The following is a 55,221-nucleotide window of genomic DNA, read 5'->3' as shown; positions in this document are numbered from 1 at the left end:
GGATGGCCCGCCCCGATACCCAATGAGGACCCCACTATGAAACTCACCGCCCAGGCCGCCGGAACCTTTGCGATAGCGCCGACCCCGTTCCACGATGACGGCCGCATCGACGAGGCATCGATCGACCGGCTGACCGATTTCTACACCGAGGTCGGCTGCGACGGCGTCACGGTGCTCGGCATCCTGGGCGAGGCGCCGAAGCTCGATGCCGCCGAGGCGGAGCAGGTCGCGCTGCGGTTCGTCAAGCGCGCCAAGAAGCTGCAGGTGATCGTCGGCGTCTCGGCGCCGGGCTTTGCCACGATGCGCTCGCTGGCGAAGAAGTCGATGGATGCGGGCGCCGCCGGCGTCATGATCGCGCCGCCGCCGCATCTGCGCACCGACGACCAGATAACAGGCTATTTCAAGCAGGCTCAGGAAGCGATCGGCGATGATATTCCCTGGGTGCTGCAGGACTATCCGCTGACGCTCACCGTCGTGTTCACGCCCGCCGTAATCCGTAAGATCGTGATGGATTCGCCATCCTGCGTGATGCTCAAGCATGAGGACTGGCCGGGCTTGGAGAAGATTTCGACCTTGCGCAACTTCCAGAAGGACGGTTCGCTGCGGCCGCTGTCGATCCTGGTCGGCAATGGCGGCCTGTTCCTCGATTTCGAGATGGAGCGCGGCGCCGACGGCGCGATGACGGGTTATGCATTCCCTGAACTGCTGATCGACGTCGTCAACCTGTCGAAGGCCGGCAAGCGCGATGCCGCGCACGATCTGTTCGACGCGCATCTGCCGCTGATCCGCTACGAGCAGCAGCCCGGCGTCGGCCTCACCGTGCGCAAATATGTGCTGCAGAAGCGCGGCATCATCTCCTCCAGCGCCCAGCGCAAGCCCGGCGCCGTCATCACGTCGCAGGCGCGGGCGGAAGTCGACTATCTGCTCTCCCGCGTGGCGCGCGTTGACCGTCGCGCCAATCTGCAACCGCAATCCAGTGCAGCAGGCTAATAATGACCGAGATCGTTGCCCCGCGCCTTGCCTCGACAGTGCTGCTGCTCCGTGACGGCGGCAGCAGCGAAATCGAGGTCTTCATGATGGTCCGCCATCACCAGATCGAGTTCAACTCGGGCGCGCTGGTGTTTCCGGGCGGCAGCGTCGACAAGAACGACAAGGAGATCGCCGCCGATCCCGCGCTCTATTCGGGCAGGGAGGGGCTCGACGGCGACGCGCTGGGTTTCCGCATCGCGGCGATCCGCGAGACGTTCGAAGAGAGTGGCATCCTGCTGGCGCGGCCGCAGGGCTCGAAGGATCTGGTCGACGCCAAGCGCGCGAACGAGATCGCGGACGCGCATCGCGCGGCGCTGAACGAAGGCAAGATCAGCTTCCTCCAGGTGCTGTCAGACAACGGCATGGTGCTCGCACTCGACGAGCTCGTGCCCTACGCGCACTGGATCACGCCGGAGGGCATGCCGAAGCGCTTCGACACCTGGTTCTTCCTGGCCGCGGCGCCGCCCGAGCAGCTCGGCGCGCATGACGGCAAGGAATCGACCGACTCGATCTGGGTATCGACGCGCGAGGCACTCGAGGGCGGCGAGACCGGCCGCTTCAAGCTGCCGTTCCCGACCACCCGCAATTTGATCCGGCTCGGCAAGCAGCCGAATGTCGGCGACGCGCTTAGCGACGCCAGAAAAATGTCGATCGTGACCGTGACCCCCGTCATGACCAAGACCGCCACCGGCCGCCAGCTCCGTATCCCCAAGGAAGCGGGCTACGACGGCGAGGTATTCGACGTCGGCGCGATGGGCTGATGCCGCTCGCGTCAGCGCCGCAAAACTTCGGCGAGTATCGAAGTATCACCACCGGAAGCTCGCTATAACCACGTCGGTCACCGCGCCGGGCCAATTGCCCGGCGCAAAAGGAGCCGACGTGCAAGCAACTTTCGAAGCGTCAATATCCTACGAAATCCATCTGACGTTGTCCGGCAGTGACGACAGCTTGCTGCTGCGGCACTGGCCGGGCGAGGGCGATCCCGTGCTCTACGTTCACGGCGCGACGTTTCCCTCGTCGCTGTCGGTCGGCTATCGCTTCGGCGGGCGGTCCTGGGCGGACGATCTCAGGGCCGCTGGTCTCGACGTCTGGGCGTTCGATTTCATCGGCTTCGGCGGCTCGAGCAGGCCGCGGCAGATGTCCTTGTCCGCAAGCGGGATCGCGCCGCTCGGCCGTGCGCCGGAAGCCGCCGCTCAGGTCGGTGCGGTCGTCGATCACATCCGCCGCGCACGCGCCGGCGCGCCGGTCCACATCGTCGCGCATTCATGGGGCACGATCGCTACCGGCCTGTTTGCCGGCCATCGTCCGGACGCGGTCGGCCGCCTCGTGCTGTTCGGGCCGATCGTGCAGCGGGAGCTGCAAGGGCTGCCGCCGCCTGACAGCATCGGCGCATGGCGCGAGGTCACGATCGCGGATCAACTGATGCGATTTGTCGAGGATGTCCCGCCGTCGCATCCGCCGGTTCTGATCGAGCCAGACCTCGCCGCGTGGGGGCCGGCCTATCTCGCCACCGACGCCGGCGCGGCCGGACGCAACCCGCCGGCGGTCCGGATTCCAAACGGACCGCAGGCCGACATCATCGCCGCGCTGTCGGGCAAGCTCCCCTACGACCCGCGCCGCGTCCTCGCCCCGACGCTGATCGTGCGGGGCGAATGGGACAATCTCTGTCAGGATGCCGACGCCGCCTGGCTGACACATGCGTTGGGTGCCACGGAGAAGGCCGACGTGGTCGTGCCGAGGGCAACGCATCTGATGCACCTTGAGCACGGGCGGGAAGGCCTGTTTGCTGCGACCGCCGGTTGGCTTGCAAGGAGCGCGTCGTGAGCGGCCCCGCGACCGGCGATGCGCGCCAGCCCAATATGAGCATCGAGCTGGCTCTGCTGCTGGCGCTCGCCACCCTCTGGGGCGGCTCCTACACATTCATCAAGCTCGGCGTCGCAACCATCCCGCCGATCACGCTGATCGCGGCGCGCACCGCGATCGCGGGCCTGCTGCTCGTCGTCATCATGCGGATGCGCGGGGTGACGATGCCGACCGACGGGGCGACCTGGCGGCGCTTCGTCTTCCAGGCCTGCCTCAACAGCGTGATCCCGTGGACACTGATCGCCTGGGGCGAGCGCTTCGTCGATGCCGGGCTCGCCACCATCCTCAATTCGGCTTCGCCGATCTTCACCTTCCTGTTCACCGCCGCGATTACCCGCCACGAGGCGGCGAGCCCGCGCAAGCTGGTCGGGGTGATATCAGGGATGGCCGGCATCTGCCTGATCGTCGGCGTCGATGCCTTCCGCGATCTCGGGCAGGGCATCGTGTCCGAGGTCGCGATCGTCGCTGCCACCATCTGCTACGCCTGTGCCGCGATCTTCAGCCGCGGCTTCAAGGGGCTCGATCCGATGGCGCCGGCGGCGGGCTCGCTGCTCGCGGGCGCCGCGATCCTGATCCCGCTCAGCCTCGCCGTCGAACGGCCCTGGACGCTGACGCCGTCGACCAGCTCGCTCGCCGCCTTGCTGGCGCTTGCAGTGTTCTCGACCGCGATCGCCTTCGTGATCTACTTCCGCCTGATCCAGACCCTCGGTTCGGTCGGCACCACCGCGCAGGCCTATCTGCGGGTGCCGATCGGGGTTGCGCTCAGCGTCGCATTCCTTGGCGAGCGGTTGAGCCCGACGGCGTGGCTCGGGCTCGCCTGCGTGGTGATCGGCGTTGCCGCGATGACGATCCCGGCACGAAAGACCGCGACGGCGTGAGGTCATCGCCGCGATGACGGCTCCGGATCGCCACGGGTCGGGCGATCTGGCCAGGGTCAGGGTGATGGAGGAGGCCGGTGTCCCGGCGGACCGGGCGCCGGGCTACCTGTATGGGCTGCCTGTGCCGGAATCGGTCAGGGGCGCGGCTGCCGGGGTGATGCCGGTCACACCGGCCGGACCCTTCAGCATGTTTCCCCAAGGCCCGTAATTTCCCGTATATTGGGGTGCATTGGACCCCGGCCTTGATGACATGACCGCTGAATTGCCGCCGAATTCGCAAGCGCCGCGTGCGTTCTCCCTCTCGATTGGCCAACTCACGTTCGGCAGCTTCCTGCTGGTTCTGGCTGTGATCATCATCACGTCGACGGCCAGCGTGATCGCGATTCGGCACATCGACGCGACCTTTGCCGAGCTGCAGCGGCTGCAAAGCGTCGGCGATATCGCCGAGGATATCGACCGTCGCACCAATGAACTGCGGCTGGCGGCGAGGGACTTCGTCACCGAGCCCGGCAACCAGTCGGCCCAGGTGGCGCAGGCTGCCCAGTCACTGAGCGAGATCCTGAAAAAGACCCGGATCGAGCTGGCGCCCGAGCAGCAGGACATGATCGACGGCGTCACCCAGCGGCTGGCGACCTATCGCAGCGGGATCGAGCGCATCTCGGCGCTGCTCAGCCGGCGCGCCGAGATCGTCGCCGGACTGCCGCCGCTGCGCGACGCGTTCGACAAAGCGGTCGCCGAGAGCAACGACGCCACGCTTGCGAACACGCTGTCACAGATCCAGAGCCGAATCGCCACCGCGCTCTTGGCGCACAACACGTCGGCCGCCGAGCAGGCCGCGCAAAGCATGCAGGCGATGACGATCGCCGATCCGAGCCTGCGCAGCGCGGTCGACAATTATGCCGAGGCGATCAGCGCGATCTCGGTGCGCGAGGGCCAGATCGCCGACATCGACCGGGAGGTGCTCGGCGCCGAGGGCCGCCTGATTCAGAAGGTCACCGAACTGTTGCGCGAGCTCAGCTCCCGCCGCGGCCACGTGCTGTCGCGCGATTTTGCGCGGACGTTGGCTGAGGCGAAATGGCAGAGCATCGTGCTCGGCACCGCGGGCGTGCTGATCGGCCTGTTCGCGTCGGTGCTGGTGGTGCGCCGCACCGTCCGTCCGCTGGCCAGGATCGCGGGATCGATCCGCAAGGTCGCGGGCGGCGAGAAGAGCGCGTTCATCCCCGGCGCCGACCTCGACAACGAGATCGGCGACATCGCGCGCGCCGCCGAGGTGTTCCGCCAGACCCTGGTCGACGCGGACAGCGCGCGCGAGGCCGCGCTGCGCGCGCTCGCCGAGCAGCGGCTGGCCGAGGAGAGCTACCACAAGCTGTTCGAGGCATCCGTCGACGGCATCTACGTCACGACGCCGGGCGGCACGCTGCTCAACGCCAATCCGGCGCTGGCGCGCATGATGGGCTATGCCACGCCGCAGGATCTGATCAATGGCATCGGCGACATCGCCTCCACCGTCTATGTCGATCCGGCGGCGCGGGAGCAGTACCAGCAGTTGATGCTGCGCGACGGCACAGTGCGTGACTACGAGTACCAGGTGCGCTCGCGGGACGGCACCGTACTGTGGCTGTCGGATTCCGCGACCGTTGTGCGCAACGACGAAGGTGAGGTGGTCCGCTACGAGGGCACGGTGCGCGATATCACCGACCAGAAGCGCGCCGAAGATGCCGTTGCCGAAGGCCGTCGCATGTTGCAGATGGTGATCGACACGGTGCCCGCCGTCATCAACGTCAAGGAGCGCAATCTGCGCTATGTGCTGATGAACCGCTACATGGCGGGCATCTTCGGCGTCGAGCCGCAGGACGCGATCGGCCGGACCACCGCCGAGCTGATGCAGCGCTATGGCGCCGCCAAGACCGACGAGAACGACAAGCGCGTGCTGTCGGTGCGGCGCGAGCTCGGCTTCTATGAGGAAGAGTACAAGGACGCAGCCGGCAACATGCGGCAATGGCTGGTCAACAAGCTGCCGATCCTCGATGCGCAGGGCGACATCGAGAACATCGTGACAGTGGCGCTCGACATCGGCGATCGCAAACGGTCGGAGCAGGAGATGCGCAAGGCGAGGGATTCCGCCGAGGCCGCGCTGCGCAATCTGCGGGAAACCCAGAACTCGCTGATCGAGGCAGAGAAGCTCGCCGCACTCGGCCGCCTGGTGGCCGGCGTCGCCCACGAGGTCAACAATCCCGTCGGCATCAGCCTCACCGTCGCTTCCGCGCTGGAGCGCAAGACCGCGAATTTCGGCGCCCAGGTCGAGCGCGGCGATCTGCGCCGCTCCAGCCTGAACGATTTCCTGAACACGGCGCGGGACGCCTCCTCGCAGCTCGTCGCCAATCTGAACCGCGCCGCGGAGCTGATCCAGTCGTTCAAGCAGGTCGCCGCCGACCGCAACTATTCCGACCAGCGCACCTTCGATCTCGGCGATCTCACCGAGCAGGTGGTGATGAGCCTGCGGCCCGGCCTGCGCAAGCACAATCTGATGCTCAACGTCGATTGCGAGCCGAACCTCATCATGAATTCCTATCCGGGACCGTACGGCCAGGTGCTGACCAATTTGTTCCTCAATGCGGTCGCGCATGCGTTCCCGGACGGCAAGGCCGGCGAGGTCGAGATCCAGGTCCACGCCTCCGGCAACGACTATGTCGAGGTGATCTTCGCCGACAATGGCTGCGGCATGAGCCTCGACGTTCGCCGCCGCGCCTTCGATCCGTTCTTCACGACGCGGCGCGACCAGGGCGGCACCGGGCTCGGGCTGCACATCGTCTACAGCATCGTCACCACGCGCCTCGGCGGCCGGCTCTCGCTGGATTCCGCACCGGGCAACGGCACGCGCATCCAGATGATCCTGCCGCGCGTCGCGCCGCTGGAGCAGGCCGCGGAGTAGTGAAGTCACGCTGCCCAACCCGTCATCCTTCGAGGCTCGCCGGAGAGGCTCGCGCCTCAGGATGACGGGTTGGGCAGTGGATGCGGGACCGTGGAGGCGCGCGCGACAATCCATATTCGATTGGCATCGATCAATGCCCGAACGGCATTGGACCGTGTGCGACAACGCACCTACGGCTCGCTCAGCCGACCCTGGGATCAACGGGCGGTCTGAGCAGGGGAGGAAGACATGATTTCACGGCGCAATCTGGTAGCCGGCATTGGCGCAGGCGTGGCGAGTGCTGCGGCCGGCCGTGCCATGGCGCAGTCGTTCCCGTTCAAGCCCAATCAGCGCTATCCGGATCCGGCCGTTGAAATCCTCGACCCGAGCTTTGCCAAGTATCGGCTCTACAGCTCTACGCTGGAGCAGGTCGCGACCGGCCTGCGCTGGGCGGAAGGGCCCGCCTATTTCCCCGATGGCGGCTATCTCCTGTTCAGCGACATCCCCAACAACCGCATCATGAAGTACAGCGAGAAGGACGGCAGTCTCACCGTCTTCCGCAGCCCCGCCAATTTCGCCAACGGCAACACCCGCGACCGCCAGGGCCGGCTCGTGACCTGCGAGCACTCGGTGACGCGGCGGATCACGCGGACCGAGGAGAACGGCAAGATCACAGTGCTGGCCGACAGTTTCGAGGGCAAGCGCCTCAATGCGCCGAACGACATCGTGGTGAAGTCCGACGACACGATCTGGTTCACCGATCCGGTGTTCGGCATCGCCGGCGAGTGGGAGGGCTTCAAGGCCAAGCGCGAGCAGGACAACACCAACGTGTTCCGGATCGGCACCAACGGCAAGCTGACGGCCGTCATCACCGATCTGGTCAATCCGAACGGGCTCGCGTTCTCGCCGGACGAGAAGAAGCTCTACGTGGTCGAGTGGAAGGGCACGCCGAACCGCAGCATCTGGAGTTACGACGTCAACGCCGACGGCACTGTCGGCAACAAGAGCAAGCTGATCGACGCCGCCGACCAGGGATCGCTCGACGGCTTCCGCGTCGATCGCGACGGCAATCTGTGGTGCGGCTGGGGCAGCAACGGCGCCCTGCAGTCGGAGCCGACGGATGTCAACGGCCGCAAGGTCTATCAGCTCAAGGGCAGGCCCGAGGATCTCGACGGCGTGATGGTGTTCAGCCCGCAGGGCAAGCCGCTCGGCTTCATCCGCCTGCCGGAGCGCTGCGAGAACCTGACTTTCGGCGGGCCGAAGAACAACCGCCTGTACATGGCGTCATGCCATTCGATCTACGCGCTCTACGTCGACGCGCACGGCGCGACGTGAGGGATAGGGAAAGCAGCTACAGTCGCGCACGATCCCCGTCATCCCCGCGCAAAGGCTTTGCCTTTGTCGCTGGGATGACAGGTCAGAAAACTCCCAAACCGCTAATTGATATCCGCGAGCTTGTGCAGGGTGGCGCTGAAGATCAGGCTCGCCTTGCCGACCAGCGCGGTTCCGCTCATGGTGCCGCGGGTGTCGGTGAAGGTGCCGGAGACGCCGATACCGACCGGCGCGGGCCCGCCGAACAGCGGGTTGTCGGTGTCGCGTGGCGTGGTGTGGCGTTGCACCAGGACCTCGCCCTTGAACGCGTCACCCTTCACCGTGTAGCTGCCGGTGTAATAGAGATAGGCATCGCCGCCGAGAATTTGCCCGTCGCGGAAGAGAATCACTCCGCTGCCCTTGCCGACGCGTCCGTCAAGCAGGGTGACGTGGATTGAATACAGCCCGTTCTTCATAACGTCCCATGGTCCGGCTGCCGCGCCCGCAGCAATCCGGATTGGTTTTTTATGCCAAAGCGAGCAACCTCGTGCAATGCGGCAGGTTGATTCCGGGGGGTGTCCGGAGTGACCGTGAACCCTCGGTTCCTGCCAGTCGGTGTGACGGCGCGATGACAGCGGACCGTGCGCGCGAATCGAACTGGCCCGCGAAATGCATAGCTCTGGTTGCACTGGCCGGTGAGTGCTGGAGCAACATACATGACAGACAGGTTGGAAGCTGGCGGCCGCTTGGCAGGCCGGAATGACGATCCCGGAACCTTGGTTGGCCGTCGCCGCGGCCGGATGAAAGTGTTTCTGCCGCTTGGTCTGGTCGCGCTTGTATCGGTCACCGCTGCGCAGCTTGCGCTGGCGCGCGATCCAGACGGCCGCTACGCCAATTCGCCGCTGAAGGAATGGTTCGACGGTCTGCGCAGCGGCAAGGGGCCGTGCTGCTCGGATGCCGACGGCAGTGCGGTCAGCGATGTCGATTGGGAATCGAAAGACGGGCACTATCGCGTGCGCCTCGACGGGACGTGGATCGACGTGCCCGACGAGGCGGTGGTCACCGAACCCAACCGGGCCGGCCGCGCGATGGTCTGGCCGATCAAGAGCTACATGGGCGTGACGATCCGCTGCTTCATGCCTGGCAGCATGACGTAGCGCGGCAGTCGTCGCTCACGCGTACTTCTTGTCGCGCTCGAGCAGCTCGATCGAGATGCCCTGCGGGCCGCGGATGAAGCAGATCCGCACGCCCGGGCGGATCGTGGTCGGCTCCTTGGTGAACTCGACCCCCTTGGCTCTGATCTCGGCTGCTGCCGCGTCGATGTCCTTCACGGTCAGCCCGAAATGATCGAGCCCCTGATAGGGCGTCACCGGCGGAGCGTGGACGCCGTCGCCTTGTGTCACTTCCGCGATGAAGACCTTGGCGCCGCCGAGCTGGACGTCGATGCGGCCGGGACCGCGGATGATCTCGCCGCCGAGAATGTCGCGCAGCCAGGTCGCGGTGGCCTCGGGATCGGGACTGCGCAGATGGACGTGGTCCCAGGTGACGACGACGGGCATTGCGATCTCCTTGTTGTTCTCGCGCGCCGCGGTGCGCGGCACCCGCGTTCGGGCGGCGCAATCTAGCGATCGGCCGGCTTCGATGCCATCCCGTGCTGCGCGTCGCAAGATTGTCGTCCCGGAATGAAACCATTTCGGCCGACTGCGATTGTTCTTGCGTGGCCGCTCGACCTGCGGCCGTCCTGCATGCCGTATGCGGCGATGGGGCGGCACGGTCGGGCGTCGAGGGTGAGGGCACGACGATGCGGATCGGCTTGGCGTCGTTTCGAAAGGTTGCCGCCGGACGTCTCGGAGACGGCGGCTTCTACGCCAGCCTGCTGCTGTCGTTGATCGCAATCGCCGGGATCGCCGCCTGGTTCATGCTCCCCGAGCCGAGCGACGCCGGAGATCAGGATACCTGGCCGGTCCCATCGGCCGCCATCCGCACCGCGCAGGATGTGCCGACCGGGGCGCAGCCCGCCCAGGCCGCAAGGGAAGCGCTTGCCGCACCGGCCGATGAGCCGGCCACGGTCGGCGTCGCCACCGCCCAGCAGCCGGCCGAGGAGGCCAGACAGGCCGGCTCGGGCGCCGAACGATCGCCGCTGGACCGGGTGCGGATCGCCTCGCAATCGTGGCGCCGCGGCGGGCTGGGATCCAAGGTGCTGGTCACCCTGACGCTGCGCAACGCCAATGATTTTGCGGTCAAGGACATCGAGATCGCCTGCGCCTTCATCCGCCGCGACGGCAGCCCGATGACCGAGCGCAAGCGCCTGATTCCGGACACCATCGCCATGAAGAGCCGCAAGACCTATTCGCAGATGCTCATCGGCTTCGTAAACGTTAACGCAAACAAGGCGAAATGCTCTGTCGTGACCGCCAGCCGCGCCTGAAACCTGCATCTCGAAAAAGTGAGCGGGAATTGACTTGCCGGGTGAACCGTAACGGCCAGGCAGGAACTAACTAATAAGCCGACCGTTAGAGAACGACCCGGAAGCGCGGGATGGCGTCTGTCCGGGTGATCGTGCGCAGACGATGAATTCGCCCGCGCGATGACTGTTGTCGTCGCGCAGAGATGAACCGCGCCGGTGGCGCGGGGGGAGCTACCAAGATGCCTGTGGCGCGTTATTTCCTGTTCGTTGGTGGCGTGCTGCTCGCGCTGCTCTTCGTCGTCAACGCTATCGTGCCGCAGGAGGCGGTGGTTCCTGGCCAAAGCCAGACCATCTCATCGCCGGGCGTCGACAAGACCATGGTCCGGATCAGGTCGACCCAGAAACTGCCGGAGCGGGTGGTCTATGATACCAACCTGCCGACCATCGTTCCGGCGCAGGTCAACGCGGTTGCCGCGGCGACCCCGGCGGCCGCCAGCGATGCCTCGGCGCAGGCCCGCGTTCGTGACACCTTCGCCCAGTTCATTCCGCCGGAGAAGGCTGACGCGCGCAAGGGCGCGATCGTGGCCGACGCCAAGCCGGCCGACCAGCCGCTGCAGGCCCAGCCGCAGGCACCGAAAAAGCACAAGGTTGCGCGTTACCATGCGCATCCCCAGCAGCCGATGCGGCTGGCCCAGCCCGGCATGTATCAGCCCTACCGGGTCGCACAGCAGCAGCCGCGCATGGGCTTCTTCGGCGGTTTCGGCACCTGGTAGGCAGGGTCGCGCCGTAGCCGGCAACCGATACGCCGCCGCAGATGCTTGCGGCGGCATTTTCATGTCCGCGAGATCGGGCGGCAACCGGACGCAGACGGCCGTCCGGGCCGTTCACGCCGGTTAGCGCGGCAGGCGCGGAATCTTGTCGGCGAAGCCGTTGTAGCAGGTCAGCCGTTCGTCCTCTTCCTTCACGAACCGGCATTCGTTGACGCCCTTGGCGGGGGCGGCCTTCGGCTTGGGCTGCGGCTTGAAGATCTCGTCGTAGCACATCAGCCGCTCCTTGGTGGCGTCGTCGATGTCCTGACAGGCCTGGAGCTTCTGCGCGACCGATTGCGGCTTGCCGGGCGCTGCGGCCTTTTCGCCCTTCTTGGCCGCCGACTTCTTGCCGACCTGGACCAGCGGCTTGTCGCCGACCATCGGCTGCGAGGTCGCCGCCGGCTTGTCGGCGGGGGCCGGGGCCGGAGTGGTGCCTTGGGCAAGCGCGGCAGCCGGGCAGAGGAGCGCCAGCGCGAGGATGATATGTCTCATGTTGAAAATGTCCGAAATGGCGTGATGACCGGAAGGATGGCGCCGGGGATCGGAAAAGCCCGGCAAGTGCCGAGGCTTATCGCAAGTTCTGCCCGAATCCTACCCCCAGAGATGACCCGCCCGGCACCGATCCACCGGCAAAAGAAGGTCAGTTCGTCGCCGGTCCGACTGCAAACGAAGCGTGATTTGCCTTTGCCAGGCCGGGCGGCTATCACGGCGCCATCTGCGCGACTGGCGCTTGGATGGACCACCATCGGGGAGCGCAGAGACTGAACGCCGCGCGCCTGGGCACCGCTTCGAACGGAGGTGCCATGACGGCGAACATTCTTGATGGGCATGCACATGCCCAAATTGTCATCGACAAGGTTGCGAGTGAACTCCACCGGCTGCCTCGCGCGCCGGGACTTGCGGTCGTGCTGGTTGGCTGTGACCCGGCGAGCCAGATCTATGTGCAGAGCAAGGTCAGGATGGCCGAGCGGCTCGGCCTGCGCGGCGAGGTCGAACGCCTGCCGGACGATGCCGGTGAGGCCGACCTGCTTGCCAGGATCGCGGCGCTCAATGCCCGCAACGATGTCGACGGCATCCTGATCCAGTTGCCGTTGCCGGCGCATATCGACGCCCTGCGGGTGATGGCCGCGGTCGATCCAGCCAAGGATGTCGACGGCCTGCATGCCCTCAACGCCGGCCGGCTGTTTCACGGCGACGATGCGCTGGTGCCGTGCACGCCGCTCGGTTGTCTCAGGCTGATCAAGTCGATCCGGCCGGATCTCACCGGTGCGCATGCCGTGGTGATCGGCAGCTCCAACATCGTCGGCAAGCCGATGGCCGCGCTGCTGCTGCAGGAGCACGCGACGGTGACGCAGACCCACATCCACACCCGCGGCATCAGCAGCATCTGCCGGCAGGCCGACATCCTGGTCAGCGCGGTGGGCAAGGCTGGCCTCGTGCGCGGCGACTGGATCAAGCCGCAGGCGATCGTGATCGACGTCGGCACCACGCGCGTCGCGAAGCCGGACGGCGGCTACGCGGTATGCGGCGACGTCTCGTTCGACGAGGCGGTGCAGGTCGCGGGCGCGATCACGCCGGTGCCGCGCGGCGTCGGGCCGATGACGATCGCCTGCCTGATGGAGAACACCGTGAAAGCCGCCAAGGCGAGGACGGCCCGGCTGCAATAGCGCAGAACGCTGAGGGCTAGGCGCGAGCGGCGGAGGTCGCTCGCGCCCGTGCGCGAAGATCATGACCTCGGAGGTAATGGAAAGCCCGCAGCGTTCGGCTATCGTCATGCGACAGACGGAGGCGCGCGATGCTCTATGCAGAAGATCTCACCGAGGGCCAGACATTCAAGCTCGGGACCTACACAATCGGCGAGGCGGAGATTCTGGAGTTCGCCGGGAAGTATGATCCGGTGCCGATCCATACCGATCCCGTGGCCGCTGCGGTGGGCCCGTTCGGCGGCCTGATCGCAAGCGGTTTCAACACCATCGCGATCTATCAGCGGCTCGTCGTGGAGGCGATCTGGAGCAAGGTAGCGGGCATCGTGGGGCGGAGCTTCGAGATCCGCCTGCCGGCTCCGGTCCGCCCGGGCGCCACGCTGACGGGCCAATCCCAGATCCAGAGGATCACGATCAGGCCGGAGCGGCGCGACGCGGTCGTGATCTTCAAGACCGAGCTCGTCAATGACGAGCAGCGTCCCGTGCTCGTCCTCGTGCTCGATGCGCTGATCCACATGCGCCCCGTGGAGCAGGCGCGGACATAGGCTCAGCGCGGACCGTTGGTCGTCGATCTGGTCCTAGCGCAATGCCGCGGCTAGTATGGCGGGCCTGCGGCGGAACTGCAGCGCATCAATGACGTCGTCCTTGATAAGGCCGCGCAGCAAGTTCGCCGATGTGGTGCAGGGCGGATGGTGCCGACGTGAAACGCAGCAAGCAGACGCGTGGCGGGATCGAGGCCAAGCAGCGCAAGGCCGATGAGTGGCGTCACACGCTGGCGCAACGCGCGGCCGAGCGCCAGCGCCTGCGTGACTACAAGATTGCGCTGGCGCGAGACGAGGTTCCGGTGGTGACCAGCCAGCTCGCGCCCTCGAACAGCTATTCGATTCCGGATTTCGTCGAACGCGGAACCTATCGGCCGGAGCCTTTCGTCTGCAAGGATTGCGGCGTTGCCGAGGTCTGGACGCCGCTACAGCAGAAATGGTGGTACGAGACCGCGAAGGGCGACGTGTTCACCAAGGCCGTGCGCTGTCGCGCCTGTCGCACCAGGCAGCGCGTGCGCAAGTCCGCTGCGCGCCGCGTGCATCTGGAAGGGCTCGCCAGGAAGAAGCCTTCCGCCTCATCATGAGCGGGCGCGCGTGGCGTCACGCCGCTACTTCACACAGCGATGGATGTGGAACCCCGCGCGCGGGCGGTCAATGCGTCGCGCGTGCGGAACGTTTCGTTGCCTGATCGGTTCGAGACCTTGAAGCCCCCGGCGAGGGGTGCGGGCGGGGAGGAACCAGCCAAGGAAAACCTGTCAAGGACGACGGCCGGAACCAACGACAAGGAGCAGCGGATGAAGCTTAATTCCACGCAAGTCAAACAGACCATGACGCAACTGAACGCCCAGGTGCTTCCGGACGATCATCCGGCGGTGGCGCAACTGAACAGCGTGTTTGGCGAGCACACATTCTTCGTCGACACCAGCGGACTGAAGGTCCTCGAACCCGCGCAGAGCTCCGACATGCCGGGACAGACCGGCGAGGTGGTGAGCCTTGCCGAATGGAGCGATCCGGAGCTGACCTCGCTGCGGCCGCACGAGCCCGAGCCGACCGGCGTGCTCATCACACTTGAACCCAGCAAACACTAAGTGAGACAACGATCGACGATCGGCCCTCTTGATGGCGACAGTCTCCAACGTCACCTCAAGAGGTGCCGAAAGTCACATGGCAAATCAGCTCCGCCTGCGTATGCATCGTTCGAGATGGGTATCCAGGCGGTGAGGGGCAGATGGGAATCGTGCGGCGCTGGAGCTCTGACGAGGACGAGAAGCTCAGAGAACTCGCCAGGGCCGGCAAGAACGCTCTCGAGATCAGCAACGAACTGACCCGCAGCGCTTCGGCGGTGCGGCGGCGCGCCGAGGTCCTGTCGGTCCTCATCATGGCCAAGGCATTTCGCGCGCGCCCGTCGCATGTCGCCACCCATCTCGAAAGAGTAGCGATCGACGCGATTCGAAACCGCCGCTCGTTTCCTGCGGGCGTCGGCCCGAGCACCATTGCCGGAATGATCGACAAGGGCTGGATCGTCCCGGAGCTGGGGCGGCGCTATCGCGTCACCGATGCCGGCGTGGAGGCGGTGCGGGCCAAGATCCCGAGTGGGTGAAGGCAGCGCGGCAACGGTTCGTGACAGCGGAACTATTTGAGGCCAATTGCAAGATTTTGCGCCCGAGACGGATGTCCTATCCGTTCAATCATCGGAGGCGCGACGACCTGGGTCTCCGCGTCTCACTCCAGCCGTACGTGTGATTGCGCCGATGCTCACCGCCCAGTTTGCTCCAGCCGACCGGTACCAGCGTTTCGCCGATCTTGCGCCGTTTGTCCGCGAGGCGATCGGCATCATCGCAGCACTGACCCCGGCTCAACGTCTGGACGTGGAATTCCTCGAACGGGAGTTCATCCCTACGCTGGGCCTTAACGACGAGCTGTTGCGTGAGCAGCCGCCGGAGCTTGCGCCGTATTTCGGCAGAGGTCTTCACCTCTGGCAGTATCCGAACCAGCTCGCGCCGTATCTGGCCTGGCTTGCGCGCAACGCGTCCGGCATTGCCTCCTACATGGAAATCGGCTGCCGTTGGGGCGGCATGTTCATTCTGGTGACGGAGTGGCTCAGGACCAGCGGTGCCGACCTCAAGACCGTGATCGCGCTCGATCCGATCGCGCCAACGCCGTTCATCTCGACCTATTTCGATCTGCTGCAGCAGCAGGGTGGCATCGAGCCGATCTACGTGCAGGACTTTTCAACCTCACCGCTGGTCGCGGCGCATGTCGAGCAGCTGAAGCCCGATTTCGTCTTCATCGACGGGGATCACAGCCTGCGCGGCGCGATGCTGGATCATTTGCTGGTGCGCTCGCACGCCAGGATCATCGTGCATCATGACATCCATTCCCAGGCTTGCCCGGATACGACGCTGCTCTGGACGGCGCTGAAGCAATTCGAAGCGCCAGGCTTCGACACGTTCGAGTTCACCAGCCAGTATCCGTCCGTCAACGGAGCATTCCTCGGCATCGGCGCGATGAAGCGGCGGTCCGCGTAAGGACCGCCGCCGCCTGCCCGGAAGCCGGGCGATGCCAGCTACGACGTTGCAATGCCGGGCTCGGTGTGCGGCCGCTCGCCCAGGTTCAGCCTGCTCTTGTCGCCGCCAGCCCAGGCCAGTGTCTTCGGGTCCATCACGCGGAACCAGAGTGGCGGGATCGCGGCAAGGCCGAACATGCCGGTGTAGCCGTTCGGCAGCCGCGGGATGTCGTCGAAATCACGTAGCGACTGGTAGGGGCGCATCGGGTTGGCGTGGTGATCCGAGTGACGCTGCAGATGGAACGTCATCAGGTTCGAGACGATGTGGTTGGTGTTCCAGGAGTGGCGCGGCTCGACCGCTTGGTAGCGGCCGTTCGGCAGCTTTTCGCGCAACAGGCCGTAGTGCTCGACATAGTTGGCCTGGGTCAGCGCGTACCAACCGAGGAAATGGTGCGCGACGATGAACGGCGCGACCTTCCAGCCGAACAGCGCAATCAGGATGGCGGCGACGACGAGCGTCAGCGCAAAGCCCTGCAGGATCTCGTTGTTGACCGACCAGACCGGCTCGCCGCGACGGGTCAGCCGCTCGGCCTCGTTGCGCCAGCCGCGCTTGAAGGCGCCCGGCAGTTCGCGCGTTGCGAACGCATAGATCGATTCACCGAAGCGGGCGGAGGCGGGATCCTCCGGCGTTGCGACCCAGGTGTGGTGGCCGCGATTGTGCTCGACACGGAAATGGGCGTAACCCACCGCGCAATTGGCGAGCATGCCGAAGAAGATGTTGAGCCGATCAGGCTTGTGGCCGAGCTCGTGCCCGATCAGCAGCGCGCCGCCATTGATGGTGCCGACGCCGAGCAGCAGGGCGAGGTAGGACCACCATGGCAGCTCTTGCGTGCCGAAGAAGGCGATCAGCGCGACGTAGTTGATCCAGGGAAACACCACGGTGATGCGCGCTAGTCGCAGGTAATACGGATCGGCCTCCATCGCCGCGACCACCTCCGCCGGCGGATTGTGGGTGTCTTCGCCGATCAGGACGTCGAGCAGCGGGATCAGGATGAAGATGAAGACGAAGGGGATCAGCGTCACCAGCGGATTATGCGTCCGCAGGAACAGCCAATAGGACAGCAGCGGGATCAGCGGCGGGATGAACGAGAGCATCCACAGATAGCGCTTGCCGTCCTTGTAGGTGACGGTTTCGCCAGCGGCATTGGTGCCCGTGAAGATCATCGCATTCCCTCCAGCTGCTCTTTCGAGGCGGCATTCGCCGTTGTTGTGCTGAGGATGCCGCGAGGCGGGCCTGCGCCGCCAGTTCCCAATAGGCCAATTTTGTGGCATTTTGCGCCAAACCATTCGGCTGGACGCACGCGCGGGAGGGCGCCAACGCCATGCAGGGATCGGAGGCGGACACGCTTCGTGTGCCGGTGTCCGCGAGCTATGCGCGGGCGCTGGTGCGGGCGTTCGGCAAGACGCGGGGCGAGCGCGACGAGCTGCTCGAGGGCACCGGCGTCGACCAGGACCTGCTCGAGCAACCGGGCGCCCAGATGCCGGTCTCTGCGCTGGTGATGTTGGCCGCCAACATCACCCGTGCCCATGGCGAGCTGTGGCCGTTGTCGGCCGCGGCGGTCTGGTCGACATCACTGCAAGGAGCGCTCGATGTCGCGACCAGGACGGCGCCGACCATCGCGGATGCGATGAATATCGGCGCGCGCTTCGGATCGACCCGCGCGCCCTTCATCCGCAACCGGTTGCGCAAGGTCGCGCGCTCGGCCCAGATTGAGATCGCACCCGCGGTGCCCATGGAAGGCGCGTTGTGGCGCGCTGTGGCGCTGGCCGTCAGTCTCAATATCCACGCAACCTATGTGCAGCTGCTCGAGGATGCGATCGGACAGGCGACGTTGCAATTTCCCTGGCCGCCGCCCGAAGGCGCAGAGCGGCTGGCACAGCACTATTCCTGCGCCGTGAAGTTCAACGCGGCCGCCTTCGTCTTCGATGTACCGAACGCTCTGTGCGCGCGGCCGTCGCCGTTTGCCGATCCGGAATTGCACGCCAAGGCGATCGAAGCCCTCGAGGCGGTCGAGAAGCCGCGTTCAGATACTGCGGCGCTGGCGCGGATGGTCGAAAGCCTGATCGCGGCACGGCTGCCGCATCGCCTCGGCGAAGAGGAAGCCGCGCGCCTGGTCGGCACCTCGCGGCGGACGCTGGTGCGGCGGCTGGCCGAGGCGGGCTGCGCATTCCGGCCGCTGCTCGACGGCGTGCTGCGCGAGCGCGCGCGGACCATGCTCGCGGATGGCACGCGCTCGCGCGACGAGATGGCGGCCGCGCTCGGCTATACCGATGCGACGAGCTTCAGCCGCGCCTGCCGGCGCTGGTTTGGCGAGAGGGGAATGCGGGGCTAGCTCAGCGGTGCGCTTTGGCGCGGCTGCGCGGGCGCGCCGTTATTTGACAGCTGATGTTGCACGGCCGAGGAATTGTTGCTCCGCCGCTTCGAGGCCCACGCAATGAACGGGTAGGCGAGCAGCGCCAGATATCTGGTGGGCATTGGATGATCGATGCCGAACGTCGTCGCCTTCTTCGCCTTCGGCAGGTAGACGCTCCCGAACAGCACATCATAGAACGAGATGAACCCGGCGAAGTTCTTGTCCCTGGCTTCGGCCTCGCTGCTGTGGTGCCAGTGGTGAAATTCCGGCGACACCAGGATGTAGCGCAGCGGTCCGTAGTTCAGGCGCACATTGGCATGAACCAGCCATGTCTGCCAGAAGTAGACGGCCAGGTAAGTCGCGATCGCTTCGGTGGAGAAGCCGAGCGCGTAAAGCGGAAACAGCGCGCCGACCTTCATGAAGAGCACGTCGAGCGGGTGCTGGTGAATCGCAGCGAGCCAGTCCAGGTCCTCGACCGCATGATGAACCGAATGGATCTGCCACATGGCGGGTACGATGTGCAGGATGCGGTGTGTCCAGTAGATGCCGAGGTCCGCGATCAGGATCACGATGGGCACCTGGACGAGGTAAGGAAGATCGCCGACCGCCTGCGTCAAAGCCGCAGGCAGCACCGACCGGTTGACCAGAATGGCCACCGTCACGATGGCGATCACGCCGGCCATCACCAGCCACGTGTTGATGAGCAGGAAGGCCATATCAGTCAGCAGGCCACGCCTGAAAATCTTCTGAGGCCTCGCAGCGAACAGTCGCTCGAAAGGCACGAAGATCAAAAACGCCAGCAAAAGCTGGTTCAATCCCAACAAATCGCGCATTCAAAATGGCCGCCTTGAAATGCCGGTAGCCTATCACCTTGGCTCCCGACTGCGTCAATAGGAAGGAAAGCCCAAACCGACGGATCGTTAAGAACGCACGTCGAGCGGGCGCACCAATTGGTCTGGTTCCAACTCGCCGGTCGAGGTCGGAAACCAGGCAACTCCAATCGGTCTGGCTGATGCGCGAAGATGCTGCGGACAAGTCGGTGGCTCGGCGCATCAGACGAGCTTGGCGACATCGATCGCGCCGCGGACGCTGGAGTGCCGCAACTGCGGAGAATTCGCGTCCGGCTCCCGCGGCCAACCTGGGTGGTCGTTCTTGAAGCGCTACGTCCCACGGTGCTTACCTCCCATGAAGGTCACACCTACCGTCCGAACCTTGAAGGTCCGGATAGCGTTATCGCCGCAACTCCAATTTCGGACGCGACGTGCGGCTCGCGTCGATCGGTCTTGCAGAATGATCGGCAACGCACGGCTATTGCGCCGGTGTTCTCAGGGAACTGGGCTTCAGGAGCGCGACATCATCATGAACGGGGATCTGAACGAGGCCTAGTCCTGGCACCGACGGTTCTTCTGTGACGTCCGTCTACCCCGGTTTACGGGCTTTCGAGAACCCACGCCTTTTTTGGAGACCTCAAGATTCCCTGACGGATGTGGAAGCATGTCTCTCCGCCTGCAATCCACAGCGTCGGGTTTCAAGCTAGAGCCCGATGTGTGCATGATCGTTGCGGTCACGGGGCGGACGGCCGCCGGTGTCTCTGCGCCCCGTCGCGGCGACGCGATCGAGTTGCGGCAGAACGAAGCCGAAATCGACGTCGACCTCGGGCGCTGTAACCGGTTCAACTGAACCGGTGCGATAGTCCTGGCACCTGCGGCACCCGTGCGGGGCAGGGATAGTGGCGCGCTCGGAGAGATTCGAACTCCCGACCCTCGGAATCGAAATCCGATGCTCTATCCAGCTGAGCTACGAGCGCCGCGGGGGTCGATTATCAGACTTGGGCGGACAGGGCCAGCAGCCTCGCGCGGCACCGGGCGGTGTCCGCGCCGAGCGCCGGCCATTGCCCGCAAGCCTTCAGAAGCAGGGATGCCGGCGGTGATCCTGGCCGATATAGGCCGCTGAGCTCTGGTAGCACTTGTTGGTCGACGGGCCGTCGTAATAGGCGAAGCTGCCGGCCGCCGGGCCCGGGCCGTAATTGTGCAGATAGCTGATATGGTAGGGCAGGCCCCAATAGGCGTGGCGGTGGTGATGCCGGTGGTGGCGCGGAGTAGCCGATAGGTCGGCCGCGGCAGCCGGGCTAAGGGCCGGGACGGCCAAGGCAACGGTCAGGGCGAGGGCGGCGAAAAGCTTGGTCTTGGTCATTGGCGGCCTCCGGGCATTCACGCTGGAATCGGCTTCCCCAGCCGGTCCAAGGTCCTCTAACGACTCATTTAACCCGGAATCCGGCCAAAGGCTGCGGGAAATCAGCCACAGCGCGCCAAATTTTGCCTTTTTGCGGATGCTTAACGGATTGCCAACACAGTCCGGCCAGAGTCTTGCGGTCAGGTCCGTCCGGGCCGCCTTTCCCTCGGTTTAGAACATTTCATGCGCATCACGCCCCTTGTCGCCCTGCTGCTCTCGGTCCTGGCGGTCACGCCGGCGCGGGCCGTGCTGCACATCACGCGCGACCATGGCGGCTATGTCGAGGAGTACAAGGCCAAGTACAAGCTGATCCGCGACCGCCGCGAGCGCGTCGTGATCGACGGCATCTGCAACTCGGCCTGCACGCTGGTATTCGGCATCGTGCCTTTGAACAAGATCTGCGTGACGCCGAAGGCCAGCATAGGCTTCCACCAGGCCTATTACGACAAGGCCTTCACCTTCGGCATCAAGGTCACCAGCCTCGAGGGCACCTCGGATCTGATGTCCTACTATCCTGATACGGTGAAGGACTGGATCCGCCGCAATGGCGGGCTCACCACCGAGATGAAGAAGATCAAGAACGGGGTCGATCTCTGGAAGATCGTCGATCCCTGCCCGGAAGAGTGGTAGGGCGCGCCGTCGCGGCGCCAGCGGCGCCGCAGGTCGGGTTTCCGGCCTGACGTTGGCGTCCGTTCCGTTCCGAGCGCGGTCCTTGCTGTCAGATTTTGGAACCGGATGCGCCGGCCGTTCGTTTCACTCATGATGCGTTCATCCGCATCATGCGATTGTCTCCATACGCGAGCCCGACCGCTCGAGCGGCTGGTGCGCATGGGAGGCTGTGATGGCAACCAGGTCAAATCTTTCGAAGGCTGAGCTCGCTCGCGGCGTCGCCGGCGCCGCATCCGCGCTGGTGCTGAGCGCGGTCGTGCTGTTCGTCGCTGCGCATCACCTGAGCGGCGGGTAGGGCAGGCGGCAGGTCCAACCGGATTTCAGCAAGCCGAAATTTCATCGAGCCAATTTTAGGCCACGGGGCCGATCATCAAAACAGGAAGGTCCCGATCAGGAGGCCGGCCGCGAATGCCCAAAGCCCGAGGGTGCAGGCCGAGATGACCCGGACGAGATTACGCAGATCCACGTCCTGCCAGCTGCTGTGGGTTCGATAGGTCAATTGCAGGCACCCCCTGCGGCGGCCGCCTTTGCTTCTCGCCCGGCGAGCCTGTTCCCGATCGGTGCCCAAATGAAGGCAACCGGGGCCGGCGCCCGATCACGCGTTCGCGAGGCGCCGCCTCAGACGCCCGGCAATGCCTTCCGGCTGGTGTGACGATGCTCGGCACAGACTTCCCAGGCTATCTCGATCCTGACTTCCTGCAGGTCTCGGCAGGGGTTGGCGGCTCCAGAACCTCGAATCTGGACCGGCTGAAGCGACCCAGTCCGCTGAGCTCGTAATAGCCGTCACGTTCGTTATCCTGCGTCACGTCATAGACTTGGCCGAACGAGAGCGTGTCCCGCTGCAAGGTGTTGTCGACGCAGCGAACACGAAAGATCTTGCCGGTTTCGACCATGCGCTCGTCCTGAATTGTTAATCTGGTTCAGTCACGTGCCGGCCCGCTGTGTGACGTCGCGATCGCTGACCCGCATTGGGTTCGCCTGCGGTGCGCCTCCGAGAGTTTGGAAACGCCTGCGTCGAACGGTTCCTGTCGTCGTGGCTGCGCCGGTGCGCATCACGCCGCGGCGCGGGGCCGCCACCCGAGTGGCGCGCCGCCCGTCGGTTGTATGCAATGAAGACGCGCGCTACACAGGCGCCGCGCAAGCAAGAGCCTGGGACAGACGTCGTTGGGGATATCAGCCTATAGCCGCATCGTGATCGGATCGACGCTTTTTGCCTTGGCGTCGAGTGCGTTCCTTTATCTGCTTCCGCCAAGTCCGATCGACAGGAACCTGCTCCGCGGCACCTTCTATTTCCTGAAGGGGCATGCGTACCAAATTCCTGTCAAATATCTGGACGGCGAGCTCGGTGCTGCCCGACTGTATGAAGATGACAAGCTGCTCGGCCCGGCAAACAGCGAGTTGGAGGAGATCGCCGCCAAGGGCGACGGTCGGTTCCAGCTGTTCCGGGACAATAAGAGCTTTTTCGGCCCCGTTCTGCTGCTCTCCACAAGCGACAATACTGACCCGAACACGAACGGCAGGAAGTATCACCTCAGGTGACGATCCAACCTGATCTCGTCGCGATTTAGACCCGCGCGGGTCACATGAAGCCCGGGTTGCGCGGCAGGTACTTGGCCCAATTGCCGAATTCTCGCGACGACATCAGCAGCATCGGACACTTGATCCGCATGCCCAGTGCCAGCGCAGTATCGAGCGCCGCCTTGCTCGCACCAGGCAGGAATGCCGATATCCGTGATGCGCCGCTCTCGGCCGCCAGGTGCAGCGCTGTATTCAAGGCGGGGGCCATCGCGTGCGGCTCCATCACTGCGAGCGGTCCGATATGACCACCGGCGTCGACATAGACGTAGCCGATCCAGTCTTTTCCATCGTGGAGACTGAACCCGGTCGCGGCGCCGCCACTGACGAGATAGCGATGATGCTTTTCGCGCGAGATGCCGAGGGTCCGCTCGTCCGCTTGTGCGAGGCGGCGCAAGGTGGCGGCCTCCAGCGTGAGCGGTGTGACATCATATCGCGGACCGCGCAGGTGAGAGATCAGCTGTTCGCGCGATGCGCTGACGCTGTAGATCGGAAATCGCGGAAGCAGTCCGTGACGGATGTAGAGCCCCTGTGATACCGTGTTGAAGCTGAAGGTGATCAGCGCCCGGTTGGACGCGCCCGATGTCTCGGCGTGCGCGATGGTGCGCTCGATTAGTTCGTTACCGATGTTTCGCCCCTGCTGGTCGGGCGACACGAACAGCTGCGCCAGAAACCACATGTCGCCGCACACCCAGCTCCACGCAAAGCCGAGGATCCGTTCGTTCTCCTCCGCGACCCAAAGGCCGTCGGGGTCGTCCCGCATCGAAAACAGCTGGAACTTGGGCGGAGACGAAGCGGCCATCGGGCCGAAGCCGTGCCGTTCGGTCAGATCGTTGATGCTGGAGACGACGAGGGCATCGGCGAATTCCAGATCCTCTGCGCGGGCGGGCCGGCAAACCACTGACATGGGCAACTCCGTTGCTGGCGGGGTCATTCTCAAAATCGCGCGGTGCCGGCATCGAGCCCGAGCGCCAGCCGGCCGGCGGTGATGTAATTGTTCGGACTCATTGCGATATGCTTCGCCGCGGCACGCACATCGCCGACCGCGCGCTCCAGGGCGCAGGTCTCGAAGATGGCGGCGGCGCCCGCGCTGACGGCCAGCATCTCGGTGATGGACGTCGCAGTTTCCGCCGCATGTGCATTGGCGAGTCGGACGTCCGCGCGTGCCTGCACCAGCCGTTGGCCGCCAGTGTCGGTGGCGGCCATCAGTTCGGTCATGGCATCGATCAGAAGGGCGCGGGCGGCGCGAAGCATTGCGCGCGTCCGCCCAACCGTCGCCTGAACGATCTCGCGCTCGCGGAGCGCGGTTCGGTCGCCGGGGGGGCCATTGGCGAGTTCTGTGAACGAGGTGATGGCGCCGGACGCGATGCCGAGCGGCGCCCCGCAAATGCTCCATGCGAACACCGATGATGGCGGCATGCGATAGAGCTGCCCGGGCTGGGTCGGTCGCAGCCCGAGAAAGGGATGGACGTGCGCGGCCGGCACGAAAACGTCCCGCACCTCGAAATCGCAACTGCCGGTGCCGCGCAGTCCGGACACGTGCCAATTGTCGAGGATGGTCACGTCCTGCCGCCCGGGATAGCAGCAGAGCAGCGGTGACGTCGGATCGCCGGGCCTGAGGCTGGCCAGCACCATGAAACGCGTCGCGTGATGCGCGCCGCTGCCGAATGGCCAGCGTCCGGACAGGCGATAGCCGCCTGCGACGGCGGTCGCCGTACCGACCGCTCCGGTCGCGCTTGCGACAAAGGCGCGCGGGTCGGCATACCACTCGCGTGCAATGGCCTCATCGAGGTAACCTCCGATGCGGCTCATGCCGGCGCCGTTGCCGACCAGCCAGCCGACCGAGCCATCGATCGCCGAGGCGGCTTCGACGACGCGCGCGAACGCGAAAGGAGATAGCTCGGGTCCGCCGAGCGCTTGCGGCAACCACAGGCGGAACAGGCCGGCATCGGCCAGCGCGGCGAAAACCGCGTCCGGCAACCGCCGTTCGCGGTCGAACGCGTTGCGTTGCGCGGCGATCAGCGGGGCCAGCGCCTCGACGGCTTCGAGCTCGCGGCAAGCTCGGTCCGAAGCACCGGCCATCGCGCTCGAACCGGGGCGAGCCGTCGTCTCGTCCGCCTCCACCGTACGGGATGAATCGCGCATCGCGCAGTCCTCGATATTGTTCGGACCGCAGCATGATCGTCCGTTTTCCAGCGGTCCTGAATCCATTCCGAAAAAGTTGCAAAAAATGTAGTGTCCGGAGCCATGGCGACGATCCACCAGTTCGGTCCCTTCCGCCTCGACGCTGGGGCCGAGACGCTGTTCCGGGAGGCCGAGCCGGTCGCGCTCGGACGGCGCGCCGTGGTGCTGCTTCGGCTGCTCGTCGAGCATGCCGGATCGCCGGTTACCAAGGATGCGCTGATGGAGGCGGCCTGGCCGGGGCTTGCGATCGAGGAGAGTAACCTGACGGTGCAGATCGCCGCCTTGCGGCGGGTATTCGCCGACCTCGACGGAGGCGCGGCCTGGATCGAGACGTTGCCACGCCGCGGCTATCGCTATGTCGGGCCCCCGGTTGTGAGTGCCTCCGAACCAAGCTCAACCGTATCGTCAGCGCCGGCATTGCCCGACAAGCCGTCGCTTGCGGTGCTGCCGTTGTCCAATCTCAGCGGCGATCCCGCGCAGGATTACTTTTCCGACGGGATCACGGGAGACATCATCGCCGAACTGTCGCGGTTCAGGTCGCTGTTCGTCGTCGCCCGTCACTCCAGCTTCGCCTACAAGGACAGGGCACCCGAGATCAAGCGGGTTGGCCGCGAGCTCGGCGTCCGCTACGTGGCGGAAGGCAGCGTGCGCACGATCGGCAGCCGGATGCGGGTGATCATCCAGCTGCTCGATGCCGCGAGCGGCTACAGTCTCTGGACCGAACGCTACGACCGCGAGCTCGAGGACATCTTCGCTTTGCAGGACGAGATTGTCCGGGCGATCGTCGCGGCCCTGCCGGGCCGGATGGAGGACGCCGGTCGCGAGATCGCAAGACGCAAGCCGACCTCCAGCATTACCGCCTACGATCTGGTCCTGCTCGGTAACGAGCGATGGCGTCAGTTGACCGTGACGGCGATGGCGCAGGCCAGGGACTATTTTCGACGCGCCGTCGCGCTCGATCCGCAATATGCGCGCGCCCACGTCAACATCGCCTGGACCATCATCTGTGACGTGTTTCTCGAATCGCCCGCCACCGCGACGATCGAGGAGGCGCGGAGCGAGATCGAGACCGCGCTCGATATCGAGGATGGCGATGCCTGGTCTCACGGCGTATTCGCGCAGCTGTTGTTCCTGCTGAAGGACGACGCCAAGGCCGAAATCCATTTCAGCCGCGCGCTTGCGCTCAATCCAAACGATGCCGACGTCGCTGCGGTCTTCGCCAACATCCTGGTCTACTGGGGACGCTGGCGCGAGGCGCTGACGTGGATCGGGACAGCCAAGCGGCTCAATCCCTTTCCGCCCAATTTGTATCATTGGTATCACGCGCTCGCCCTGTATTCGGGACGCGACTACGAGCAGGCGGTCAAGGCGGTGATGGAGGCACGGTCTTTCGACCGGTGGTCGCACGGGCTCCTTGCCGCCTGCTATGCGCAGATGGGACGGCTCGGCGAGGCGCAGGCCGAGGCTGAGACGTTCGTCAGCCAGCGATGCCGCGAACTGCATGCGAATGGCCACGCTGCACCTGCGAGAACTCTCGACCTCGCGCGGGCCAGGGCCGACAGATACCGCAATCCCTGCGACCGCGAACATTTCCTCGACGGATTGCGCAAAGCGGGTCTCACCGGTTGACGGCTTGCGGCCGCTCGCGTCTCGAATCCGCAACTCGACGTGCGCGTTTCTAGGCGCGCGGATGTCGCGCGTATCACACAGTTCCTTCGATTGTTGGAGAAGCATCGGCCGGTAGGGCGGAAGGGGCCGGCCACAGCGCTGGTTTGATCCGCATCAAGTTCTAGGCGGGCGGAACGGCCTAGGCTCACTTCTGAAGGGTGAGTCGTGATGCGAGCGCGTGACGAATACGGTCCGGTAGCCAAGACTCTGCACTGGGTAACCGTGCTCCTGGTCGTCATCACTTGGACCTTGGGCATTTTCAACGACGATGCAACCCGGCCACTGGGCCTGCTAACTCATATCTGCGTCGGACTGAGCATTCTGGTGCTGGCAGTGGTGCGAATTCCGTGGCGAATTGCCAATCCACCGCCCAAGATCGTTCCTACCGAGTTTGGCAGGTGGCTGATCGAGTGGACCGACCCGGTGTCCCGGGTGATGCACTACGCGCTCTACAGTTTACTGCTGGCCGTGCCGGCCTTCGGCATCGCGTTGCAGTTTGCAAAAGGCCACCCGCTGCCGCTGTTTGGTCTCGGAGAAATAGCTTCACCATGGCATGCCGACAAAGCACTCGCTCACAACATCAAGGAAATTCACGAAGTTCTGGCTAATCTCCTGGTGATCCTCGCAACGATCCACATGACTGCTGCGCTTTTGCATCACTTGGTGTTCGGCGACGACACCCTGAAGCGAATTCTGCCGGGCGCCGGCAAGCGGACGGAACGCGGGGCGCAATGAGTATCATCCTTCGCATCCTCTTCGTCATTGCGGGAGCGATCGTCGCCCTGTTCGTCGCGCGCGACAGCCTCCACTTCGACTTGATCCAGACGTGGGTGTCCATTGTGCTCGTCGTCGTGGTGGCAGGCATTGCAAGCTTCTGGGCACGACGGCGCAAGGCGTGAGCACACAGGCTTCGCGAACCGGGCTGAGCCAGGCCGAGGCCGAGGCCAGGTTGATCGGGGAAGGCTACAACGAGCTGCCCCGGGCCCAACGCCGCACGCCGCTTCGAATTCTGGTGGAAGTATTGCGCGAACCAATGCTCGCACTTCTGGCTTGCGGCGGGCTGATCTACCTCTTGCTTGGCGATCTCCAGGAAGCGGTCCTGCTCCTGGTATTCGGCGCCATGTCCATTCTCATCACGGTGGTGCAGGAAACGCGAACCGAGCGCGTGTTGGAGGCATTGCGTGACTTGACCAGTCCGCGCGCGCTCGTCATTCGCGACGGCGAACGTCGGCGTATCGCGGGCCGGGAGGTGACGCGGGGTGACCTCGTGGTGCTGGTCGAGGGGGATCGAGTCCCGGCCGACGCCATGCTCGCCGATTGCAGGGATCTGCAGGTGGATGAGTCGCTGCTCACTGGCGAGTCGGTGCCGGTACGCAAGCAGGTGGCTGGAGCACCGGCAGAGGATCGCCGGCCGGGTGGTGATGATCAGCCTTTCGTCTATTCGGGCTCGCTCGTGGTGCGAGGTGAAGGCATCGCGGTGGTTACTGCGACCGGACCTCGCAGCGAGATTGGCAAGATCGGACAAACGCTACAGGCCTTGCAGGCGGAGCAGCCGCGCCTGAAGCAGCAGATGGCACGCTTGGTGCGACTTTGCGCCATTGGCGGTGCGGCGGTCAGCCTGGCCGCGATCGTGCTTTACGGGACGTTGCGCGGCGAATGGTTGCAGGCCGTCCTGGCCGGTATCGCGATCGGCATGTCGATGCTTCCGGAAGAATTTCCCGTCGTACTGACCGTGTTCATGGCGATGGGTGCGTGGCGAATTTCAAAAGCTCGCGTGCTGACCCGGCGTGCGGCTGCAATTGAAACGTTGGGCGCGGCCACCGTATTGTGCACGGACAAGACCGGTACTCTCACCCAAAATCAGATGTCGGTCGCGGAACTTCGGCTTGCCGACGGAACTTGTCTGCGGACCTCGTCGATTGAGCCGGCCCACATCGAACCGAATGTCGTCGAGTTGGTACGATGTGCTGCCATGGCGAGCTCGCCCGAGCCATTCGACCCGATGGAAAAGGCCTTTCATGACCTTGTCCGCGCGTGGCCGACCAATGATAGGGCGTCCTCCGGATGGAGGCTGACCCGCAGCTATGGACTGCGGCCGGAATTGCTCGCCATGACGCAGGTCTGGGATAACGTCGATGCGCCCGGATATCTTGCTGCAGCCAAGGGAGCACCAGAGGCGATCGCCCGCCTGTGCAAATTGTCCGAGTCGGATCAGGCATCCATGCGGGAGAACGTCGACGTCATGGCCGGGAAAGGATTGCGTGTGCTGGCGATCGCCATTGCCGACCATGACGGGGAAGCGCTTCCTTCATCCCAGGAAGGCTTTGCCTTTCGATTCCTCGGTTTGATCGGCATTGCCGACCCCATCCGCAAGAGTGTGGCAGCCGCCGTACGCGAGTGCCGTTCGGCCGGAATTCGCATTACTATGGTCACGGGGGACTATCCCGCCACCGCGCGGGCCATCGCGAGCGAAGCGGGGCTGGAGGCTTCCAGCGTGTTGACGGGTGCACAGATCGCAGCCATGGACGATGTGGAGTTGGGGAAGTTTACGAAGAGCGTGAATGTGTTTGCGCGGATCACACCTGATCAGAAGCTACGCATTGTCCAGGCAATGAAGGCCGATGGCGAGACCGTCGCGATGACGGGTGATGGCGTGAACGATGCGCCATCCCTGAAGGCCGCCCACATCGGAATCGCGATGGGCGCGCGCGGGACGGATGTGGCGCGCGAGGCATCGTCAATCGTTCTGCTCGACGACGACTTTGGATCGATTGTCTCGGCCATTCGCCTTGGCCGACGCATCTATGACAATCTGCGCAAGGCGATGACGTTCATCTTTGCGGTGCACGTGCCTATCGCCGGGCTGGCGCTGTTTCCGCTCGCGTTCGGGCTGCCTCTGATCCTCAGTCCGGTGCACATCGCTTTTCTGGAGCTGATCATCGATCCTGTTTGCTCGCTTGTCTTCGAGGCGGAGCGTGAGGAGCGTGATGTGATGAGCCGTCCGCCGCGGCGCGCGGATGCTCCGCTGTTCACGTGGGCTCTGATCTGCTGGAGCGTTCTGCAAGGCTTGGTGGCATTCGCCCTGGTGGCGTTGACATTCGCAATTGCGCTTCGCGGCGGTATGCCACCGGACGAGGCTCGCACACTTGCGTTCTTTTCCCTGGTCTTGTGTATCGTTGGTCTCGTCCTCGTCAACCGATCCTTCAGCGCTTCGTTTGCCTCAGCACTCTTTCGTCCGAATGCTGCGCTGGTCTGGATCTTGTCGGCCGTCGCCGCCATTCTCGCCACTTCGCTGCTATGGGGACCGGCATCTGCGCTGTTCCGTTTCGGGCCTTTGCACATGGATGACCTGACCGTGACGCTCGGCGCGGGATTGGTGCTGCTGGTTCTGCTCGAACTGCTAAAGCCGATCTGGGCCGCACGTCTCCGTTCCTAGCGCCCCGACGGCAACGCAGCACTTGCTGCGGCGTATGGTCCCTGTGTTCGCGGGGACGACATTGTGGATGGGGCACCAGCGCAGCAACCCCACCGAAATTCGCGATTGCCGGCTGCCTCATCTTCAGGCAATGACGGCCCGCAATGAACAAGAGCTTCGAGGAAACTGCCGCTCGTCTGGCGCCGGCGATCTTTGTCGGGCTGTGGAGCACGGGATTCATCGGCACCAAATACGTCATCAACAATGCGGAGCCGCTGACCTATCTCGCGATCCGGATGGCGTTCGTGGTGGTGGTGATGGCGGTCATCGCCGCGGTCGTGCGGCCGAAATGGCCGGACCGGACCGGCGTTTTCCACAGCGCGGTGGCCGGCATCCTGGTGCACGGCTTCTATCTCGGGGGCACCGCGATTGCGATCGCACATTCGATTCCCGCAGGGCTATCGGCACTGATCCCGGGGCTGCAACCGATCCTGACCTCGACCATCGCCAACCGCTGGTTAGGGGAGCGCGTCACGCCGCTGCAATGGGGCGGGCTGGTGCTCGGCCTCGCCGGCGTCGTCCTGATCCTGCACGAGCGGCCGATGACCGGCGACGCGGGCTGGGGCTGGCTGGCCTCCGGCGTCTCGCTGATCAGCATCACCCTTGGCACGCTCTATCAGCGCCGCTACTGCAACCAGATCGACTGGCGCGCCGGCAACCTCGTGCAGTACGTCGCGGTGACCATCTTCTTCGGCATCGGCGCCTATCTGTTCGAGACCAACGTGGTGCACTGGACCACCGAGTTCGTGCTCGCGGTCGCCTGGCTGGTGTTCGCGCTATCGGTCGGCTCGATCGGGCTGCTGTACTGGCTGATCCGTCACCATGCCGCGACCTCGGTGGCGAGCCTGTTCTATCTGGTGCCGGCAACGACCGCGCTGATGGCCTATGTGCTGTTCGGCGAGAAGCTCGACACTGTCGCGATTGCCGGCATGGCGGCCTGCGCCGGGGCGGTGCTGCTGGTCAACCGCCGCTAATCCTTGCCGCGGATTTTCGCGTAGGCCGCAAGCGCGCGTTCGCGGCCCTGCTTGTGATCGACGATCGGCTGCGGATAGCTCGTGCCGAGCGCGATACCGGCGCTGGCGAGCTCGAGCGGTGTCGCCGTCCAGGGCTGATGGATCAGCTCGTCGGGCAGTTGTGCGAGCTCCGGCACCCAGCGCCTGACATAGGCGCCGTCCGGATCGAACTTCTCGCCCTGCAGGATCGGATTGAACACGCGGAAATAGGGCGCAGCATCGGCGCCGGAGCCGGCGACCCATTGCCAGTTGGCAGGGTTGGAGCCGGCGTCGGCATCGACCAGCGTGTCCCAGAACCATTGTTCGCCGGCGCGCCAGTCGATCAGCAGATGCTTGACCAGGAACGAGGCGACCACCATGCGCACCCGGTTGTGCATCACGCCGGTGTGCCAGAGCTCGCGCATGCCGGCATCGACGATCGGATAGCCGGTCAGGCCGCGCTGCCAGGCTTTTAGCGCCCGCGCATCGCGCTTCCACGGAAAGGCATCGAAGTGCTCCTGCAGATTTCGCATCGCGAGGTCGGGAACGTCGAACAGCAGGTGGCGGCAGAACTCGCGCCAGCCGAGCTCGCTCAGGAACTTGTCGACGTCGCCGGCAAGGCGCGGATGCTCGGCGGCGGCGAAGCGGGCTGCGTACCAGACCTGCCGCGGGCTGATCTCGCCGAAGCGCAGATGCGGCGACAGGCGCGAGGTGCCGTCGCGGTCCGGCCGGTCGCGGTCGTCGGTGTAGCCGCGGATGGTCTCGTCGAGGAACGCCTTCAGCCGGGCCTGGGCCGCGGCTTCGCCCGGCGTCCAGCTCTCGCGCAGCCCGCCGGCCCAATCCGGCCGGGTCGGCTCGAGCTTCCACTCGTCGAGGTCTTCGCTCGCGATACCGCGGACAGAGGTGAGCTGCTTCGGTGTGGGTAATGGCTTCGGCGGATCGCCGAGACCTTGCACGCGTCGCCAGAATGGCGTGAACACACGCAGGCCGCGGTTCTCCTTGTTGCGAATCGCCTTCGGCTCGACCAGCAGGTCGCCTGGGAAAATTGCCGAGGCCACGCCGTCCTTTGCGAGCGCGGCTTCAACATCGGCGGCAACCGCCTGATGCGGTGCTTGCGCGATGTCGTTCCAGAACACCGTGCCTGCATTGGTTTCGCGCGCCACGGCTGCGATCACGGAGGCGGTCGGTCCGGTGCGCAGCACCAGCGTTCCGCCGATCGCCTCAAGACTCTTGCGGAGCGAGCGCAGCGATTGCGCCAGCCACCAGCGCGTCGCGCCCCCCAGGGGGCGCGCGGCTGGAGGTTTCAGGGCGCGGCTGTGTTCGTCGCGGACATAGAGGCCAACCACGGGCGCGCCGCGGCTGGCTGCTTCGTGCAGAGCCGGGTGGTCCGACAGCCGCAGATCGTCGCGGAACCAGACGATGACAGGCTGTGCGCTTGCCACTCGACCTCGTCGTTCCGGCCGTTACTTCGGCTGCGGCACGATACGGATATAGGGCTTCGGTTCCTTCCAGCCCTGCGGGTAGATCGTCTTGGCCTCGTCGTTGTTGACCGAGCCGGCGATGATCACATCCTCGCCCTGCTTCCAGTCGGCGGGGGTGGCGACGCGATGCTTGGCGGTGAGCTGTAGCGAGTCGATGACGCGCAGGATCTCCTGGAAGTTCCGGCCCGTGGTCATCGGGTAGACCAGCACCAGCTTGATCTTCTTGTCGGGGCCGATGATGAAAACGTTGCGGACGGTCTGATTGTCCGCCGGCGTACGGGTGAGGGGATCGCCCGAGGTCGAGGCCGGCAGCATGTCGTACAGCTTCGAGACGTTGTAGTCGGTGTCGCCGATCATCGGATAGTTCGGCGCCGCGCCCTGGGTCTCCTTGATGTCCTCGGACCATTTGGCGTGGCGGTCGACCGGATCGACCGACAGGCCCATAAGCTTCACGCCGCGCTTGTCGAATTCCGGCTTCAGCCGGGCGAGGGTGCCGAGCTCGGTGGTGCAGACCGGGGTGAAGTCCTTGGGATGAGAGAACAAAAGCGCCCAGCTGCTGCCGATCCAGTCGTGGAACTTGACCTTGCCTTCGGTGGTCTCGGCTTCGAAGTCGGGAGCGACGGCGCCAATCTGAAGTGCCATGATTTTACCTCATCTCTTTGAAGTTTCAGTAGAATTTGTAATTGAGGTGGTCTGTTCCAGTATAGGACCGGAAAGGGCTTAAGTGAACGGGTTCTGAAAAAAGTGAAACATTTCTCCTCGAGCGTGGAATTCCAAGCAACTTGTTTTGATGCAAGCCCCTGCGGCGAAATATCAGATGCGGCACAAAAGCTTGGAAATGCCCAGATAAAGCCGCTTATCGCCGTCATCACGCCGGCCCCGGCTGCTACAGGACTGAACCGTGACAACTTCCAAAGCGACCAAATAGCAACCATCTAAAAATCTCGGAACCCAAGTTCCGAATCATTAACCACTCGTTTACGCCCGCATGGAAAAGCTGGCCAGAGATAGGAATTGAAAGCCCCCACAATGTCTACCCCAAGTACCAAGACCGCTGAGGCTCTCAGCGGTGCGTTGCATCCGTCCTGCCGCAAGACCGCCGCCCACGCGCTGACCATCGTCCGCGACGGCGTCATCACCGGCGAAGGCCCGACCACCAAGGGCCGTATCCATTTCTCCCGGTCACTCGATGCCGATGACGCTGCCTGGTGTGCGCGCATCCTGATGGCGGCCGCGGTCGAGCATCAGCCGGTCAGCCGAGCCGAGATCGAGGCGCTGCTTTCGATCAACGAGGCGGCTGCCGAGCGCAGCGATGGCGGCCGGTTCGACGACCTGCTCGCCAAGGCGATCGCCCATCATGCCGCGTCCGAGTCCGGCCTGCCGGTGCCTCCGCGCACGGTGGCGCTGTCGCCCGAGACCGACATCGGTCGCTGGGCGCCGACGCAGGGCACCAAGATGGACACCAAGGTTCTGGAGTGGATCGCCGGCCGCATGCGCGGTCAGCGCCGCACCGGCCGTGCGCTGGCGGCGATGGTTGCGACGCTGGTCGGCGCGACCGCGCTGCCGCTCGCAGCGCAGCTGCCCAACGTGTTCGACATCGGGATGATGTGAACATCCGGGGCGATGCCCTGCATCGTCCCGAACGAAAAGCTTCAAGCGAGAGCGGCGGGGATCACTTCCCCGCCGTTTTCTGTTTGCCACTGGTCTCCTCGAGCCCCAGCGTCCGCCCCGGGAACCCGGCGACGTCGAAATAGCGGGTCGAGAGCACGCGCTGGAATTTCAGCACCGTGCGCAGCCCGTTGGCCGACGCCTTCTTCGACATCAGGGTGCCCTCGGCCATCTTCGGCACGATGCCGTTCGGCAGCGCTTCCGACATCACCCGGCCGATCAGCCCGCCATTGTTCGGCGCGCGCAGGCCGAGCAGTTGCGCCGCGGTCATGCCGACATCAGCGTTGCTGACCGGCAGCGGGTCGACATAGCCGGCCTTGAAGTCGGGGCCGATCGCCGCGGTGAAGTTGTAGGTGTCGCCGCGGCTGAAGCTGCCATGCATGCCCTGGCCCTGACGCAGCACGGTGTCGGCAATCTGCACCGAGCAGTTGGTCGGGATCTCGCAGCCGCTCGACCAGGAGCGGAAGTTGACCACGATCGACGGGTTCGGCGTCACCGCTTTGCCCTTCAGATTGAGGTTCGACATCGGCAGCGTGCCGGGGAAGTTGCCGAGCTTGTCGTCGACGAAAAGGCCGCTGACATAGTCCTGCTCGAGCAACGCCTTGATGACGCGGTCGGCGAGCTTCTTGTCGCGGTTCGGCAGATAGATCAGGTCCGAGCCGCCATTGGTCGCGACCACGACATCAGGCTTCGCCGGGTCCTGGCCGAGCACGCCGTTGCCGGCCTTCGGATGGGCGTTGTCGGCGACCTTGGCGTTCTTGTCGTTGGGGTCGAACAGCGGCAGGTTCAACGCCTTGGCGAGATCGATCGCCAGGAAACCCATCGGCAGGAAATCCTTCGGCGTGTCGTCATAGGCGATCTTGGCCGAGGGGCTGGTCTTGCTCTCCTTCGAGATCGTCGAGAAGCCGTGGTCGGAGGAGACCATGATGTTGGTGGTGGCGGACAGGCCGAGCTCGTCGAGCGCCTTGCGCAGCTGGGCGAGGTTGTTGTCGGCATTCTTGATCCCGGCCATCGAGGTCGGGCCGTTGATGCCGGGGGTGATAGTGTTGAGGCTGTCGCCGGTGTTGTGCTGGCTGCCGTCCGGGTCGCGCGACCAGAACACCAGCATGAACGGCTTGTTGCGCGCCTTGAACATCGGCAGCACGACCTTGGTCGCGACATCGGCCATGTAGGCCTGTTGCGCGACGTTGGCGACCGTGGTGCCCGGCGTCTTGGCGTCGCCCGCCTTGGCATTGTCGCCGCGGCTCGGGGTTGCGAGCGGCAGGCCGGCCTTGGTCAGTGCCTCCTTCATCTCGTCGGAGAGCGGCACACCGGTCTTGCCGCCGGTGGAATCGTCGACAACGATCGTGTTCTTGCCACGATCGGTGTGGTCGAACAGCAGGGTCGGACCGACCTTGCCGATGGCGGCGGTGCTGAAGCCCTGGCCGCGCGCCATCTTCAGCAGCGTCTCCTCATTGAGGTAGTCGCCACTGAAGTGATCGTCGATGTCGGCGAGCACCGCGTCGTTCTCGATGAAGGGGACAACGGTGTCGCCGGCCGGCACCGAGGTGTAGCCGGTGTAGATGGTGTTGGAGAAGGTGCCGGTGTCGCCGAGATAATGGCCGGTCGAGAGCGCCGAGCTGTTCGCCATCGTGAAGGTCGGAAACAGCGAATGCGAATTCTTGAAGTGGACGCCCTTGTCGCGGATCTCGGCCATCGCAGGCGCCGTCTCCGGCGTCACGATGCCGCCGCGCAGGCCGTCGGGGACGAACAGGATCAAGTTACGGGGTTTTGCATTTTGCGCGGAAGCGGCGCCGGCTGTAAGCGCGATCATGCTCGCGGACAACAATGTAATGGCACGACGCATTTCGTTATTCCCCCTGGTGAAGCCTCGCGGCAGCCCGCCGCCGCCTTCGTTTAGTTTTGCCATATGACAGAAATGTTACAGCGCCGGTTCGGCGCTGCAACTGTCTGGTTTATCCTGCGAACTATCGGTCAACACACCGTCATTCCGCTGGCTGAATCGCGGTTTTCTCACTGCGCGCAGCACTGCCGGCATGCCCGTACCGTGCATAGAACGCGGGCAGCACGGCGAGCGTGAGCAGGGTCGCGCTGATCAGGCCGCCGATCACGACGGTGGCGAGCGGTTTCTGTACCTCGGCGCCGGTGCCGGTGGCGAAGGCCATCGGCACGAAACCGAGCGAGGCCACCAGCGCGGTCATCACCACGGGCCGGAAGCGGGTGAGGGCGCCTTGCTCGATCGCCTCCCGCATCGGCACGCCTTGCTCGCGCAACTGCCTGACGAAGCTCAGCATCACGAGCCCGTTCAGCACCGCAACGCCCGACAGTGCGATGAAGCCGACCGCCGCCGAGATCGAGAACGGCATGCCGCGCAGCCACAGCGCCGCGATGCCGCCGGTCAGCGCCAGCGGCACCGCGCTGAACACCAGCAGCGCATCGCGGGCCGATCCCATCGCGGCCAGCAGCAGTAGGAAGATCATCGCAAAACAGGCGGGAACCACGACCGCTAGGCGCTGGCGCGCCGCGGCGAGGTTCTCGGACTGGCCGCCCCAGGTCATCCAGTAACCCGGCGGCAGCTGCACCGATTGCCCGACCTTGGCCTGTGCTTCCTCGACCACCGAGCCGAGATCGCGGCCGCGGACATTGGCGGTCACCACGATGCGGCGCTTGCCGTTCTCGCGGCTGATCTGGTTCGGCCCTTCGGTGAAGGAGAATTGCGCGACGCGGTTGAGCGGCAGGCTTTGTACTGGAGAACTCGGCGTCGCCTTCGGCAGTGCGACCGGCAGATTGCTCAGGGCTTCGAGATCGGAGCGCACGCTTTCCGGCAATCGCACCACGATGTCGAAGCTGCGGTCACCCTCATACACGACGCCGGCATCCTGACCGCCGACCGCGGCACCGATCACGTCCTGGACCTCGGAGACGCTGAGGCCTCGCCGGGCGATCGCCGCCTTGTCGACTTTGATCTCGAGCACGGGCAGGCCGCCGGCCTGTTCGACCTTGACGTCGGTCGCGCCCGGTACGCCGCGCAGCACTGCGGCGATCTGGTTGGCGGCCTTCTGCATCGGTTCGAACTCGTCGCCGAACACCTTGACCGCGATGTCGCCGCGAACGCCGGCGAGCAGTTCGTTGAAGCGCATCTGGATCGGCTGGGTGAACTCATAGACGTTGCCGGGCAGCCGGCCGACCGCCTTCGAGATGTCCTCGATCAGCTGCTCCTTGGTCAATGATGGATCCGGCCATTGATCGCGCGGCTTCAGGATGATGAAGGTGTCGGACGCGTTCGGCGGCATCGGGTCGCTCGCCACCTCCGCAGTGCCGGTCTTGGAGAACACGAACGACACCTGCGGAAAGCGGCTGACAGCCTTCTCGACCGACAGCTGCATCGCCTGCGACTGCGACAGCGCCGTGCTCGGAATTCTGAGCGCGTGCATGGCTATGTTCTTCTCGTCGAGCGAGGGGATGAACTCCTGGCCGAGGCGGAAGAACCCGAACAGGGCAGTGGCGAACAGCACGACCGCCGCCGCGATGACCGGTACGGGCGTTGCAACCGCGCGCCGCAGCAGCGGGCTGTACCAGCGCTTCAGGGCGGCCACGAGCCAGTTTTCCTTCTCCTGCACGCGGCCGTTGATGCCGATCGCGATCAACGCCGGGACCAGCGTCAGCGACAGCACGAAGGCGGCCGCGAGCGCGAGGATCACGGTCAGCGCCATCGGCTCGAACATCTTGCCTTCGACGCCGGTGAAGGTGAGAAGCGGCACATAGACCAGCAGGATGATGGCCTGGCCGTAAAGGCTCGGCTGAACCATTTCCACGGCCGATGCCCGCACCGTCGCCAGCCGTTCGTCGCGCGTCAGCACGCGGCCGAGCGCGTGCTGCTTCTCGGCGAGGTGACGCAGACTGTTCTCGGTGATGATGACCGCGCCGTCGACGATCAGACCGAAATCCAGCGCGCCGAGGCTCATCAGATTGGCGCTGATGCGGCCTTGCCACATGCCGATGGCGGTCATCAGCATCGCGACCGGGATCACCAGCGCAGTGATCAACGCTGCCCGGAAATTGCCGAGCAGCACGAACAGCACCGCGATCACGAGCAGCGCGCCCTCAGAGAGATTACGCGCCACGGTGCCGATGGTCGCATCGACCAACTGAGTGCGATCCAGCACCGTCTCGACCTTGACGCCCGCCGGCAGGGACGGCGTGATCGCCTGCAGCTTGGCATCGACCGCGGCCGACACGGTGCGGCTGTTGGCGCCGATCAGCATCAGCGCGGTACCGACCACGACCTCACGGCCGTTCTCACTGGCGCTGCCGGTGCGGGTCTCGCCGCCGATCGAGAGCGTCGCGAGGTCGCGGATCCGGACCGGGACGCCGCCGCGGGTGGTGACGACGACGGCGCCGAGTTCATCCATGGTTTCGAGGCGGCCGCCGGACCGCACCACGAAGCCTTCGCCGTTGCGTTCGATGTAGCGCGCGCCGCGGCTGACATTGTTGGCTTCGATCGCCTTGGCGACGTCGGCAAAGGTGAGGCCGAGCGCGATCAGCTTCGCCGCATCGGGATGGACCTGGTATTGCTTGAGGTAACCGCCGATCGAGTCGACGCCGGCGACACCCGGCACCATCTTGATCTGCGGCTTGATGATCCAGTCCTGCACCGTGCGCAGATAGGCGTCCTTCTCGACCTCGCTTTGCAGCACCTGGCCATCCGCCGTCAGGAAGCGGCCGTCGCTTTGCAGGCCCGGTTCGCCGTCGGTCCGTACCTTCTCGCCGGAGTAATGGACGGTCCACATGTAGATTTCGCCAAGGCCGGTCGAGGTCGGGCCGATCCGCGGCTCGATGCCCTGCGGCAGGCGCGCCCGAACTTCGGTCAGGCGTTCGCCGACCTGCTGGCGGGCGAAATAGATGTCGGTGGCTTCGCTGAATACCGCCGTGATCTGCGAGAAGCCGTTGCGCGAGAGAGAACGCGTGCTCTCCAGCCCCGGCGCACCCGCCAATGCCGTTTCGATCGGGAAGGTGATCTGCTTCTCGATCTCCGCCGGCGACAGCGCCGGGGCTACGGTGTTGATCTGGACCTGCTTGTTGGTGATGTCGGGCACCGCGTCGATCGGCAGTTTCGTCAATGCGAAGCCGCCGATGAACATCAGGATCGCCGCCAGGGAGACGACGACCCAGCGCCGCTGGATTGCCAGACCGATGATGCGCTCAATCATGGCCGTGCTCCGCCTCGTCCTTCTCGACCTCGGCCTTCAGCGTAAAAGTATTCTGCACTGCGATGGTCTCGCCGGCGGCGAGACCCGAAACGATCTCGACATCGTCGTCGTCCTCGCGGCCGGTCCGCACCGACCGCGCCTCGAAGCCGTCGGCATCGCGCACGAACACGGTCGGCGTCCCCTTGATGGTTTGAATGGCCTTCTTCGAGACGATCACGGTCGACGGCGCGCCCGACAGCGGGACCTCAGCGGTCACGAACGTACCCGGCTTCCAGCGGTGATTCTTGTTGGGCATGGTCGCGATCACCCGGGCGTTGCGGGTCTCGCGGTCGAGCAGGGGGCTGACGAAGATCACGTCGGCATTGGCTTCATCCCCGGTACCGATGGCGCGGATTTTCACCGCAACGCCTTCGCGGACCGCGCCGATGTCCTCCGGCGAAACCGCGAGATCAACCCAGATGTCGTCGAGGTTGACGATGACATAGAGCTCGCTTTCTTGACCTTCGCGCCCGATCAATCCGCCGAGATCGACGCGGCGTTCGGAGACCCGGCCGCTGATCGGCGCACGCAGGAACTGGGTGCGCAGGCTTTCGGGCGGCTGGTTGGGCAGATCGGCGATCTCGCTTTCCGACAGGCCCAGCGCAAACAGTTTCTGTCGCGCGCCGTCGAGCTTGATCTGCGCGTCGTTCGCGGTCAGCCGCGTGCGCAGGAACTCGTTTTCCGACACGATCCGGGTCTCGACCAGCGTCTTCTGCCGTGCGTAGAGGGTCTGCTGCAGATCGTTGGTCAGCCTGGCTGCGAGGTATTCGCTCTTGGCGTCGGCGACCTCGCGGCTTTCGATGGCCGCGACGATCTCGCCCTTTTCGACGACGTCGCCGAGACGCTTGCGCAGTTCCGTCACCGTCGCGAGCACGCGCACCGAGACGCGGCCGATATGGTCGGCATCGGGGATCAGCGATCCCGGCGCGAGGAAGTGCCGCTTCAGCATGCCGCCGCCGGACTGCGTGAGCGTGATGCCGGCCTCACGAATCTGGTCTTCGCTCAGCTCGACATGGCCGGGGGCCTCATGCTTGGCCTCGGCTTTCTCTGGACCTGCGATCGCAGTCTCCCGCGCGGTGGCCGGGAACTTGACCGGCCAACCGATCCATCCGGCAGCCAGAAAGATCAGCGTAATGCCGGCGGCGACGCCGGCGAAAAATAGAGCAACCCGTTTCATATGCGCCTCTCCGCAGCGCATGCCGATGGCCCTGCGCTGTCGCGACATTGGTCTGTGCGGAAGCGTGCGCGCGGCCCCATGGCAGCGGCGCACGGCCGGTCATGCCGACCGGGTCAGGCGCGGGGTGGTTTGAACGGAGACAGTCGCTCGGCCGACGCCGGCAACTCGAGGCTGCTGTCGCCATAGCTGTGCGGCGCATAGGCGATCGGGAACGCGGTTTCCTGCGGAGCTACCGACACGACGTGGGTCAGGCAATGATCGCCGTGCAGCGAGGCCGGATGCGACGGAGCCTTGCCGCCGGTGTCGTTGATCGACTGTGCGATCGGGGCGACGGGAGCTGCGTCGTCATCGCGGTCGAAGGTCCAGCCGTGGAAGAACGACAGCACCAGCGCAAGCGAGATCAGTCCCGCAAGTAGGCTGCGCCAGCGGCGCGGTCTCGTTGCGTGAGCGCAAGACTGAATCATGGTGCGCGAAGCGGCCATCGGGCCTACTTAGCGCCGCGACCGCGCGCATTCAAGTTCGGCGCCGCGACAGATTGGCCGTGGATACTATAACGTTACACGCTCTCAGCGGCTCGGCGCATCAGCCAGCGGCGCGCGGCGACGACGGCCCAGATCGCCTCAACCAGGCCGAACGGCCAGGCGCCCTGCAGGAAGCCATAGGCGGAGCCGAGCGCGCAAGAAACCGCGAAGGCCAGGATGAACCAGGGACTGCGATCTTCGGCCGCGTAGCAGACGAGCATCATGGTCACGGCGAACAGTCCGAACAGCGTCAGCGCATCCATTCCGCAGCAGAACTCCCCTTGTAAGGCTGTTGATATCTGAGCACGCTTGGGATGGAATATCCATCCAGCGTCGCCGCCCGAAAGGACTGCACCATGAAGCGCATGCATGTTCACGTCGCCGTCAAGGACATCCCGCAATCGGTCGGCTTCTACTCGGCGCTGTTCGGTGCCGAGCCGACGGTCGTGAAATCCGATTATGCCAAGTGGATGCTCGACGATCCCCGGGTCAACTTCGCGATCTCGACCCGCGGCCGCGAGCCGGGCCTCGATCATCTCGGCATTCAGGTCGAGAGCTCCGAAGAACTCGGTGAGGTCTACGGACGGCTGCGCAAGGCCGGCGGCCAGGTCATCGAGCAGGGCCAGACGGTGTGCTGCTATGCCAAGTCCGAGAAGTCGTGGATCGACGATCCCGCAGGCATCGCATGGGAGACCTTTCATACGACGGGCGAGAGCATCGTCTACGGCGACGGCACCGGCGAGCGGACCGCGCGCGTCGCGCACGAGAAACCGGAGGGTAAGCCGAGCGCCTGTCGCGCGCCGCAGCCGCAGGCGGCAGCGCCTGAGGCTTCGGCTTGCTGCAGATCGTAACCGATCGCGCATCTTGTAGCCCGGATGAAGCGCGGCGAAATTCGGGACGTCGCCGGCCGCTGAACTGCGCTGGGGTTCGTCCGCATTACGCATCGCCGGTGGAGCCGTTACGTCGACGCAACCGGTTACCGCTGTAAGCAAAGGCTTAATGCCTGCGACATAGTATCGCTCCGATCAAAGCCTTCCCGCTAACCGCCCGGTAACTATGCGGCTCCTGCCAATCAAGGATCCAGAGCGATCCTGGCGTCATATCAAGGCACAATGGAAGAAGGACGCTGAAGGCGTCGGAGAGGATTTGGCCGCTTTCGGCGGCATCGCCGCCTTCGAAACGCTGACCGCCAGGGAGGGTGACAACCAGGGTCTGTATCACCTGACCGACGGAGAGCGGGTCCACGCGGTTTGCCAGGTCCGGCGTCTGTTGATGAGCCGATATACCGCGCCCGCCCTCAGTGCGCGCTTCGTCAACGTGTCTCCGATCTACGATCTCGGCCTCGCCGATACCGCCGATTACGCGCAAATGCTCGTCGCGTTGTTCTCCGGCGTCGTCTGGCTGTCGCGCGACGCATTGTCGGCCAACCACATCCGGTTTCTCCTGAAGAGCCCCGGTGACTCGCAGTTCTTCGCCGCGCTGAAGGCCGTGACGCCATTCTCGCCATTCTCGAGATTCACCATCGAAGGCGCGTTGATCGAGTGCAGCCTGAAGGAGGCGACGGCGTCGTCGCCCGCAGCGGCCGTCTCCTGACGATCTTCGCGCCGATCGCGTTCTCTGCGTTCCCCTTAACCGTCCGATAACTGATTTTCCTAACGGCCCCTTGGGTTGTGTTCCCGTAGAAGGGCACGCGCAGGGGCAGGAAAATGTCGGTTGTCTCAACGAACAGCGTGAAGCCGGAGGATCGGCGGCTGTCGATCAAGGACGTGTTGCGCGCGATCAGGATGGGCGCCATTCAGTGGCTCGTCCTGAGTGCCGCGCTGCTGGTGCTCGCGATCACCCTTGGCACCGGCTATCTCGCGCTGCAGTTTCGCGAACGCACGCTGGAGACGTCAGAACGCGAGCTCAACAACACCGCGCTGCTGCTGTCGCGGCATTTCGACCAGCAACTCAGCGATCTCCAGCACGTCCACGACGACATCGTGAATTATCTGCGCTCGGAGCAGGTCGATACCGCCGACCAGTTCGAGAAGAACATGTCGCTCTTGAGCGCGCACGAGATGCTGCGCACCCGGCTCGCGGCGCTGCCGCATGTCGGCGGACTCAATCTGTTCAACGCCAAGGGATGGCTGATCAACTCGTCCGAGATGTGGCCGGTGCCCGATATCAGCATTGCGGACCGGCGCTATTTCCAGGAGTTCACCTCGGGGCGGCCGACATCGCCCGTGATCGTCGAGCCCGCGATGAGCAAGGTGACCGGAAACTGGACTACGATCTTTGCGCGCAAGATCACCGGGCGCAACGGCGAGATCATCGGCTTTGCGAGCCGCGGCGTCGAGCCCAGCCATTTCGAGGATTTCGTGGCCTCGCTGGCGCTGAACGGCGACACCGTGATCTCGATGATCCATCGCGACGGCACCATCATCGCGCGTTATCCGCAGGATTCCGGTTTGGTCGGCCGCAACATCAGCGACCAGCCGCTGTTCCGGAAGGTCATCGGCCTGGGCGGCAACACGTCGGGCCGGTTCGTCGGTGCCGCCGGCGAGGAGAATGTCGGCGCGGTCAGATCGCTGTCGCACTTTCCGATCATGATACTTGCCACCACCAGAACCTCCAGCGCGCTGGAAGACTGGCGCGCCCAGACCAAGCTGCAGTTCTGCGCCGCGGTGCTCGCGGTGCTGATTGTCGTCATGACCATCTTCCTGATCGTCCGTCAGTTGCAGCGGCAGCACGACGCAGCGCAGCGGCGGCTGTCCGAGAAGAGCCAGCACCTCGACACCGCGATCAACACCATGACGCAGGGGCTGCTGCTGTTCGATGCCTCGGCGCGGCTCGTGATCTGCAACCAGCGATACATCGACATGTTCGGCCTGTCGGCCGATGTCGCCAAGCCCGGGTGTCATCTGCGTGATCTGATCCTGCATCGCCGGGCGATCGGCTCGTTCGTCGGCGATGTCGATCAATACTGCGCCCGCTTCACCGATCCCAGGGGTGACGAGGTGCGGGACTCCGTGATCATGACGCCCGACGGCCGCAGCATCCGCCTGATCTACAAGCGCGCGCCTGACGGCGGCTGGGCCACGACGCTCGAGGACGTCACCGACGGGAGGCGGGCACAGGCCCGGATCGAATATCTCGCGCATTACGATGCCCTGACCAATCTGCCGAACCGGACGCTGTTCCAGCGTCACGCCGAGGAATTGTTGCGCGAGACCACCGGACGTGAGTTCGCGATCCACTATATCGACATCGACGAGTTCAAGCGGATCAACGACACGTTGGGTCACCCGATCGGCGATGAATTCCTCCGCCGCGTGGCCGAGAAGCTGCGCCAGTCGGTCGGATTGAACGACTTCATTGCCCGCCTCGGCGGCGACGAATTCGCGATCGTCCAGCATGACATCACCTCGGACGATGACGTCAGCGATTTGGTCGCGCGCATCTATCAGTCGTTGAGAACGCCGTTCGACTGCCTCGGCCATTGGCTGTCGAGCGACGCCAGCATCGGTATCGCGATCGCGCCGCGTCACGGCTCCGACCTGTTCGGCCTGCTCAAATGCGCCGATCTTGCGATGTACGCGGCAAAGGCCGCCGGCCGCAGGACCTATCGTTTCTTCGATCCGGCGATGGAGAAGCAGGCCAATCTGCGCCGCGCGCTGGAGGCCGATCTGCGAAGCGCGTTGTCCGAGGGCGGCTTCGAGTTGCACTACCAGCCGCTGGTCGACCTGCGCAGCGACGAGGTGACCGGCTGTGAGGCGCTGCTGCGCTGGCGGCATCCGGTGCGCGGCATGATCTCGCCGGCGGAGTTCATACCGGTCGCCGAGGAGACCGGGCTGATCGAGGAGATCGGGCAGTGGGTGTTGCGCACCGCCTGCATCGAGGCGGCGGCGTGGCCGGCGCATGTGCGGCTTGCCGTCAATGTGTCGCCGGTCCAGTTCAAGTCGGAGACGCTGGCGCTCAAGGTAGCGAACGCGCTCGCCGAGAGCGGGCTCGATCCGCGCCGGCTCGAGCTCGAGATCACCGAGGCGGTGCTGATCGCCGATGACGATGCGGCGCTGGTCACGCTCGGCCAGCTCCGTGCGCTCGGCGTCCACATCGCGCTGGACGATTTCGGCACCGGCTACTCGTCGCTGCAGTATCTGCAGCGCTTCCCGTTCGACAAGATCAAGATCGACCGCAGCTTCGTCAAGGAAGTCACCCGCAACTCAGGCTCGGCCTCGATCATCCGTGCGGTGGTGTCGATCGCCGCCGACCGCAACATGATCACGACAGCCGAGGGCGTCGAGACCGATCAGCAGCGCGACACCGTGCAGATGCTCGGCTGCACGCAGATGCAGGGCTATCTGTTCAGCAGGCCGGTTCCCGCACAGGACGTCCGGACGCTGCTCGCGGCCGAGGGGGTCGAGGACGCCGCCTGAGGGCTGCCCTGACGCCGGTCTCCGCAGAAAATTCCCTGAAATCGACCGGCCGACGCGACCGACCCGGAACCGAAACCGTGGAACCGCGTTCCCTTGCGGGGCTCGACCGGCAGGCGACCAATGAAGACCGCAATAACGTCCGCGGCCATGCTGCTGTTTACCTCGTGCATGGCGAACGCAGAAAGTGGCCTTGCGTCCTACTATCACGGCATCGGCAAGAGCGGCGAGATGACCTGCGCGCACCGCAGGCGGCCGTTCGGCAGCATGATCACTGTGTCCTATCACGGCAAATCGATCCGCTGCCGGGTCAACGACCGCGGCCCGTTCATTCGCGGGCGGATCATCGATGTCTCGACGACTGCGGCCCGCGCGCTTGGCATCCTGCAGCTCGGCGTCGCGCATGTGGAGATCGAGTAGCGCGCGGCCGGCAGCGGAGGTCAGGGTTTTGAGGCGGTCGCCCGCTGTTCGGCGATCGCCTTGCGGAGCGTGCGTGACAGCGCCTCGACCGAATAGGGCTTCTGGATCAGTTCGAAGCCGCTATGCGCGTTCTCGGCGAGCACGTTGCTGTAGCCGCTGGTCAGCACCACCGGCAGGCCGGGAAAGCGGTCGCGGATCACGCCGGCGAGTTCGACGCCGTTCATGCCGGGCATGATCACGTCGGAGAACACGAGGTCGGCGGCGAACTCGTTCTCGGTGAGGATCGACAGCGCAGCGTTGGCGTTTGCCGCGCGCTTGACCGAATAGCCGAGATCCTCGAGCAGCTCGGTGGAGAACTGGCCGACGTCGTCGTTGTCCTCCACCACGAGGACGCGATAGCCGCGGCCGATCGAGGCCTGCTCGGTGCCCGTGCTGGTCGCGACCTTGGCGTCGACCGGGCGCATCGCCTGCGGCAGATAGATTGTGAAGGTCGCGCCTTGCCCCGGCGTTGAGGTGACCTCGATGTCGCCGTCGGATTGCTTGACGAAGCCGAACGCCTGGCTCAGTCCGAGACCCGTTCCCTTGCCGACCTCCTTGGTCGTGAAGAACGGTTCGAAGATCGCGTCGAGATTTTCCGGCGAGATTCCGGTGCCGGTATCCTGAATCGAGACCGTGACGAAATCGCCGCTGCGCGAGGCCTGCGCGCGCAGGGCAGGGATGTGCTTGACCTTCCGCACGCCGATCGTCAGCTGGCCTTCGCCGTTCATGGCATCGCGGCCGTTGACCGCAAGGTTGATCATCGCGGTCTCGAACTGGCCGATATCGGCGATCGCAAAACAGTCGGGATCCTCGATCCGGACCTCGATATGGATCCGCGCGCCGACCAGCGGCCGGATCAGCTGCACCACGCTGTCGACCTGGGTCCCGACATTGAACACTTCGGGATTGAGCGGCTGCCGGCGCGCGAATGCCAGCAGTTGCGCGGTCAGCTTGGAGGCGCGCTCGACGGTCTCGGCGATCGCATCGATATAGCGGCGGCGACGTTCATCGGGCAGCTCGCGGCGGCGCAGGAAGTCGGTCGCGGAGCGGATGATGGTAAGCAGATTGTTGAAGTCGTGCGCGACGCCGCCGGTGAGCTGGCCGACCGCTTCCATTTTCTGCGATTGCCGCAGGGCTTCCTCGCCGCGGCGCCGCTCGGTGATATCGACGGCCTCCGGCACCGCGCCGACGATCGTGCCGTGCTGATCGCGCAGCGGCCGCATCTCGAAGTCGAAATGGCGCTCGCCGATCGGCAGTCGCAGCGGCAGTTCGGATTTGACGTCCTCGCCGCGCATTGCCGTGGCGAAGGCATTCTTGATCGTTTCCGCCGCGCCTTCGGTCGCGCTGAACCAGGGAGTTTCCCAGAAAAGCTTTCCAACGACATCGGCGGCGCGGGCGCGAATGCCGGCCAGTGCGGTCCGGTTGGCGTAAAGCAACTCGCCGTCCTGGTTGAGCAGCCCCTGATGTTGATGGCTGGTCTCCAGGATCGCGCGCATCTGCGCCTCGCTCGACTCGAGCTGCGCGGTCCGTTCGATGATGCGCCGCTCCAGCGACTCGTTGAGCTTGCGCAGCTCGATCTCGGCTTCCTTGGCGGCCGTGATGTCGTGGGCGACGCCGATGAAGCCGATATGCCTGCCGTTCGGGTCCCAGCGCGGCTGCGACTCCGAACGTAGCCAGCGCCAGTCGCCTGCGGCGTTCCGGTAGCGAGCCTCGAGCACGAACGGCTTGAGCGATAATTCGCCGGTGATCTGCTCCTGCAGGATCTTCGGCAGGTCGTCGGGATGCAGCGCCTTGCGCCAATCGAACACGATCGCTTCCTCGAACGGCAGCCCGAGGAAGTCGAGATAGGCCTGGTTGGCGAAGGAGCGGGTGCGGTCGAGCTTGGTCACCCAGATCGGCACCGGCGCGCTGTCGGCGATCAGGCGGAAGCGTTCCTCGCTCTCGCGCAGGGTTTCCTGCGCCAGCATCTGATCGGTGACGTCGAGATCGGCGCCGACCAGCCGCAGCGCGCGGCCGCTGCGGTCGCGGTCGATCTTGGCGACAACACGAATCCAGCGGCTCTCGCCGTCGTTCGGCCGGATGATGCGGTATTCGGCCGTGTAGTCTTCGCCGCCGGCCTTGAGCACATCAAACAGGTGCTTGATGGTTCGCTCGCGATCGTCGGGGTGGATGCGCGCGACCCAGTTCTCATAGGTCTCGTTGATCTCTTCGGGCGGCAGCCCGTGCACCAGCAGATATTCGGGGGAGCGGCGGTTGTGCACGCCGTCGCGGAAATCGATCTCGAGCCCGCCGACCCGCGCAATGCGCTGGATCCGCGCCAGCTCGGCCTCGCGCTCCTGAAGCTCGCGATGGGCGCGATCACGTTCGCGCGCGATCTCCTCGAGGTGCTGCCGCAGCCTTTCGGCTGCCGCAGCTTCGGGTAGCACATCAGAGGGATCGGGAGGGGTCATTCGCGCCGGCAACCTCTTGGCGCAGTCTCACACAGGACGTGGCGGCTTTGCCAGCGTGATTTGTCGCATCGCCGCTCCTTCGCTTGCCCGTCACTTGCTCTTGGGCGGGCGGCAATTATAGGCCCTGCGGAACCCGGCGGCCTGTGCATCCTCCTCGGAGCAGAACCAACGATCCGGATTGCCGAGGCCCGGGTAACTGCGGCAGGCCTGCAAATGATAGATGCCGATATTGCCGGTGACCCGGGCGCGCACGGCGTACTTGCCCTTGATGTTGCAGCTTGCCGGCATCGGCAGGTCCGCGGGGAAGAGCGCGTCGCGGATCTGGGTGTCGCGATCGGCCGGGCAGGCGTTTCCGAGCAGGGCGCCATCCTTCCTGGCGGTGCGGAAATCGCGCGGTGCCACGAAGCAGCCTTTCCACAGCCCGGCGCGATTGTCCCTGGCGGTGGCTTCGTCCGGCTTGAATCGGCCAGTGGCCGACGTCTCGACGTTGAGGGCATATCCCTTCTGCACCAGCACCTGGCTGAGGCTGGTGGGGTCACCCTCGATCTTGCAGACGCCGAGGCGGCGCTTCTTGAAGGTCGGATCGACGCCGATATCGTCGCAATGAACAGGCTTGCCGCCGATCAGCTTGGTCAGCTGGTCACGCGCTTCCATGCCGCATGTCCAGACGTCGGCGTGCTCGTCGATGCAGAGTTGGTCGACCGCCGGCGCGTCGATGCCGTCGAGCCGGTAGGTCGTGTTGCCGAGCTGAACGGTGCCGGCGTCCTTGATGACCGCAGTGGTCGCGGGGCCCGCCGTCGCTGACGGGACGGGGCTCGCGGACAGGCATGTCAGGAGAAGCGTCGTGATGACCGGATGTCGAAACCGCATTTTTTCTCTTCAGATATCTGGCGGGCAACCGGACTTCTAGCACAGCCCGGTACGATCCAACCAAGGACTGTTCGCGAAAGCTGCGTGCGCGCCGTCACATCGCGATCAGTGTTCCGCGGCGTAGAACTGCCGGACATTGCGATGGGAGAGATGCAGGCATGGCCGAATTTATCGTCAACGTCCTCGTCGAGATCGTCACCGACATCTGGACCCTGCAATATCTCGCGCGCCGGCGCCGGAAGAAAGCGGCGGCGCATGAGGCCACGTCCGATCAAAGATCCAATTGACTTGATGAGAACAAAATAGGAACATGACGCGTCACCTAAATCCCGGATACCTGATGATGTCTGCACGGCCCGAATTTGACGACGATGACGGGCTGGAAGCGGCTGTCGATCAGGCCATTTCCGCCTGCGGAGGGAATCTGCGCGCGACTATCCGGGCGCTGATCGTGGCCAATGAATTCCTGGAGAACGAGGTCAGCGAGCTGATGAAGGCCGTTGCCAAGGCTCACTCCCGCGGCCGCTTCAAGACCTATACGGGCTGAACTCCCCCTCGGGCTACCGTCAGAGACCGGCCAAGGGCCGGGCAGGGATCGCATTCAACCGTTGCCTCCGGGGCAATTTGCTGTACCAACGGAGTGGCCCGTGCCGGATTGCGCGGGGAGGAATCCTGCCAAAAGCCCAAATCCGAAGAAGCCAGTTTTAAGAAGCCCAAGAAGAGCATGTTCAAACGAATCCTGATCGCCAACCGCGGCGAGATCGCCTGCCGAGTCATCAAGACTGCGCGCCGTATGGGGATTGAGACGGTCGCCGTCTACTCCGAGGCCGACCGCGACGCGCTGCATGTCGAGATGGCCGATGACGCCGTGCTGATCGGGCCGCCTGCCGCGGCCGAGAGCTATCTCCTGATCGACAAGATCGTCGAGGCCTGTCGCAAGACCGGCGCGCAGGCCGTGCATCCCGGCTACGGCTTCCTGTCCGAGCGCGAGGCGTTTCCGCGTGCGCTGGAAGCCGCCGGTATCGTCTTCATCGGCCCGAATCCCGGCGCCATCGCCGCGATGGGCGACAAGATCGAATCCAAGAAGGCGGCTGCGAAGGCCAAGGTCTCGACCGTGCCGGGCCATCTCGGCGTCATCGAGGACGACAAGCACGCCGTCCAGATCGCCGACGAGATCGGCTACCCCGTGATGATCAAGGCTTCCGCCGGCGGCGGCGGCAAGGGCATGCGTATCGCGCATTCCAAGTCGGAGGTCGCCGAGGGCTTCAACCTCGCCAAGGCCGAGGCGAAGTCGTCGTTCGGCGACGACCGCGTCTTCATCGAGAAGTTCATCGTCGATCCCCGGCACATCGAGATCCAGGTGCTCGGCGACAAGCATGGCAACGTGATCTATCTCGGCGAGCGCGAGTGCTCGATCCAGCGCCGCAACCAGAAGGTCATCGAGGAGGCGCCGTCGCCGCTGCTCGACGAGCAGACCCGCCGCAAGATGGGCGAGCAGGCCGTCGCGCTGGCCAAGGCGGTCAACTACGATTCCGCCGGCACGGTGGAATTCGTCGCCGGCCAGGACAAGAGCTTCTACTTCCTGGAGATGAACACCCGCCTGCAGGTCGAGCATCCCGTCACCGAGCTGATCACCGGCGTCGACCTCGTCGAGCAGATGATCCGCGTCGCCGCCGGCGAGAAGCTTGCGCTGGCGCAGAAGGACGTCACGCTGACCGGCTGGGCGGTGGAATCCCGCGTCTATGCCGAGGATCCGTTCCGCAACTTCCTGCCGTCGATCGGCCGCCTGGTGAAATACCGTCCGCCGGCCGAAGCCAGCCATGACGGCATTACCATCCGCAACGACACCGGCGTGCAGGAAGGCGGCGAGATCTCGATCCACTACGATCCGATGATCGCCAAGCTCGTCACCCACGCGCCGTCGCGCGCCGCTGCGATTGAGGCACAGGCGACCGCGCTCGACGCCTTCTATGTCGACGGCATCAGGCACAACATCCCGTTCCTGTCGGCGCTGATGAACCATCCGCGCTGGCGCGAGGGCCGGCTCTCGACCGGCTTCATCGCGGAGGAATTCCCGAAAGGATTTTCCGCGCGTGTGCCCGAGGGCGAGATCGCGCGGCGGCTGGCCGCTGTCGGCGCCGCCATCGATCATGTGCTGGGCGAACGCAAGCGGCAGATCTCCGGCCAGATGGGCGGCCGCGTGGTGCAGCGCGAGCGCCGCCGCGCGGTGTGGCTCGATCGCGCCGAGATTGCGCTCGACGTCGCGCGTGAGGATGACGCCATCGCGGTGCGCTTCATCGGCACTGACGGGCTGCCCGGCAATCCGCACAATCTGGTGTCGAGCTGGGCGCCGGGCGAGCCGGTCTGGCAGGGCACCATCGACGGCAATTTCGTCGCCGTGCAGGTGCGGGCGATCAACAACGGCTTCCGCCTCGCGCATCAGGGCTTTGAGGTGCCGGTCTATGTCTTCACCGAGACCGAGGCGACCTCGGCGCGGCTGATGCCGGTGGTCTCGGCCGCCGACACCGGCAAGAAGCTGCTGTGCCCGATGCCCGGGCTCGTGGTGTCGATCGCGGTGACCGAGGGCCAGGAGGTCAAGGCCGGCGAGACGCTCGCGGTGGTCGAAGCCATGAAGATGCAGAACGTGCTGCGCGCCGAGCGCGACGGCACGGTGAAGAAGATCCACGCCGCCGCCGGCGCCACGCTCGCGGTCGATGCGCTGATCCTGGAGTTCGCGTAGCACCGTCATTCCGGGGCGCGCGGCACGCGCGAACCCGGAATCTCGAGATTCCGCGTTCGATGCTTTGCATCGCCCCGGAATGACGTTGAGAAAGGGTGTCCTTATGGCCTTCCGCAAACGCCGCGAAGCACTGCGATCCATCCTCAACGGATCGGGCTGTATTCGTCCGGGCTCGGTCTATGACGCGACCTCGATCCGGATTGCGGAGGACCTCGGCTTCGAGCTCGGCATGTTCGGAGGCTCGGTGGCCTCGCTCGCCGTGCTCGGCGATCCCGACATCGCGCTGATCACGCTCACCGAATTCGCCGAGCAGATACGCCGCATGTCGCGCGCGTCGACCCTGCCGGTGCTGGTCGATGCCGACCACGGCTACGGCAACGCGCTCAATGTCCGCCGCACGGTCCAGGAGGTGGAAGCCGCCGGTGCCGCCGGCCTCACCATCGAGGATACGCTGCTGCCGCAGGCGTTCGGCCAGGCCAAGACGCAGCTGATCTCGCTCGAGGAAGGCGTCGGCAAGATGAAGGCCGCGCTCGACGGGCGCAGCGATCCGTCGCTCGTCATTCTGGGCCGGACCGGCGCGGTCTCGATCACTGATCTCGATGATGCGGTCGCGCGCGCCAAGGCCTACGAGGCGGTCGGCGTCGATGGACTGTTCTTCACCGGCATCAAATCGCGTGGCGAGCTGGAGGCATTGTCGGCCGCGACCTCGCTGCCGATCGTGCTCGGCGGCGCGCCTGAGGAGATGACCGCGCTGGACTATCTGGCTGGTCAGCGCGTCAGGATCGCGTTGCAGGGCCATGCGCCGTTCGCAGCCGCAACCCAGGCGGTCTATGAGACCCTGAAGGCACTGCGCGAAGGCACCTCGCCGAAGAACCTCAAGGGCATCGCGTCGTCCGATCTGACCAGCCGCGTGATGCGCGAAGCGGAGATCAAGACGCGCAGCGGCGAGTTTCTCGGCCTGAAGAAATGAGCGGCGTGATCCGCCACGTCACGATCACCGGACGCGTCCAGGGTGTCGGCTATCGCGCCTGGGTTCACGAACATGCGAACGCGCGCAGCCTCGAAGGCTGGGTCCGCAACCGCCGTGATGGCAGCGTCGAGGCCGTGTTCGCCGGCTCCGAAGACATTGTTGCCGACATGATCAAAGCGTGCGGGCGCGGCCCAATCTCGGCGCGCGTCGACCGCGTGCAGACCGATGACGGCACATCAGACCTTTTGAACCTGCGCGGGGCAGGCGAGCGGTTCGTATTCCTGCCGACGGTCTAGGCGGCCGAGATCACCAGCGCCTGAATCTTGCCGTCCAGAGGACCGTTGCCGAAGCGGTGCGCCAAGGCCTCCGCCACGCGCTGCGTTGCGGCCTCGAGCGCAGATTGACCCTGCGCCTCGATCTCGCCGCGCATCGGCGTGCCCTGGCAATAGGCGATGGCGACATCCTCCGGTGAAGCGGCGGGGCTGCGAAGGGTGACCACCTCGATGGCGATGTCGCGAAAGCCTGCGGCGACCAGGTCGGCGCGAATGCGTGCCGGATCATGGTAACCGTGCGGTGTCCGCGCCATGAATTGCGGCGTGTTGCTTGGGAACACCTGGAACATCGTTTGCTGCATCACGTCGGCGAAATCATTCGCCTCGATCTTGTCCCAGACGTTGAAGAAGTACCGTCCGCCGGGCCTGGCCACACGCCGCGCTTCGGCGAAACCCTTGACGCGGTCGGGGAAGAACATCGCGCCGAACTGGCAGGCGACGATGTCGAAACTCGCGTCGGCAAACGGCAGCGACAGCGCGTCGGCTTGCTGCCATCGGATGTTCGGCTGGTCCGCGAGGCGCGTCTTCGCCTGCGCCAGCATCGGCTCGTTGAGGTCGGTCGCGGTAATATTTGTCTCGGGCAATTCCGTAGCCAGCACGGTGGTGACGGCCCCGGTGCCGGCCGCGATCTCCAGCAGGTCGCGCGGCCGATGGCCTTTGATGCGCTGCGCGAGGTCACTGGCGTACGGCGCAAAGATCATTGGCACCATCAGACGGTCGTAGAGCTGCGGGACCGATCCCGCGAATACCTTGTCGGAAAGGGGCGCCGTCATCATGCATTCCTTTGCAAAAAAGCAGATGGCCGTCCTGGCCGTCACGGACAGTAGCTGCCTCCGAAGTATGGACCAGCGGTTCGTCCGCGCCAACGCCTCGAATGGCGCCGTAACCCAATTCCGCGGCAGCGGTCGCGGCTCTTGACTTCTGCTCCGAATAATCTGATATTTCTGTCATGACAGAAATAACTGCCAAGAGAAAGCTTCCCGCCGTCGTCGAGCGCTTCATCCTGCATTGGGGTGACATGGGCGACGAGTGGGGCGTCAACCGCTCGGTCAGCCAGATCCACGGGCTCCTCTATCTCGCCGAGGCGCCGATGACGGCGGAGGACATTGCCGACACACTCGGCATGGCGCGCTCCAACGTCTCCAACTCGATCAAGGAGCTGTTGTCCTGGGGCTTGATCCGGCGGGTGCCGATCCTCGGCGACCGTCGCGATCATTTCGAGGCCGAGACCGACATCTGGGAGGTCGCCGCCAAGATCGCGGCCGGGCGCAAGGAGCGCGAGATCGATCCCGCGCTTGCAGCGCTGCGCGCCTGCGTCTCCGACGCGGCCGACGATCCCGCGATCAGTCCGCTCGCCAGCAAGCGGCTGAAGGAGATGCTGACATTCACCGAGCTTGTCGACCGCTGGTACACGCAGATGCTGAACGTGCCGCGGCCGCGTTTGGTCGCGCTGATCAAGCTCGGCGAGAAGATCGTGAGTTTCCTGCCAACGGGCAGAGCCAAATAGGGGCATCGGCGTAACGGGAGTGTGCGATGACGTCAGCAAGGATATCCACCTTAAAGACAGCGCCGGCTTCCGATACCAAACTGCTCGACGATCATCGCTTCCGTGCGCTGCTGCCGGACGAGGATTGGGGCCGACTGCCGGTCGCGATCTGGCGCCGCTTCTCGAAGCGGTTCGAGGACGGCAACACCGTCGTCTATGTCGGTGAGGTCGAGGA

The 55,221-nt window shown here is 64.9% G+C and carries 57 protein-coding genes, 1 tRNA gene and 1 riboswitch (1 of these 59 cut by a window edge); of the genes, 37 read left to right on the top strand and 21 right to left on the bottom strand.

Features of this window, described 5'->3' with window-relative positions:
* Positions 1–36 precede the first annotated feature (36 nt).
* From CK489_RS31570 to CK489_RS31540, 6 genes are all read left to right on the top strand, one after another.
* Positions 37–990, top strand: coding sequence for a dihydrodipicolinate synthase family protein (locus CK489_RS31570; RefSeq protein WP_095735060.1), 954 nt, complete (start codon positions 37–39; stop codon positions 988–990).
* A 2-nt stretch (positions 991–992) separates the two neighbouring features.
* Positions 993–1,790: an NUDIX hydrolase gene (locus tag CK489_RS31565; RefSeq protein ID WP_095735059.1), complete on the top strand. Its 798-nt coding sequence runs from the start codon at positions 993–995 to the stop codon at positions 1,788–1,790.
* A 118-nt stretch (positions 1,791–1,908) separates the two neighbouring features.
* Positions 1,909–2,853 carry an alpha/beta hydrolase gene (locus CK489_RS31560; RefSeq protein WP_158226524.1) on the top strand — a complete coding sequence of 315 codons (945 nt, stop codon included), beginning with the start codon at positions 1,909–1,911 and terminating at the stop codon, positions 2,851–2,853.
* A 35-nt stretch (positions 2,854–2,888) separates the two neighbouring features.
* Complete coding sequence (locus CK489_RS31555) at positions 2,889–3,770, top strand: DMT family transporter (protein ID WP_095735206.1); 882 nt, start codon at positions 2,889–2,891, stop codon at positions 3,768–3,770.
* 250 nt (positions 3,771–4,020) lie between these two features.
* Positions 4,021–6,702, top strand: coding sequence for a PAS domain S-box protein (locus CK489_RS31545; RefSeq protein ID WP_050625789.1), 2,682 nt, complete (start codon positions 4,021–4,023; stop codon positions 6,700–6,702).
* Positions 6,703–6,930: 228 nt separating this feature from the next.
* The gene (locus CK489_RS31540; RefSeq protein ID WP_095735056.1) at positions 6,931–8,016 is read left to right on the top strand and encodes an SMP-30/gluconolactonase/LRE family protein; all 1,086 of its coding nucleotides are present in this window, start codon (positions 6,931–6,933) and stop codon (positions 8,014–8,016) included.
* A 101-nt stretch (positions 8,017–8,117) separates the two neighbouring features.
* Here CK489_RS31540 and CK489_RS31535 read toward each other — a convergent pair whose 3' ends face one another.
* Complete coding sequence (locus CK489_RS31535; RefSeq protein ID WP_029081700.1) at positions 8,118–8,468, bottom strand: GrlR family regulatory protein; 351 nt, start codon at positions 8,466–8,468, stop codon at positions 8,118–8,120.
* A 324-nt stretch (positions 8,469–8,792) separates the two neighbouring features.
* Here CK489_RS31535 and CK489_RS31530 point away from each other — a divergent pair, with 324 nt between their 5' ends.
* Positions 8,793–9,149: a hypothetical protein gene (locus tag CK489_RS31530; protein ID WP_245350573.1), complete on the top strand. Its 357-nt coding sequence runs from the start codon at positions 8,793–8,795 to the stop codon at positions 9,147–9,149.
* Between the two features lie 15 nt (positions 9,150–9,164).
* Here CK489_RS31530 and CK489_RS31525 read toward each other — a convergent pair whose 3' ends face one another.
* Positions 9,165–9,551 carry a VOC family protein gene (locus CK489_RS31525; protein ID WP_095735204.1) on the bottom strand — a complete coding sequence of 129 codons (387 nt, stop codon included), beginning with the start codon at positions 9,549–9,551 and terminating at the stop codon, positions 9,165–9,167.
* Positions 9,552–9,643: 92 nt separating this feature from the next.
* Between CK489_RS31525 and CK489_RS31520 the strand changes: the two genes are divergently transcribed.
* Complete coding sequence (locus CK489_RS31520; RefSeq protein WP_143278272.1) at positions 9,644–10,420, top strand: hypothetical protein; 777 nt, start codon at positions 9,644–9,646, stop codon at positions 10,418–10,420.
* 218 nt (positions 10,421–10,638) lie between these two features.
* Entirely contained in the window at positions 10,639–11,172 is a 534-nt protein-coding gene (locus CK489_RS31515) for a hypothetical protein (RefSeq protein ID WP_050625792.1), read from the top strand.
* A 120-nt stretch (positions 11,173–11,292) separates the two neighbouring features.
* On the opposite strand, the gene CK489_RS31510 is transcribed toward CK489_RS31515, so the two are convergent.
* Positions 11,293–11,700, bottom strand: coding sequence for a hypothetical protein (locus CK489_RS31510; protein ID WP_050625793.1), 408 nt, complete (start codon positions 11,698–11,700; stop codon positions 11,293–11,295).
* 217 nt (positions 11,701–11,917) lie between these two features.
* A riboswitch (ZMP/ZTP riboswitch) is annotated at positions 11,918–11,997 on the top strand.
* 14 nt (positions 11,998–12,011) lie between these two features.
* Between CK489_RS31510 and CK489_RS31505 the strand changes: the two genes are divergently transcribed.
* The 6 genes from CK489_RS31505 to CK489_RS31480 all read left to right on the top strand — a co-directional run bounded on the left by CK489_RS31505 (position 12,012) and on the right by CK489_RS31480 (position 15,981).
* Entirely contained in the window at positions 12,012–12,875 is an 864-nt protein-coding gene (locus tag CK489_RS31505; protein WP_050625852.1) for a bifunctional 5,10-methylenetetrahydrofolate dehydrogenase/5,10-methenyltetrahydrofolate cyclohydrolase, read from the top strand.
* A 128-nt stretch (positions 12,876–13,003) separates the two neighbouring features.
* On the top strand, positions 13,004–13,456 hold the full coding sequence (locus CK489_RS31500) for a MaoC/PaaZ C-terminal domain-containing protein (RefSeq protein WP_050625794.1): 453 nt from the start codon (positions 13,004–13,006) through the stop codon (positions 13,454–13,456).
* A 155-nt stretch (positions 13,457–13,611) separates the two neighbouring features.
* Positions 13,612–14,037 carry a zinc-ribbon domain containing protein gene (locus tag CK489_RS31495; protein WP_198961070.1) on the top strand — a complete coding sequence of 142 codons (426 nt, stop codon included), beginning with the start codon at positions 13,612–13,614 and terminating at the stop codon, positions 14,035–14,037.
* Positions 14,038–14,247: 210 nt separating this feature from the next.
* On the top strand, positions 14,248–14,541 hold the full coding sequence (locus tag CK489_RS31490) for a hypothetical protein (protein ID WP_095735203.1): 294 nt from the start codon (positions 14,248–14,250) through the stop codon (positions 14,539–14,541).
* Between the two features lie 140 nt (positions 14,542–14,681).
* Positions 14,682–15,053: an SANT/Myb-like DNA-binding domain-containing protein gene (locus CK489_RS31485; RefSeq protein WP_050625796.1), complete on the top strand. Its 372-nt coding sequence runs from the start codon at positions 14,682–14,684 to the stop codon at positions 15,051–15,053.
* Between the two features lie 151 nt (positions 15,054–15,204).
* Positions 15,205–15,981 carry a hypothetical protein gene (locus CK489_RS31480; protein ID WP_095735052.1) on the top strand — a complete coding sequence of 259 codons (777 nt, stop codon included), beginning with the start codon at positions 15,205–15,207 and terminating at the stop codon, positions 15,979–15,981.
* Positions 15,982–16,019: 38 nt separating this feature from the next.
* On the opposite strand, the gene CK489_RS31475 is transcribed toward CK489_RS31480, so the two are convergent.
* Positions 16,020–17,183, bottom strand: coding sequence for an alkane 1-monooxygenase (locus CK489_RS31475; protein ID WP_095735051.1), 1,164 nt, complete (start codon positions 17,181–17,183; stop codon positions 16,020–16,022).
* Between the two features lie 158 nt (positions 17,184–17,341).
* On the opposite strand from CK489_RS31475, the gene CK489_RS31470 reads away from it, so the two are divergent.
* Positions 17,342–18,352 carry a helix-turn-helix domain-containing protein gene (locus CK489_RS31470; RefSeq protein WP_143278271.1) on the top strand — a complete coding sequence of 337 codons (1,011 nt, stop codon included), beginning with the start codon at positions 17,342–17,344 and terminating at the stop codon, positions 18,350–18,352.
* Here the strand turns inward: CK489_RS31470 and CK489_RS31465 are convergent.
* The gene (locus CK489_RS31465) at positions 18,349–19,206 is read right to left on the bottom strand and encodes a sterol desaturase family protein (RefSeq protein ID WP_245350562.1); all 858 of its coding nucleotides are present in this window, start codon (positions 19,204–19,206) and stop codon (positions 18,349–18,351) included. The two genes, CK489_RS31470 and CK489_RS31465, sit on opposite strands and share 4 nt — an antisense overlap.
* A 661-nt stretch (positions 19,207–19,867) precedes the next feature.
* Between CK489_RS31465 and CK489_RS31460 the strand changes: the two genes are divergently transcribed.
* Positions 19,868–20,053 (top strand): hypothetical protein, encoded by a 186-nt coding sequence (locus CK489_RS31460; RefSeq protein ID WP_095735049.1) that lies wholly within the window; start codon positions 19,868–19,870, stop codon positions 20,051–20,053.
* Between the two features lie 50 nt (positions 20,054–20,103).
* Here the strand turns inward: CK489_RS31460 and CK489_RS31455 are convergent.
* Positions 20,104–20,180, bottom strand: a tRNA-Arg gene (locus CK489_RS31455).
* Positions 20,181–20,278: 98 nt separating this feature from the next.
* On the bottom strand, positions 20,279–20,566 hold the full coding sequence (locus CK489_RS31450) for a hypothetical protein (protein ID WP_095735048.1): 288 nt from the start codon (positions 20,564–20,566) through the stop codon (positions 20,279–20,281).
* Between the two features lie 222 nt (positions 20,567–20,788).
* On the opposite strand from CK489_RS31450, the gene CK489_RS31445 reads away from it, so the two are divergent.
* Complete coding sequence (locus CK489_RS31445) at positions 20,789–21,235, top strand: hypothetical protein (protein ID WP_095735047.1); 447 nt, start codon at positions 20,789–20,791, stop codon at positions 21,233–21,235.
* Positions 21,236–21,446: 211 nt separating this feature from the next.
* Positions 21,447–21,569, top strand: a complete 123-nt coding sequence (locus CK489_RS42705; RefSeq protein ID WP_283806229.1) for a hypothetical protein — start codon at positions 21,447–21,449, stop codon at positions 21,567–21,569.
* Positions 21,570–21,644: 75 nt separating this feature from the next.
* Here CK489_RS42705 and CK489_RS42700 read toward each other — a convergent pair whose 3' ends face one another.
* The gene (locus tag CK489_RS42700; protein ID WP_283807321.1) at positions 21,645–21,773 is read right to left on the bottom strand and encodes a hypothetical protein; all 129 of its coding nucleotides are present in this window, start codon (positions 21,771–21,773) and stop codon (positions 21,645–21,647) included.
* 178 nt (positions 21,774–21,951) lie between these two features.
* Positions 21,952–22,167, bottom strand: a complete 216-nt coding sequence (locus CK489_RS31440) for a hypothetical protein (protein ID WP_095735046.1) — start codon at positions 22,165–22,167, stop codon at positions 21,952–21,954.
* A 271-nt stretch (positions 22,168–22,438) separates the two neighbouring features.
* Here CK489_RS31440 and CK489_RS31435 point away from each other — a divergent pair, with 271 nt between their 5' ends.
* Positions 22,439–22,813: a hypothetical protein gene (locus tag CK489_RS31435; protein ID WP_245350561.1), complete on the top strand. Its 375-nt coding sequence runs from the start codon at positions 22,439–22,441 to the stop codon at positions 22,811–22,813.
* A 40-nt stretch (positions 22,814–22,853) separates the two neighbouring features.
* Here the strand turns inward: CK489_RS31435 and CK489_RS31430 are convergent, their stop codons facing one another.
* Both CK489_RS31430 and CK489_RS31425 read right to left on the bottom strand, forming a co-directional pair.
* On the bottom strand, positions 22,854–23,783 hold the full coding sequence (locus tag CK489_RS31430; RefSeq protein WP_245350560.1) for a GNAT family N-acetyltransferase: 930 nt from the start codon (positions 23,781–23,783) through the stop codon (positions 22,854–22,856).
* Between the two features lie 2 nt (positions 23,784–23,785).
* Complete coding sequence (locus CK489_RS31425; protein ID WP_158226523.1) at positions 23,786–24,994, bottom strand: acyl-CoA dehydrogenase family protein; 1,209 nt, start codon at positions 24,992–24,994, stop codon at positions 23,786–23,788.
* A 102-nt stretch (positions 24,995–25,096) separates the two neighbouring features.
* Between CK489_RS31425 and CK489_RS31420 the strand changes: the two genes are divergently transcribed.
* The 5 genes from CK489_RS31420 (at position 25,097) to CK489_RS31405 (ending at position 31,150) form a co-directional block, all read left to right on the top strand.
* The gene (locus CK489_RS31420; RefSeq protein ID WP_095735043.1) at positions 25,097–26,662 is read left to right on the top strand and encodes a winged helix-turn-helix domain-containing tetratricopeptide repeat protein; all 1,566 of its coding nucleotides are present in this window, start codon (positions 25,097–25,099) and stop codon (positions 26,660–26,662) included.
* Positions 26,663–26,869: 207 nt separating this feature from the next.
* Entirely contained in the window at positions 26,870–27,436 is a 567-nt protein-coding gene (locus CK489_RS31415; RefSeq protein WP_095735042.1) for a cytochrome b, read from the top strand.
* Positions 27,433–27,600 (top strand): hypothetical protein, encoded by a 168-nt coding sequence (locus CK489_RS41930; protein WP_168193303.1) that lies wholly within the window; start codon positions 27,433–27,435, stop codon positions 27,598–27,600. Before CK489_RS31415 ends, CK489_RS41930 begins: the two co-directional genes overlap by 4 nt.
* Positions 27,597–30,137, top strand: coding sequence for a cation-translocating P-type ATPase (locus tag CK489_RS31410; RefSeq protein WP_095735041.1), 2,541 nt, complete (start codon positions 27,597–27,599; stop codon positions 30,135–30,137). Before CK489_RS41930 ends, CK489_RS31410 begins: the two co-directional genes overlap by 4 nt.
* A gap of 143 nt (positions 30,138–30,280) precedes the next feature.
* Positions 30,281–31,150 (top strand): DMT family transporter, encoded by an 870-nt coding sequence (locus CK489_RS31405; protein WP_095735040.1) that lies wholly within the window; start codon positions 30,281–30,283, stop codon positions 31,148–31,150.
* On the opposite strand, the gene CK489_RS31400 is transcribed toward CK489_RS31405, so the two are convergent.
* Together CK489_RS31400 and CK489_RS31395 are read right to left on the bottom strand one after the other, a co-directional pair.
* A complete protein-coding gene (locus CK489_RS31400) occupies positions 31,147–32,610 on the bottom strand; it encodes a cryptochrome/photolyase family protein (RefSeq protein ID WP_095735039.1) in 1,464 nt (487 codons plus the stop codon). The genes CK489_RS31405 and CK489_RS31400 overlap by 4 nt on opposite strands.
* A gap of 21 nt (positions 32,611–32,631) precedes the next feature.
* Positions 32,632–33,291, bottom strand: a complete 660-nt coding sequence (locus tag CK489_RS31395; RefSeq protein ID WP_050630827.1) for a peroxiredoxin — start codon at positions 33,289–33,291, stop codon at positions 32,632–32,634.
* Positions 33,292–33,678: 387 nt separating this feature from the next.
* Between CK489_RS31395 and CK489_RS31390 the strand changes: the two genes are divergently transcribed.
* Entirely contained in the window at positions 33,679–34,260 is a 582-nt protein-coding gene (locus CK489_RS31390; RefSeq protein WP_050630828.1) for a hypothetical protein, read from the top strand.
* Positions 34,261–34,321: 61 nt separating this feature from the next.
* Here the strand turns inward: CK489_RS31390 and CK489_RS31385 are convergent, their stop codons facing one another.
* From CK489_RS31385 to CK489_RS31365, 5 genes are all read right to left on the bottom strand, one after another.
* Positions 34,322–36,163 carry an alkaline phosphatase family protein gene (locus tag CK489_RS31385; protein WP_095735038.1) on the bottom strand — a complete coding sequence of 614 codons (1,842 nt, stop codon included), beginning with the start codon at positions 36,161–36,163 and terminating at the stop codon, positions 34,322–34,324.
* Positions 36,164–36,302: 139 nt separating this feature from the next.
* Positions 36,303–39,527 carry an efflux RND transporter permease subunit gene (locus CK489_RS31380; protein ID WP_095735037.1) on the bottom strand — a complete coding sequence of 1,075 codons (3,225 nt, stop codon included), beginning with the start codon at positions 39,525–39,527 and terminating at the stop codon, positions 36,303–36,305.
* Positions 39,520–40,743, bottom strand: coding sequence for an efflux RND transporter periplasmic adaptor subunit (locus CK489_RS31375; RefSeq protein ID WP_050630830.1), 1,224 nt, complete (start codon positions 40,741–40,743; stop codon positions 39,520–39,522). Before CK489_RS31375 ends, CK489_RS31380 begins: the two co-directional genes overlap by 8 nt.
* 113 nt (positions 40,744–40,856) lie before the next feature.
* Positions 40,857–41,225, bottom strand: coding sequence for a hypothetical protein (locus tag CK489_RS31370; RefSeq protein WP_095735036.1), 369 nt, complete (start codon positions 41,223–41,225; stop codon positions 40,857–40,859).
* A 74-nt stretch (positions 41,226–41,299) separates the two neighbouring features.
* The gene (locus CK489_RS31365) at positions 41,300–41,527 is read right to left on the bottom strand and encodes a hypothetical protein (protein ID WP_050630832.1); all 228 of its coding nucleotides are present in this window, start codon (positions 41,525–41,527) and stop codon (positions 41,300–41,302) included.
* Positions 41,528–41,620: 93 nt separating this feature from the next.
* On the opposite strand from CK489_RS31365, the gene CK489_RS31360 reads away from it, so the two are divergent.
* The 4 genes from CK489_RS31360 (at position 41,621) to CK489_RS31345 (ending at position 46,099) form a co-directional block, all read left to right on the top strand.
* Positions 41,621–42,115: an ArsI/CadI family heavy metal resistance metalloenzyme gene (locus tag CK489_RS31360; protein ID WP_095735201.1), complete on the top strand. Its 495-nt coding sequence runs from the start codon at positions 41,621–41,623 to the stop codon at positions 42,113–42,115.
* Between the two features lie 295 nt (positions 42,116–42,410).
* Positions 42,411–42,857: a hypothetical protein gene (locus CK489_RS31355; protein WP_143278269.1), complete on the top strand. Its 447-nt coding sequence runs from the start codon at positions 42,411–42,413 to the stop codon at positions 42,855–42,857.
* A gap of 113 nt (positions 42,858–42,970) precedes the next feature.
* On the top strand, positions 42,971–45,682 hold the full coding sequence (locus CK489_RS31350; protein ID WP_095735034.1) for a bifunctional diguanylate cyclase/phosphodiesterase: 2,712 nt from the start codon (positions 42,971–42,973) through the stop codon (positions 45,680–45,682).
* A gap of 120 nt (positions 45,683–45,802) precedes the next feature.
* On the top strand, positions 45,803–46,099 hold the full coding sequence (locus CK489_RS31345; protein ID WP_050630834.1) for a septal ring lytic transglycosylase RlpA family protein: 297 nt from the start codon (positions 45,803–45,805) through the stop codon (positions 46,097–46,099).
* A gap of 20 nt (positions 46,100–46,119) precedes the next feature.
* Here CK489_RS31345 and CK489_RS31340 read toward each other — a convergent pair whose 3' ends face one another.
* Together CK489_RS31340 and CK489_RS31335 are read right to left on the bottom strand one after the other, a co-directional pair.
* Positions 46,120–48,588: a PAS domain-containing hybrid sensor histidine kinase/response regulator gene (locus CK489_RS31340; protein WP_050630835.1), complete on the bottom strand. Its 2,469-nt coding sequence runs from the start codon at positions 48,586–48,588 to the stop codon at positions 46,120–46,122.
* A 90-nt stretch (positions 48,589–48,678) separates the two neighbouring features.
* A complete protein-coding gene (locus tag CK489_RS31335) occupies positions 48,679–49,458 on the bottom strand; it encodes a thermonuclease family protein (RefSeq protein WP_095735033.1) in 780 nt (259 codons plus the stop codon).
* A 158-nt stretch (positions 49,459–49,616) separates the two neighbouring features.
* On the opposite strand from CK489_RS31335, the gene CK489_RS42695 reads away from it, so the two are divergent.
* From CK489_RS42695 to CK489_RS31315, 5 genes are all read left to right on the top strand, one after another.
* Positions 49,617–49,745: a hypothetical protein gene (locus CK489_RS42695; protein WP_283807320.1), complete on the top strand. Its 129-nt coding sequence runs from the start codon at positions 49,617–49,619 to the stop codon at positions 49,743–49,745.
* Between the two features lie 53 nt (positions 49,746–49,798).
* Complete coding sequence (locus tag CK489_RS31330) at positions 49,799–50,005, top strand: hypothetical protein (protein WP_050630837.1); 207 nt, start codon at positions 49,799–49,801, stop codon at positions 50,003–50,005.
* A 177-nt stretch (positions 50,006–50,182) separates the two neighbouring features.
* Positions 50,183–52,198 carry an acetyl-CoA carboxylase biotin carboxylase subunit gene (locus tag CK489_RS31325; protein ID WP_050630838.1) on the top strand — a complete coding sequence of 672 codons (2,016 nt, stop codon included), beginning with the start codon at positions 50,183–50,185 and terminating at the stop codon, positions 52,196–52,198.
* Between the two features lie 103 nt (positions 52,199–52,301).
* Complete coding sequence (locus CK489_RS31320; protein ID WP_095735032.1) at positions 52,302–53,168, top strand: isocitrate lyase/PEP mutase family protein; 867 nt, start codon at positions 52,302–52,304, stop codon at positions 53,166–53,168.
* On the top strand, positions 53,165–53,464 hold the full coding sequence (locus CK489_RS31315) for an acylphosphatase (protein ID WP_050630840.1): 300 nt from the start codon (positions 53,165–53,167) through the stop codon (positions 53,462–53,464). Before CK489_RS31320 ends, CK489_RS31315 begins: the two co-directional genes overlap by 4 nt.
* On the opposite strand, the gene CK489_RS31310 is transcribed toward CK489_RS31315, so the two are convergent.
* Positions 53,461–54,273, bottom strand: coding sequence for a class I SAM-dependent methyltransferase (locus CK489_RS31310; protein WP_050630884.1), 813 nt, complete (start codon positions 54,271–54,273; stop codon positions 53,461–53,463). The two genes, CK489_RS31315 and CK489_RS31310, sit on opposite strands and share 4 nt — an antisense overlap.
* 176 nt (positions 54,274–54,449) lie before the next feature.
* Here CK489_RS31310 and CK489_RS31305 point away from each other — a divergent pair, with 176 nt between their 5' ends.
* Together CK489_RS31305 and CK489_RS31300 are read left to right on the top strand one after the other, a co-directional pair.
* Positions 54,450–55,007 carry a GbsR/MarR family transcriptional regulator gene (locus tag CK489_RS31305; RefSeq protein ID WP_050421614.1) on the top strand — a complete coding sequence of 186 codons (558 nt, stop codon included), beginning with the start codon at positions 54,450–54,452 and terminating at the stop codon, positions 55,005–55,007.
* Positions 55,008–55,033: 26 nt separating this feature from the next.
* A protein-coding gene (locus tag CK489_RS31300; protein ID WP_095735031.1) for a DUF4166 domain-containing protein crosses the window boundary here: on the top strand, positions 55,034–55,221 show its start. It continues 478 nt past the right edge of the window; 188 of the gene's 666 nt are visible here — the first part of the coding sequence; its start codon is at positions 55,034–55,036; its stop codon lies beyond the right edge, outside the window.

The organism is Bradyrhizobium sp. UFLA03-84, from assembly GCF_002289535.1.
Lineage (GTDB): Bacteria > Pseudomonadota > Alphaproteobacteria > Rhizobiales > Xanthobacteraceae > Bradyrhizobium > Bradyrhizobium viridifuturi.
This window is presented reverse-complemented; position numbering and strand designations above follow the sequence as displayed.

Bases quoted from the DNA above. Each gene is read 5' to 3' on its own strand.
- CK489_RS31570 (WP_095735060.1), top strand. From the start codon at position 37: ATGAAACTCACCGCCCAGGCCGCCGGAACCTTTGCGATAGCGCCGACC.
- CK489_RS31565 (WP_095735059.1), top strand. From the start codon at position 993: ATGACCGAGATCGTTGCCCCGCGCCTTGCCTCGACAGTGCTGCTGCTC.
- CK489_RS31555 (WP_095735206.1), top strand. From the start codon at position 2,889: ATGAGCATCGAGCTGGCTCTGCTGCTGGCGCTCGCCACCCTCTGGGGC.
- CK489_RS31545 (WP_050625789.1), top strand. From the start codon at position 4,021: ATGACCGCTGAATTGCCGCCGAATTCGCAAGCGCCGCGTGCGTTCTCC.
- CK489_RS31540 (WP_095735056.1), top strand. From the start codon at position 6,931: ATGATTTCACGGCGCAATCTGGTAGCCGGCATTGGCGCAGGCGTGGCG.
- CK489_RS31535 (WP_029081700.1), bottom strand. From the start codon at position 8,468: ATGAAGAACGGGCTGTATTCAATCCACGTCACCCTGCTTGACGGACGC.
- CK489_RS31530 (WP_245350573.1), top strand. From the start codon at position 8,793: ATGAAAGTGTTTCTGCCGCTTGGTCTGGTCGCGCTTGTATCGGTCACC.
- CK489_RS31525 (WP_095735204.1), bottom strand. From the start codon at position 9,551: ATGCCCGTCGTCGTCACCTGGGACCACGTCCATCTGCGCAGTCCCGAT.
- CK489_RS31515 (WP_050625792.1), top strand. From the start codon at position 10,639: ATGCCTGTGGCGCGTTATTTCCTGTTCGTTGGTGGCGTGCTGCTCGCG.
- CK489_RS31510 (WP_050625793.1), bottom strand. From the start codon at position 11,700: ATGAGACATATCATCCTCGCGCTGGCGCTCCTCTGCCCGGCTGCCGCG.
- CK489_RS31505 (WP_050625852.1), top strand. From the start codon at position 12,012: ATGACGGCGAACATTCTTGATGGGCATGCACATGCCCAAATTGTCATC.
- CK489_RS31500 (WP_050625794.1), top strand. From the start codon at position 13,004: ATGCTCTATGCAGAAGATCTCACCGAGGGCCAGACATTCAAGCTCGGG.
- CK489_RS31490 (WP_095735203.1), top strand. From the start codon at position 14,248: ATGAAGCTTAATTCCACGCAAGTCAAACAGACCATGACGCAACTGAAC.
- CK489_RS31485 (WP_050625796.1), top strand. From the start codon at position 14,682: ATGGGAATCGTGCGGCGCTGGAGCTCTGACGAGGACGAGAAGCTCAGA.
- CK489_RS31480 (WP_095735052.1), top strand. From the start codon at position 15,205: ATGCTCACCGCCCAGTTTGCTCCAGCCGACCGGTACCAGCGTTTCGCC.
- CK489_RS31475 (WP_095735051.1), bottom strand. From the start codon at position 17,183: ATGATCTTCACGGGCACCAATGCCGCTGGCGAAACCGTCACCTACAAG.
- CK489_RS31470 (WP_143278271.1), top strand. From the start codon at position 17,342: ATGCAGGGATCGGAGGCGGACACGCTTCGTGTGCCGGTGTCCGCGAGC.
- CK489_RS31465 (WP_245350562.1), bottom strand. From the start codon at position 19,206: ATGCGCGATTTGTTGGGATTGAACCAGCTTTTGCTGGCGTTTTTGATC.
- CK489_RS31460 (WP_095735049.1), top strand. From the start codon at position 19,868: ATGTCTCTCCGCCTGCAATCCACAGCGTCGGGTTTCAAGCTAGAGCCC.
- CK489_RS31450 (WP_095735048.1), bottom strand. From the start codon at position 20,566: ATGACCAAGACCAAGCTTTTCGCCGCCCTCGCCCTGACCGTTGCCTTG.
- CK489_RS31445 (WP_095735047.1), top strand. From the start codon at position 20,789: ATGCGCATCACGCCCCTTGTCGCCCTGCTGCTCTCGGTCCTGGCGGTC.
- CK489_RS42705 (WP_283806229.1), top strand. From the start codon at position 21,447: ATGGCAACCAGGTCAAATCTTTCGAAGGCTGAGCTCGCTCGCGGCGTC.
- CK489_RS31440 (WP_095735046.1), bottom strand. From the start codon at position 22,167: ATGGTCGAAACCGGCAAGATCTTTCGTGTTCGCTGCGTCGACAACACC.
- CK489_RS31430 (WP_245350560.1), bottom strand. From the start codon at position 23,783: ATGACCCCGCCAGCAACGGAGTTGCCCATGTCAGTGGTTTGCCGGCCC.
- CK489_RS31425 (WP_158226523.1), bottom strand. From the start codon at position 24,994: ATGCGCGATTCATCCCGTACGGTGGAGGCGGACGAGACGACGGCTCGC.
- CK489_RS31420 (WP_095735043.1), top strand. From the start codon at position 25,097: ATGGCGACGATCCACCAGTTCGGTCCCTTCCGCCTCGACGCTGGGGCC.
- CK489_RS31415 (WP_095735042.1), top strand. From the start codon at position 26,870: ATGCGAGCGCGTGACGAATACGGTCCGGTAGCCAAGACTCTGCACTGG.
- CK489_RS41930 (WP_168193303.1), top strand. From the start codon at position 27,433: ATGAGTATCATCCTTCGCATCCTCTTCGTCATTGCGGGAGCGATCGTC.
- CK489_RS31405 (WP_095735040.1), top strand. From the start codon at position 30,281: ATGAACAAGAGCTTCGAGGAAACTGCCGCTCGTCTGGCGCCGGCGATC.
- CK489_RS31395 (WP_050630827.1), bottom strand. From the start codon at position 33,291: ATGGCACTTCAGATTGGCGCCGTCGCTCCCGACTTCGAAGCCGAGACC.
- CK489_RS31390 (WP_050630828.1), top strand. From the start codon at position 33,679: ATGTCTACCCCAAGTACCAAGACCGCTGAGGCTCTCAGCGGTGCGTTG.
- CK489_RS31385 (WP_095735038.1), bottom strand. From the start codon at position 36,163: ATGCGTCGTGCCATTACATTGTTGTCCGCGAGCATGATCGCGCTTACA.
- CK489_RS31380 (WP_095735037.1), bottom strand. From the start codon at position 39,527: ATGATTGAGCGCATCATCGGTCTGGCAATCCAGCGGCGCTGGGTCGTC.
- CK489_RS31375 (WP_050630830.1), bottom strand. From the start codon at position 40,743: ATGAAACGGGTTGCTCTATTTTTCGCCGGCGTCGCCGCCGGCATTACG.
- CK489_RS31370 (WP_095735036.1), bottom strand. From the start codon at position 41,225: ATGGCCGCTTCGCGCACCATGATTCAGTCTTGCGCTCACGCAACGAGA.
- CK489_RS31365 (WP_050630832.1), bottom strand. From the start codon at position 41,527: ATGGATGCGCTGACGCTGTTCGGACTGTTCGCCGTGACCATGATGCTC.
- CK489_RS31360 (WP_095735201.1), top strand. From the start codon at position 41,621: ATGAAGCGCATGCATGTTCACGTCGCCGTCAAGGACATCCCGCAATCG.
- CK489_RS31350 (WP_095735034.1), top strand. From the start codon at position 42,971: ATGTCGGTTGTCTCAACGAACAGCGTGAAGCCGGAGGATCGGCGGCTG.
- CK489_RS31345 (WP_050630834.1), top strand. From the start codon at position 45,803: ATGAAGACCGCAATAACGTCCGCGGCCATGCTGCTGTTTACCTCGTGC.
- CK489_RS31340 (WP_050630835.1), bottom strand. From the start codon at position 48,588: ATGACCCCTCCCGATCCCTCTGATGTGCTACCCGAAGCTGCGGCAGCC.
- CK489_RS31335 (WP_095735033.1), bottom strand. From the start codon at position 49,458: ATGCGGTTTCGACATCCGGTCATCACGACGCTTCTCCTGACATGCCTG.
- CK489_RS42695 (WP_283807320.1), top strand. From the start codon at position 49,617: ATGGCCGAATTTATCGTCAACGTCCTCGTCGAGATCGTCACCGACATC.
- CK489_RS31330 (WP_050630837.1), top strand. From the start codon at position 49,799: ATGATGTCTGCACGGCCCGAATTTGACGACGATGACGGGCTGGAAGCG.
- CK489_RS31325 (WP_050630838.1), top strand. From the start codon at position 50,183: ATGTTCAAACGAATCCTGATCGCCAACCGCGGCGAGATCGCCTGCCGA.
- CK489_RS31320 (WP_095735032.1), top strand. From the start codon at position 52,302: ATGGCCTTCCGCAAACGCCGCGAAGCACTGCGATCCATCCTCAACGGA.
- CK489_RS31315 (WP_050630840.1), top strand. From the start codon at position 53,165: ATGAGCGGCGTGATCCGCCACGTCACGATCACCGGACGCGTCCAGGGT.
- CK489_RS31310 (WP_050630884.1), bottom strand. From the start codon at position 54,273: ATGACGGCGCCCCTTTCCGACAAGGTATTCGCGGGATCGGTCCCGCAG.
- CK489_RS31305 (WP_050421614.1), top strand. From the start codon at position 54,450: ATGACAGAAATAACTGCCAAGAGAAAGCTTCCCGCCGTCGTCGAGCGC.